The organism is Phenylobacterium sp., from assembly GCF_013911965.1.
Lineage (GTDB): Bacteria > Pseudomonadota > Alphaproteobacteria > Caulobacterales > Caulobacteraceae > Phenylobacterium.
This window is the reverse complement of record NZ_JACESE010000010.1, coordinates 54409-110796: the sequence shown is the minus strand read 5'-3', so window position 1 is coordinate 110796 and position 56388 is coordinate 54409. Positions and strand designations below refer to the sequence as shown.

Sequence of the window (56388 nt, the reverse complement as noted above, 5' to 3'; positions counted from 1 at the left end):
GGCTTCGGCCGGCGTCAGGCCGAAGGTCTCCTGGATGTTGTCGGAGAAGGAGATGAAGAGGTCGGCCGCCGACCAGATGGAGAAACGGGTGTCGGGCTTGCGGCCGTCCACGGCGTGATAGGTGACGCTGGGGCAGAAGGCGCGGGTGGCGGCGTGGAACCCCTCCCAGTCCGCCTCGGTCGGCGCCCAGCCTGAGACGATCCAGTGGATCGGCTGATCCGTCCGGCCGGCGACGCGCTCCAGCGCCTGGGCCATCAGGGCGGGGTTCATCTTCGCCAGGACATTGAGCCGCCCCACATAGAGCGCCGCCACGGCGTGCTCGGGGATGCCCAGGCGTTCGCGCCAGGCCGCACGGGCCTGGGGGTCGTGGCGGAAGTCCTCGCCGTTGACGCCCAGCGGCAGGGTGGTGAGTTGCGGCTGCGGCAGTCGGGTCGCGCCCAGGCGCAGGCGGAGATCCTCGCGCACCGCCTCGAGCTGTAGCTCCACACTCTGCCGGACCGCGGCCGAGGTGCAGATCAGGCCGTCCCATGGCTCCAGCGGACTGATGACCAGATCCGCCAGGGCGTCGATGGCCCGGTGCGTGGCCGTGGTGTGGGTCAGGCCGCACAGGCTGTAGCGGCTGCGGCCGTAGCGCCGGCGTCGCCAGGCCTCGTCCCCGATCGTCGGGCTGGGGATGAAGACGCAGCCGGGGTCCTGGAGGCCCACCCGGTCCTGCATGCCGATCCAGCGTACCGGACGGCCGGGCGGCTCGATCGCTTCAAGCAAGGCCTCGAAGGCGGCGTGCCGCTGGTTCTTGGCCTTCCAGAGATGAAGGCGGTCAGCATCCGCGTGGCGGATGAATCCGCGGAGAAAGCTCTCACCCGCGGAGTGGCGGCCCATCAGCCGCTCGCGGTCCGTGGCGTAGCCGTCGGGATGGAAGAAGATGGCGGCGTTGGTCATGCGACTGCCGCCTTAGCTCGAAAGCCGTGGTCCCGGAAGGTTCAGCGGACGCTGTTACGGGCACGAAAAAGGGGCCGCTCCGAAGAGCGGCCCCCAAGATCGTTTCCGATCGGTCGTGGCTTAGGCCACGAAGTCGGTTTCGTCGATCGTGCCGAGCTGGACGCCCACCAGGTGGACGACCGTGCCGACCGCGTTCGTGCCGGTGATGTCGGCGAAGACGTACACGTCCGCACCGACGTCGACCACCACGATGTCCTGAGCGCCGCCCTGGATGATGCTCGAGGCGGTGTTCAGAGCGGTCGCGTAATCGGCGACTTCGTTGGCTTCGATGTAGTTCGTAGCCGTGCCGGCGATGCCCACGTTGATGGAGTCATCGGCCGTCGTGAAGTCGGTGATCCGATCGATCGGCGTGCTGTTCGACGTGTCGCCCGCGCCGAAGACGAAGACGTCAGCGCCAGCAGCGCCCGTCACGGTGTCGGCGCCAGCGCCGCCCGTGATGGTGTCGGCGTTCGCACCGCCGGTGATGCTGTCGTTGCCCGCGCCGCCGACCGCGGCGTTGGCGCCGTCGCCGGTGTTGAGGGTGTCGTTGCCGTCACCGCCGGTGACGGTGTCGTTGCCGGCGCCACCGGTGACGGTGTCGTTGCCGGCGTCACCCGCCATCACGTTGTTGCCGCCAGCCGAACCGTCGATCGAGTCGTTGCCTTCGCCGCCGGAGGCGGTGTCGTTGCCCGCGCCGGTGGTGAGGGTGTCGTTGCCGGCCTGACCCGAGATGGCGTCGTTGTCGCCGCCGCCGTCGACTTGGTCGTTGCCGTCTTGACCCACGAGCGTGTCGTTGCCCGCGCTGCCCGACACGTTGTCGTTGCCCGCGCCGCCGTCGACGGAGTCGTTGCCAGCGCCGCCATCGAGGGCGTCGGCGCCGTCTTCACCGTAGATGACGTCAGCGTCGGTGCCGCCGAGGACCGAGTCGTTGCCCAGGTTGCCGTTCAGGATGTTGGAACCCGAGGTGCCGACGATCGTGTCGTCGCCTTGGCCGCCCAGCAGGGTGTCGTTGCCGGCGCCAGCCGTCATCGAGTCGTTGCCGAGGTTGCCGTTGGCGCGGTCGTTGCCGGCGTCGCCGTCCATCTCGTCGGCGTCTTGACCGCCGTACAGGGTGTCGTTGCCCGCGCCGCCGTTGACGGAGTCAGCGCCGACATTGCCCTGCAGGTAGTCGTTATTGTTGCCGCCGGCCAGCGTGTCGGTGCCCGTGCCGCCGAAGGCGGTGTCGTTGCCGTCGCCGCCCGTCAGGTTGTCGGCGTCGTCGCCGCCATCGATGTAGTCGTTACCGGCGCCGCCATCGACGGTGTCGGTGCCGGCTTCACCCATGAGGGTCTGGTTGCCAGCGGCGCCGAGCAGCGAGTCGTTGCCCAGGTTGCCGTTCAGGAAGTCACGGCCGTCGCCACCGTTGATGGTGTCGTTGCCCTGACCGCCCAGCAGCGTCTCGGCGTAGGTGGTCGAGGAACCGCCCGTGATCGAGTCGTTGCCGAGGTTGCCCTGGATCCAGTTGTTGCCGGTGCCGGCCGCCAGCTGGTCGTTGCCCTGACCGCCGTACACGACGTCAGCCGAAGAACCGGCCGAGGTGGTGTCGTTGCCGGCGTTGCCTTGGATGAAGTTCGCGCCTTCCAGGCCGGCCAGGCTGTCGGCGCCGTCGCCGCCGAACAGGCCGTCCATGGCGGACGAACCGGATTGGGTTTCACCCGCGGCCGGGTCGCCGACGAACAGGACCGAGCCGTTCGAGAAGAAGAAGTCGTTCTCACCGTAGATGCCGGTGCCGAAGATCTTCGTCACGCCGTTGTAGGTCAGGCTGACGCGCGCCGGATCGGCGCCCGCTGCCGGGATGTAGCGGACCGTCACCTGCGAGGCAGAGGCGTTCGCGTCTTGGAACGCCAGCTGGTCGGTGCCCGCGGTGTACCCGAGCGCCTGCGCAGCCGTGATGGTCTCGAAGAAATAGTTAGCCATGCTTCTCTCCAGTCAGTGTCACATGGACCCCAGAACGCCTGGCCACCATCACTCGGATGGAGCGGTCCTAGCGGTCCCTACGCGACGCCATAGCACATGGACGTGGCGAAGGTTAAACGAGCCCGAGGAAGAGGTATCGGATGCTCGGTCGATACGCAATACGAAAAAGCACCCCGTCCCGAGGCGGACGAAGCCGCGAACCACAAGGCCCGCAGGCGCCTTCCTACTCCTCGCGCATGGCCTCCCCGATCGTGTCCGTGAGCGGATTGACCAGGTAGGAAAGGATGGAGCGTTCGCCGGTGACGATCATCGCCTGGGCCGGCATGCCGGGGGACAGTTCCTGACCGGCGGGCAGCTCCTTGAGGGCCTCCGGCGCGATGCGCAGATCGGCCTGGAAATAGGCCTCGCCGGTGTTGGCGTCGAGCAGGCGGTCGGCCGAGACCGTCACCACGGTGGCGTCGAGGGGCGCGACCTTGCGGGAATTGAAGGCCGAGATGGTCACCCGCGCCTCCTGGCCCACATGGACGCTGTCGATGTCCTTCGGCGGAATACGCGCGGTGACGATGAGCGCCGCGTCGGCCGGCACCACGTCCATCAGCAGTTCGCCGGGCGCCACCACGCCGCCGACCGTGAACTGGGTCAGGTTCAGCACGTAACCGGCCACGGGCGAGCGCACCGTGGTGCGGTCGAGCACCTGCTGGGCGGCGGTCAGCCTGGGGCCCACGTCCGAAAGCTGGGTCTGCATCTGGCGCAGCCCTTCGGCCGCCTGGCTGATTCGCTCGTCGCGCAGGGTGGTGAGCTGCAGGCGCGCCTCGCCCTGGGCCTGACGCAGACGGTTGAGCTCGGCCAGGAGGGCGCCCTGACGGCCTTTCAGCTCCGACAGGCTCCGCTCGTAGCGCAGGATCAGCGTCTTGGGCGCATAGCCCTTCTCGAAAAGCGTCTGGTAGCCGGCCAGCTCCTCCTCGGTCAGCTCGATCTGCTGCTCGACGGAGTCGATCTGGGCCTGCACGCCGACCATCTGGGTCGCCAGCTGCTCGACCCGCTGGGTGAGCACCGCCTGCTGACTCTCGAAGAACTGCAGGCGCGTGGTGAACAGGAGCTGCTGGTCGCGGACGATCCCCGCCACCCGCGGGTCGGACATCCGGCTGGTCAGCGCCTCGGGGAAGGTCAGGTTGCGCGAACCCGTCGATTCGGCGGCGAAGCGCGCGACCTGGGCCAGCACCGCGTCCGTCTGATTCTGCAGCACGTCGACGGCCGCCCGGGCCTGGACGTCGTCGAAGCGCAGCAGCGGCTCGCCCGCCTCGACCAGTTCGCCCTCGCGCACCAGGATCTGCGAGACCACGCCGCCTTCACGGTGGCGCAGGGTCTTGCGGTTGGCCTCCACGCGCACCTCGGCCGGCGCGACGGTGGCGGCGCTGATATTGGCCAGGGCGGCCCAGATCAGCAGGCCGACCACGAAGACCCCGACGAAGATGCAGCCGACGACGATCGGCCGCCACAGGCGCTGCTTCAGCTCGCGGTCCGGCTCGTGGTCGCCCACGTCGAAGCGCGCATCGAGCGGACGGATGGGGCCCAGCACGGGTCTGAACGGCGTCAGGTCGAACTTCATCGGCCGGCCTCCACGGGACGGACGGCGGAGGGCTGGGCGAAGCGCGCCATCACCGCCTCGCGCGGGCCGAACAGCTCCATGCGGCCCTCGCGCAGGACGAGCATCTTGTCGGCGGAGCGGAAGACGTTGGGCTTGTGCGAGACCACGACGATGGTCGCGCCGCGGCTCTTCATCGTGTCGATCGCCCGCATCAGCGCTTCCTCGCCCTCGGCGTCGAGGCTGGCGTTCGGCTCGTCCAGGACCAGCAGGCGCGGGTCGCCGAGCAGGGCTCGGGCCAGGCCGATCCGCTGCCTCTGGCCGGCCGAGAGCACGTAGCCGCCGTCGGTCAGCTCGGTCTCATAGCCCTTGGGCAGGCGCAGGATCAGCGGGTGGACATTGGCCATTGTGGCGGCCTCGACCACCGCCTCATCGGGGACGTCGGGGCGGAAGCGGGCGATGTTGTCGCGGATCGTGCCGGCGAAGAGCTCGGTGTCCTGCGGCAGGTAGCCGACGTGGCGGCCGAACTCGGTGCGGTTCCAGCTGAACACGTCGCCGCCGTCGAGGCGCACGTGTCCGGCGTTGGGCCGCCACACCCCGACCATCAGGCGCGCCAGGGTGGACTTGCCGGCGCCGGACGGTCCGATGACGCCGAGCATCTCGCCGGGCTCGATCTTGAAGTTCAGGCCCTGCAGCACGTAGCGCTCGGCGCCGGGCGGGGCGAAGCTGACGCCCTCGATGGACAGCTGGCCGAGCGGCCGCGGCAGGCTCGTGCTCGGCGGGGCGATGGAATAGGCGTTGAACAGGGCGTTCAGCCGGTCGAAGGCGCGGCCCCCGTTGACGACGCCGTCCCAGGCGCCGACCAGGCGTTCCACCGGCTGCAGGGCGCGGCTGGCCAGGATCATGTTGGCGAACAGAAGCGCGGGGTGGATCTCGCCGGTCACCACCAGATAGGCGCCCAGGCCGATCACCAGGATCTGGATCGCCATGCGGGTGAACTTGGTGGCGTTGGACAGCACGCTGGTGCGCTGCGAGGCCCAGGCCCCGCGCTCGATCGACTGGGTGCGGAAGGTCGACCAGCGCGCGCCGAGCGCCTCGAGCATGCCCATGGCGCGCACGACCTCGGAATTGCGCAGACCGGCCTCGGTGAAGGCGTAGCCCTTCAGCGCCGCCTCGTTCGACTGCTGGAGCGGCGGACGCGACAGCTTGTCCTGCAGCATGGCCAGGCCGAACAGGGCGGCCGCCCCGGCCAGGGTCAGCACCCCGACCAGGGGATCGATGACGAAGAGGATGCCGATGAAGAGCGGCATCCACGGCAGGTCGAAGACGGCGGCGAACACCGGTCCGGTCAGGACCTGGCGAAAGCTGTCCAGGTCCCGCAGGGCCTGGGAGCGCGACTGGGCGCCGCCGCGCCGTTCCTCGAACAGGGCGGCGAAGACGTGGCTGGAGACGCGCTGATCGAGCATGATGCCGTAGTTGATCAGCACCCGGGTGCGGAGTTCGTCGATGACGCTGGAGATCAGGAACACCACCAGGGCGCCGGCGGTCAGGACCAGCAGGGTCGGCACGCTGTAGCTCGACAGCACGCGGCCGTAGATCTGGAAGGTGTAGAGCGGCAGCGCCAGATAGAGCAGGTTGCTGACGAGGCTGAACAGGCCCGCAAAGGCCAGCGGCGAGATCCCCTCCTTCAGGGCGCGCGTCAGCAGATTGTCCGGCAGGGACGCGAACGGATTGAGGATCTTCATACTTGGGAGCGTCCGTCGCAGCCTGAAACGACCCGGATTGCGGGCGGCTTGAGCCGGCGACACATGACGACCGCAGGCCTGCAAGTCAATGGCGCCTCCCGCTCCCGGGCGGCCACGCCACAGCAAGTCCCGTGCCTGGAGACAGCGCCTGTCCGGGGCGCCGACGACCGGCTCCCGTCCCTGGGACGAGGTCTAGCGATCCGATCGCCGGGCCCAGTGTTCGAGCGGCGTCAGCCCCCCTTCGGCGAGTTCGGGATGGCTGGCCAGATAGGCCGCCGAGGAGAAGCCCGGCCGCGGTTCCTCCACCTGCCAGGCGCCGCCGGTCAGATAGTCCACCAGCGGGTTGACCACCCGCAGGCCGCGCGCCGCCTGATGGTGGCGCGACACGAACCAGCCGCTGGGATCGCGGCCTTCCAGGCCGCCGGCCAGCACGTAGTGCGTGAGCGGCTCCTGGCCGCTGGCCGCCACGTCCGCATTGCGCTCCAGATACCAGGCCGGATCGAAGAGGGGATGGGGCTTCAGCCCCGCGCGCCAGCCCGCCGTCAGATAGTGCAGCAGGGGCGGCGTCCCGCGCTCGGCGGCCGCGATCTGGGCGTCGTAATAGGCGGGGTCGAACAGGGGGTGCGGACTCAGGCCCTCACGCCAGCCGGCGTCCAGATAGTGGGCAAGCGCATTAACGCCCGCCGCGGCGAGATCCTGACGCTGGGCGACATACCAGTCGACGCTGAAGAGCGGATGAGGATCGCGGCCCTGCGCGGCGCCCAGGCGCACGAAATGCTCCAGGGGCGACAGGCCCGTGGCGGCGAGATCGGCCGCGTTGGCCGCGGCGTAGAAGTGGGGATCGAAGAGCGGGTGCGGCGTACGGCCCTCCGCCGCGCCGGCCGTCAGATAGTGCAGAAGCGGCGCTGTCCCCAGGGACGCCACGTCCGGATAATGCTGCAGATAGAAGTCGTGGCCGATCAGGGCGGGCGGCTGGGCCCCGGCCGCCGCGCCGCCGCGCACGTGATTCAGCATGCTCCGCCAGGCCGAAAGCCTTCCGCGGAGCCCGCCCCCAGCGGCCCACAGCCCCGACCGGGCGAGGATCACGGTCCGGCCCGGCGCGCCCAGGCGCAGCAGCAGCCGTTCGGCGCCCCGAGCGAGCCGGTTGCGCCGGCGCGGCCTGGAGCGCGCGGCCTTTCGATGCAAGGCGACCAGCGCCTGGCGCGCCTCGCCCTCCCGCCGCGCGCGGCCGGCGAGGGCGGCGCTCAGGGCGACCGCGAGGCTGGCCCGTGTCACGGCGACTTCGCCCTCGGCTCGAGCCAGATCGGCCACCAGCCGGCGATGCTGCTCGGCCACGCGCCGGGCCTTGTCCACCAGCGGATGGATCGCCTGCGCCGGCTGCGCCGTCTTCTCGTTTCCCGCCATACGATCCGCTGTCGGACTGGCCTTGGCCATTGTCAAGCTCACGCCGCCGGCTGCGCTGCGGCGTGGCCCGAGGCGATCAGCCATTCCAGGTAGCTTCCCGGCCCCGCGGCGAAGGGATCGGCGAAGTGGGCGCGCAGGTCGTCGGCTTCGCGCCAAAGCACCCGATGCGCCTTGGCGATGGGCGTTCCGTCCGCATAGTCGCCATAGGCCCAGTAGCGCGCCGGGATGGCCGGATCGGTGGCCGCGGTCACCTGGCGCTTGTACCAGTTCCAGATCTCGTAGACCTCGAAGTTGTCGCCCGCATACTTCTTGGTCATCAGGTCCCCGGTGGGGCCGAGCTTGGTGAAGTGCCAGAAGCGCAGCGGCGCCCCGTTGACCGTGATCGCCCCGTCCTTGCCGATCGCCACCCTGCGCTGGGACAGGTTCCAGCTGGCCACGTTGTAGCCGGGGTCGCGCACCACCTTCACCTTGTCGAACAGCGCCGGGACATGGTCGCACCAGCGCTGGTCGACGAAGAGGCCGCGGGGCATGTCGTCATAGCAGAAGGACAGCAGCCGGTCGTTCCACCACCGGGCGAAGCGGGCGCCCTCCCCCGTCGTCCGGATGGCGACGAAGCCGAGATTGAAGATCCCTGTCCGCGAGGCCGACAGGTCGTTGTCGAGGATGGCGGTGCGGTCGGTGTTGGGATCGATCAGATGCGGCGTGAGCAGGATCTCGTCCTGCTGCAGCATCTCTATCAGGGGGTCGAGCGGCGCCAGCAGGGCGGTGTCCGGATCGAGATAGATGACGATGTCGGCCTGGTCGCAGGCCTGGTGGATGAAGGGGCCCTTCACCGCCGTGCAGACCTCCACGACATCGTGCCGGAAGAGCCAGGAGCGGAAGTCGGCGATGCCCAGGTCCTGGGCCCAGACCACGCGGTCGAACGGCTCCCGGGCGGGGTCGAAGTCAAATCCCGGCGGCGGCTCGTCGGTGATCAGGGCCACCAGCTCCCAGTCCGGGTGGAACCGGCGCAGGGTCGCGTAGAGCACGCGGGCGCGGTTGAGATAGGAGAAGGTGAAGCTGGAATAGCAGAGGACCTTCACGCCGCGGCCTCCTCGTCCAGCAGGTCGATGGTGAGGCTGCTGAAGACCAGGTCGCTGAGCTGCGGCGCACGGCGCGCACGGGCGAGCTGAAGCACCTCGCCCGTCTCGAAGAGGTCGAACAGGGCCGCCTCGGTCTCCAGCAGCCGGCCGAGCCCGGTGGCCTCGACGAAGGCCGCGACATTGCCGCTGTCGGGACCGGTCAGGATGGCGGCGCCGGAGGCGGCCGCCTCGTGCGTGGTGAAGGAGAAGGTCTCGCGGCAGATGGACCAGATCATCACGGCGTCCACCTCCAGCGACTCGATCGCGTCCTGCATGGCGCGCGGGCTCGCCTCGCTGACCGTCACCGGATGGAAGCGGGCCGGCAGGCCGCCGACGTCGTCGCGGGCCAGATGGAGGAATTCGTAGCGGGGATCCTCGGCGAAGCGCAGGACGAGCTCGCGGAAGACCGGCCAGCCCTTGAGATTGCTGGGCAGGCCCGGAAAGGCCAGACGGAAGGGGCGGTCCCCCGCCGCGCCTGCCTCGGCGGCGCCCCTCGGCTGCAGCCGCGCAAGGGGCGCGACCACTTCACGCACCGCCGGCAGATCGGCGCCGCGCCGCCAGGTGTCGAGCGCCGCCTGACTGGGGGCGGCCACCGACAGCCGCAGGGTCTCGAACAGGCGGCGATGCTCGTCCATGTGGAAACGCCGGGCCTCGCCATAGAGGCAGATCCCGCAGGCGGCGCTGCCCGGGGGCGGCGCGCCGCAGTCGGCCACGTCATTGCGCAGAAGGTGATAGCTGGCGCAGGCGCTGGCGAAATCGTGCACCCAGAACCAGCCGTCCCGGAATCCGGCCGCGCGGACCACCCGCAGGATGTCGGTGACGGCGTGCCCCAGGAGGCTGTGAATGGCGAGGCTGCGACGGCCCGGCGCGATGTCCTGCAGCGCCGCCTCGAGCACCTCGGCGACGAGACTGGCGGGATAGTGGCCGATGTGTTCGCCGTTCCACAGCAGGCCGAGCAGGTCCGCCTGGCTGGCCGGCCGCAGCATGGGCCGGGAATTGGCCGGGTAGAGGTGCAGGTGGTCGCGGCCCGTGGCGGCCGCCGCGGCGCTCTCCCGCTGAAGGCAGAGCTGAACGCCGCCGAGATTGGCGGCGAAGTCGTCGTGGCTGACGGTCAGGTGCAGGTCGGCAAGCCCGCTCCGGGAGACCGACAGCTGCTGGCGGAGGTCGTCCGCCGTCCCTGGCGCATGCGGCTCGTCAAAGGCGGCGGCGGCGGCCATGCGCTCGGCGAGCGGCGTCAGTCCGGCGAGGACGCGGTAGCGGAAGCCGAGCTCGAGCTTGGCCGTCCGCCCCTCGCGGCGGCCCGCCTGGAGGAAATGGACGAACGGATTGACCCCCGCCGCGGCGATGTCCGGATTGAGCTCCAGATAGTCCGAGACGGAGAACCAGGGCGCCGGGTCGCGGCCTTCGCGCCAGCCGGTGGTCAGGAAGTGGTCGAGCGGATCGCCGCCGCCTTCGGCCACGTCCGCGTTCTCCGCGAGATAGAAGCGGGCGTCGAACTCCGGCTCCACGAGCTCGCGGTGGAGGATCGCCGGCGAGACGGCCTCGCCGGCGCCCGACGAGGGCCCATCGGCTTCCGGCGGCTCGGGACGGTAGGTCCAGGCGGTCCGCTCGCGCCGGCCCCGGTAGTAACGCAGGGCCTGGTCGGACGACTGGATGGCCCGGCCCTCGTGGCGGCCCTGGGCCAGGAAATGGGCGAACGGGTTGGCGCCGGCGGCCTCGATCTCGGGATAGGCCGCCAGATAGGCGCGGGTGGAGAACCAGGGCGCCGGGTCGCGGCCTTCGCGCCAGCCGGCGTTCGCGTAATGGGCGCTGGGTTCGACGCCGGACTGGGCGACGTCGGGATAGACGCTGCGGTAGAAGTCCGGGTCCAGCGCGGTGGAAATCAGCGAAAAGTCGGCTTGATCGGCGGCCGCGGCGGCCATGCGGGGCTCCCCTCTGCGAGGCCGGCCGGCTGTGTGCAACATATGGCTGACCGGATCAACCGCCGGTTCTCGCCTTGCGGCGCGGCGCGCGGGGCCATAATGCACAGGCGTGACGCGAACGACGAGCCCGACCGCCGAAGCCGCCGGACCCGCCCCCGCCGGGCGGGCGGCCTATCTCGTGCTCGGCATGCATCGCTCGGGCACATCGGCGGCGACCCAGGTCCTGGCCCTGGCCGGGGCGGACCTGCCGCAGAACGTGATGCCGGGCGACGAGTACAACGCCAAGGGCTATTTCGAACCCTGGCGCATCGCCATCTTCAACGACCAGCGCCTGCGGGCGGCCGGCGGCGCCTGGGACGATCCGTTCGCCTTCCCCTATCGGCCGCTCGAGCCGCGGGAGGAGCGGCGCTGGGTCACCCGCGCCACCGATCTGTTCGACGAGGAGTACGGCGCGGCCCGCTATCCCCTGATGAAGGACCCGCGGGTCAGCGTGCTGCTGCCGCTCTGGCTGACGGCGCTGGCGGAACTGAGCTTCGCCCCGCGCGTGGTGATTCCCGTGCGCCACCCGCTGGAGGTGGCCGGCTCGCTGGCCAAGCGGAACGGATTCCCGCCCGAAAAGTCGGTCCTGCTCTGGGCCGCCTACATGCTGGCCGCCGAGGCCGGCTCCCGCGGCCTGCCGCGGGCCTTCGTCTCCTATGAGGGCCTGCTGGCCGACTGGCGCGGCCAGGTGGAGCGTATCGAGAGCGGCCACGGAGCCCGGCTTCCGAAGCTGGACGCGCGGGCGGAGAAGGCCATCGACGGCTTTCTGACGTCGGAGCTCCGGCACAATGCCCCGGTGGGGCGCCTGGCTGAGACGCCGGTCAGCGGCCCGCTCGCCGCGCGCGTCTTCGAATGGTTCGAGGCGGCGGCGCGCGGCGAAGCGCCCCCGACCGACGTTCTCGACACGGTCGCCCTGCAGTTCGCCGAACTCAGCAAGGCGATGAGCGCCTTCGTCTCGCCGGTGACCTGCGCCCTGGATCTCGCCCGCTCAGACCTGCTCGAGGCCCGGCAGCGGGCGGAGTTCGAAGAGGGGCGCGCCGGAGCGCTGGACGCGGAGGTCCGCGCGCTCCAGGCCGCCCGGGAAGCCGAGGCGAAGCAGGCCCGGACCCTGATGGCCGCCGCCGAACGCGAACTCGACGAGATCCTCGGCGACAGCTGACCGCCGCCCCGGAGACCCCGTGCCCCCATCCGAGACCTCTCCTCAGGCCGAGGCCGCCGCCGACCTCCTGGACCGGCGCCGGCGCGGCCACCTGCAAGCCGCCGCGGTCGCCGCCGACCGCTGGCGCCGTTATCGCGAGGCGGCCGGCCGGCGGGCCGGGGGGCTCAGCCTCCCCCGCCTGGCGCGCCGGGCCCACCCCGTTCTGGCGCGCGGCAAGTGGCCCGGCCGGGCCCTGCTCATCCAGCTCTCGGGCGTCTGGGATCCCGGCCAGACCCGGAGCCTCGGCCGCGAGGCCGCCCCGGCCTCGACCCTGGCCGACTATGTCCGCGCCGGCCCCGATCCGCTGTTTGCGCCCCGCGCCCTGTTCGATCAGGCCGCCTATGTGGAGCGCAACCCGGAGATCCGCGGCTCGCGCTGGGCGCCGCTGGCCCACTACCTGGTGCTCGGGGACGCCGCAGGGCGCGATCCGCATCCGCTGGTGAGCGTCGTCGACTACCGCCTGCGGCACGGCGAGGAGCTGGAGGCGACCGGGCTCACCGTCCTGCAGCACTTCCTCCTGGGCGGCGCGGCGCGGGGTCTCGACCCCCATCCGCTGTTCGACATCCGGTACTATGTGGGCCAGTGCGAAGCGGTGGCGGCCACCGGCGAGAACCCGCTGCTGCACTATCTGCGCGAGGGCTGGCGTCAGGGCTTCGACCCGCACCCGCTCTTCGCCAACGACTGGTACCTGGACCGCTATCCCGAGACCGCCGTCGCCGGAACAGCCCCCCTGCTCGACTATGTGAGCGCCGGAGCCGACGCCGGCCGCGATCCGCACCCCCTGTTCGACGGGACCTGGTACGCCGAGCGCTACCGCGACCTGCGCACGCAGGGCTTCAACCCGCTGGCGCATTTCGTCCGCTTCGGCGCCCGCGAGCACCGCAGCCCGAGCCCGCACTTCGATTCCGGCTTCTACGTGCAGCAGGAAGGGGCCATCGCCGACGGGACCGACGCCCTGACCGACTACGTCACGCGGGGCGCCTACGAAGGCCTGTGGCCGGCGGCCGACTTCGACGAGGCGGCCTATCTCGCCGCCAATCCCGAGGCCGCCGCAGCGGCCATGAGCAGCCTGGAGCACTGGGCGCGCAACGCCGGCGAGAAGCCCGTCGGCCTTTCGGGCGTCACGGGCGCAGGCGCGGCGGGCCTGTTCGACCAGCTGCGCGCCAACGGCCGGACTCGCGATCCCGCCGCCTATGACCTGCAGGCCTATGCCGAGCTGACCGCCGTCCGGCGCCGGATCGAGGCCGACCGGATCGAGGCTTTCGAGCCGACGCCGCCGCAGATGGTGTCGATCAGCGGCGACCTGGCCGAGGCGGCGGGCAGGATCGTCCTGCCCGAACCGCAGGCGCCGCGGGTCTCGATCATCATTCCGGCCTACAACAATCTGCGCTTCACCCTCGAATGCCTCAGCGCCCTGGCCGCCGCCGGCGGCCTGGCCGAGGCCGAGACCCTGGTCATCGACGACGCCTCCAGCGACGCGACGCCCGAGGTCCTGAGCCGGGTCGCGGGCCTGCGCATCGTCCGCAATGACGAGAACCTGGGCTTCATCCGCACCTGCAACCGCGCCATCGACGAGGCTCGCGGCGAGGTCCTGGTCTTCCTGAACAACGACGTGCAGGTGCGGGCCGGCTGGCTGGCGCCGCTGGTCGCCGCCCTGGCCGATCCGCAGGTCGGCGCAGCGGCGCCCAAGATGCTGTTCCCCGACGGCCGGCTGCAGGAGGCCGGCGCGCGGATCAACCGCGACGGGACGAGCGAGATGATCGGCCTGTTCCAGGATCCCGATCAGCCGCGCTGGAACGTGCGCCGGGAGGTCGACTACGCCTCCGGCGCCTGCCTGGCGGTGCGTCGCAAGGACTTCGCCGACCTTGGCGGCTTCGACACCCACTTCGCCCCCGCCTATTGCGAGGACGCCGATCTCTGCTTCCGCCTGCGGGAAAAGGGGCTGAAGATCGTCTACGAACCGGCCTCGGTGATCGTGCACCACCTGAGCGTCACGGCCAATTCGATCGACGCCGGCTACAAGCACCGCCTGGCCACCCGCAACCAGCAGCGTTTCGTCGAGCGCTGGGCCGAGGCGCTCGACAAGACGAACCGTGTACGGACGATCGCCTTCCACCTGCCGCAGTTCCACGCCATTCCGGAGAACGACCGCTGGTGGGGGGCGGGCTTCACCGAGTGGACCAATGTCACGCGCGCCCTGCCCAACTATCGCGGCCACTACCAGCCGCACCTGCCGGCGGATCTCGGCTTCTACGACCTGTCCCAGGCCGAGGCGCTGAAACGGCAGGCCGAGCTGGCGGCGCGCTACGGCCTCTCGGGCTTCTGCTTCTACTACTACTGGTTCGCAGGCGGACGGCGCGTGCTGGAGAAGCCGCTGCAGCACCTCACCGCGCCCGATGCGCCCGACTTCCCCTTCTGCGTCTGCTGGGCCAACGAGAACTGGACCCGGACCTGGGACGGCCAGGAGAAGGATGTCCTGCTGGCCCAGACCTATGACGCCGACGACGCCGCGGCCCTGATCACCGACATGTCGGCCCTGCTGCGGCGCGACAACTACATCCACATCGACGGCAAGCCCCTGCTGGTCATCTATCGTCCCGGCCTGCTGCCCGACGCCGCAGAGTGGGCGCAGGCGTGGCGCAAGACGGCGCGGGCCCTGGGGATCGGCGAGATCTACCTCGCCTTCGTGGAGACCTTCGACGTCGCCGGGACCTATCCCGACCCGGGCGCGATCGGCTTCGACGCGGCCATCGAGTTTCCGCCCATGGGCGCGGCCCAGGCCATCAGCCCGCCCGGCCCGCTCTACAACCGCGCCTTTGAGGGCGTGGTCAGCGACTACCGCCAGCTCGTCCGCCACTATCTCTCGGCGCCGACGCCGGGCCACAAGCGCTTCCGCGGGGTCTGCCCCTCCTGGGACAACACCGCCCGGCGGCAGGACCACGCCTACGTCTTCCACTATGCGAGCCCCGGCGCCTTCCAGGCCTGGACCGAGGCCATGCTGGCCGAGACGCGGCGTCAGAACTTCGGCGAGGAGCGGATCGTCTTCGTCAACGCCTGGAACGAATGGGCCGAGGGCGCCCACCTGGAGCCCGACGTGCGGTTCGGCCACGGTTGGCTTGAGGCGCTGAAGAACGCCGCCGACGCCGATCTGCTGGAGCCGCCGCCATGAGCCTGCCCGACTCCGGCCTCGGCGAACTGACCGTGGTCGGCCATCCCTTCGCACCGATCGGCATGGGCGAGCACCTGCGCTCCACCGTCCGCGCCCTGCGGGCGGCGGGGGTCCGGCCCAGGCTGCTGGACGTCTATGGCCTCGACCGCGGCCGCGACCCGGATCTCGAGCGGGCCTTCGGCGACGACGTCACGCGCCGCCTGTCGCGCCACGCCAACCTTTTCTGCCTGAACGCCGACGAGGTCGAGACGGTGCGGGAGCGGCTGGACGGCGCCGACTTCGCCGCCGCCCGAAACATCATCTTCCCCGCCTGGGAGCTGCCGAAGTATCCGACCGCCTGGGCCGAACTGCTGTCGGGCTTCGACGACATCTGGGCGCCCTCGGCCTTCGTGCAGACGGCCCTGACCGAGGCGACGGGCCGCGACGTCGCGCGCATCCCCCTGGCGGTGGACATGAAGCTGTCGACCTTCCTCGGCCGGCGCTGGTTCGACATTCCCGAGCACGCCTTCGTGGTGATGTTCGCCTTCGACTTCTCGTCCTACGCCGCGCGCAAGAATCCGGAGGCCGTGCTGGCGGCGTTCGAACAGCTCGTCGCCCGCAGGCCCGAGGCGCCGCTGCATGCGGTGATCAAGTTCAAGGGCGGCAAGGCCGACGATCCGGCGCGGAAGGCCCTGGAGGCGCGCATCGCCGCCCTGAAGGGACGTGTCCAGACGATCACCCGCGAACTCTCCGACAACGAGGTCAAGAACCTCTTCCGCTGCGCCGACGTCTTCGTCTCCCTGCACAGGTCCGAAGGCTTCGGCCGCGGCATGGCCGAAGCCATGGCGCTGGGCGTGCCGGTGGTCGCCACGGGCTGGTCTGGAAACATGGACTTCATGGACGGCGCGACCGCCGCGCTGGTGAACCACGCCATGGTGCCCGTCGGCGCCGGCCAGTACATCCACGGCGAGGGCCAGTCCTGGGCCGATCCGGACGTGGCTCAGGCAAGCCGCCTGATCGAGCAGATCCTGGACGATCCGGCCGCCGCCCGCGCCCGGGCCGCCGCGGCCCGGAGGCGCATCCGCACCGAGCTCAGCGCACGGGCCGTCGGGCTGCGCTGCGTGGAGCGGCTGCAGGCCCTGCTCGGCTGAGCCTCAGGTCTTCGGACGCAGCGCGTCCGGCGCGGCGGGTTCGACGTCCGGGGCGGCCGGGGGCGGCTCGGTGACGGCGATCTGGTGGATCAGGAATTCGCCGCCTTCGGAATCGTCCAGGTCGATGCGGATCTGGTCGATCAGCGAGGTCGTCCAGTCATCCCCGCCCATCACCGGCTCGGCCATGTCGAAGGCCAGCACCACCGTCTCGTTCACCAGCGGCTGCGAACCGGCGGGAGGCTTGTCCATGAACTCGGCGGCCTCGCCATGGGCGGCCGTCGAATAGTGCAGCGAGCCGTCCCAGATCTCGGCGGCGCGCAGGCGGGTGAGGCGCACCAGGACGAGACTGAAACGGGCCCCGTCGAGCTCCAGTCCGCTGGGGCTGCGAATGGCGGCGTCGACGGCGCGCTCGGCCACGCGCAGGCCCGCGGTCTCCGCCGGCAGGAGTTCTCCGCCGCTCATGACGAAGCCGTCCGTGGACCCGTCGAAGGTCCAGAGGCGGCCGGCCTTCAGCGGCTGACCGCGCCAGGTGAAGGCCTCGGCCGACGCGTCCCAGCCGAAGGGGCCGGCGCGCTCCACGGCGTCGTCGGCGGAGAGGTTGGCGGGAGGCAGGCCGGTGGCGGGGGCGGGTTGAGGCGTTGGATTCCGCTGCGGCTCGCGCGGACGCGGCTCGTCGCACCCGGCGAGGAGAAGGCCTGCGGCGACGAGGGCGAGGAGCGGGCCCGGCAGTTTCGAGCCGGCCGGTTTCGAGCGGGCGGGTTGCGGGCGGGCGAGCGGCATGGGTGCGCCTCCGTTCGGCCAGTCAGCGCAGCCGGCGCCGAAAGCGGCCGTAGGGGGGTTCGAGGGCCAGATAGAGGAGGCCCGACAGCGCCGCGACGTCGAGGAAGTACAGATATCGATAGTCGCAGGCGAGAGAGATTACGGCGAAGGAGGCCGTGAAGGCGAGCGCCGACAGCAGCATGGCGGCGATGACCAGGTCCGTCGCCTCGCCCCGCCAGACGAGCACGCCCGCCACCACGAGGGCGATCAGGGCGTAGAAGACGTGCGAGAAGACCGGCGTGTCCAGGAACCAGGTGGCGTAGTTGTAGAGGGCCTGGTCCTGCGGCTCGACCGTCTGGATCAGGTTGAGGCTGGCGATCAGGGGCTCGGGGCCCGCAACCCCCACATAGACCGGCAGGCAGGAGTCGATCTTCGGCGTCGCGAACACCTGCAGGAAGACGGCCCAGCGGTGCTTCAGATAGGCGTCGGGATGCTCCAGGACGATGTCGCGCCACTGCTGGAACACCGTGGCGTCGGAGAGCTTCCACAGCCGGCCGATCTCGGGGTCCCGGCCCATATAGTCGACCCGCTCAGGGGTGTAGAGCGCGGTGGCGCGGTAGCGGATGGTGCGCTCCGCCTCCGGATCGGCGGCCCGGATGTGGTCGAGCGGCAAGGTGGGCTTGGCGGCCACGGAGCCCGCGATGTCGTAGTGCGCGATGATGCGGATGCCGCGCGCGGCGCCCTTGTCGGGTCCCGCCTGCGGCGGCGCGGCCAGGACGGCCATGAGGCTGGAGAGGGCGAGGGTGGCCACCAGCCCGCCCAAACCCCAGACGAGGCTGGACCGCCATCCGCGAAGGCGCGCCGTCCAGGCCAGGACGAGGGCTGCGAAGACGATGACGATCAGTCCGTTCTGACGCGTCTGGGCCGCCACGGCGAAGGCGAGCATGGCGCCGGCCAGGGCGAGCCACGGGCGCCGCGGCCCGTCCCAGACCCTGACCGCCTGGGCGAGGCAGGCGAAGCCGGCGATGGCGAGATTGGCGAACAGCACGTCCTTCCAGACGATGCCCTGGTAGATCAGCAGGATGGGCGAGAGCACCATCAGCACGGCCAGGGCCACCGAGGGCCAGGAGACGTGCCGGCGCAGGCTGCGGAAGGAGAGGAGGCTGCCGGTCAGCAGGAAGCCGCTCGCGGCCACATAGAGGCCGGTTCCGGGGACCACCTCGTCGAACGCCCCGAGGATCCAGGCATAGACCACCGGCCCCCAGGTCTCGCGCACCTCGAAACGCCCCTCGCGAAGCTGGGCGAGCGAGTCGTAGGACAGGTGACCCGGCAGGTTGAAGGCCAGCATCAACACGTAGCCGGTCAGCAGCACGGCCCCGAGCGCCTGGCTCGCCGTGAAGCTCGGCTTCGGCAGGATCTTCATCGTGGTTTCTCGCCCCTCAACGGGCCACTCGTACGATGGGCGGGGCGGTCCAGAAAAGAGGCAATCGCCGCCATTGGCGCAGCCCTGCTTTCATGGTCATTTGCCACGATGAGCACGGACGGACTGGAGATCAGGCCCGCGGGCGTTTCCGCCGGCCAGCTGAACGCCTATTCCGAACTGCTGTCGCGCGTCTTCGGCGCCTCCTCGAAGTTCACCCCCGAAGCGATCGCCTGGCGCTATCGCGACAATCCCGCCGGCGAGGTGGTCGGGGCCGACGCCTGGGCGGGCGAGACGCTGGCGGCGCACTATGTGACCTGCCCCATGACGGCCGAGGTCGAGGGGCGGACGCTCACGGGCCTCCTCTCCCTCAACACCGCCACCCACCCGGACTTTCAGGGCCGGGGCCTCTTCACCCGTCTGGCGCAGGCGACCTACGAGGACGGCGCGGCGCGCGGCTACGCGTTCGTCATCGGCGTGGCCAACGCCCAGAGCACGCCGGGCTTCCTCCGGAAGCTCGGCTTCCAGCACGTCGCGCCCCTGGAGGCCGGCGTCCTGACCCACACGCCGCGACGGTTCGCAGCGACGCCCGTGGCCTTCGCCGGCGCCTGGACGCCGGAAATGCTGGCCTGGCGGCTGCTCAATCCGGCCGCGGACTATCGGGCCAGCCGGCACGGAGAACTGACCGCCGTCTGGGCCGACACCCACCTGCCCGGCATACGCTGCGTCGCCTTCCTGGCGGGGCCGCCGCCCGAGACCCTGCATGCCCGGCCGCTGGGTCTTTCGCTGTACCTGGGCCTCGACCCGCGGCTGAACCTGGGCCGGCTCGGCCTCGTCCGCCTGCCGGAGCGCCTTCGGCCCTCGCCGCTCAACCTGATCTACCGGCCCCTTGGCGAGGCCGCCCCGCGCCAGCTGGACGCCCGCGCCGTGGCGCTGAACTTCCTCGACTTCGATCCCTACTGAGATGGCGGTCGTCTACGTTCTGGCCCATTTCGACGACGAATACGCCGCCCTGCCGCTGATCCGCGAGGCGCAGGCGCGCGGACAGGCGCAGCACTTCCTCTATCTGGCCGACTATCGAAGCCCGCAGATCGCCGCGCGCCGGCTGGCGGAGACCCGCGCCTTCCTCCGCCGCCTGGGCCTGCCGCCCGAGGCCGCCCGGCACGTGGGTCTCGGCTCCGGCGCCCAGGACGGCCAGCTCCATCGCCACGCCGCGGGGCTGATTCCGCGCCTCGACGCCGCGCTGGCCGCGGTCGGACCGGCGGAGCGGTTCGTCGTCGCCGCCTGGGAAGGCGGCCACCCGGACCACGACGTCGTGGCCGCCCTGGCGGCGCGGGCGGCGCGCGGCGCGCCCATCGAGCAGTTCGCCCTCTACAACCGCCGCGGCCTTGCCGCCCTTCCCTTCCAGGCCGGCGTCCCGATCCCGGAGAACGGCCCGGTGCGCAGGGTCCGGCTGAGCGCGCGCCACTGGCTGGCCTGGGCCGCCGCGGTCGTCGACTATCCCTCCCAGGCCAAGACCTGGCTGGGGTTGTGGCCGTCCATGTTCGCCAACTACCTGCTGCGCGGCGGCTATGGCGCGCAGGGTCTCGACCCGGCCCGGCTCGAAGCGCGGCCCCACGAGGGGGACCTGCTCTATGAGCGGCGGTTCGGCGTCTCCTACGCGGAGGTGGCGCGCGCCGTGGCCGCGGTCAGGTCCGCCCCTGGGCCTGCATGACGACCAGCAGCCCGAGGATCATCAGGCCGTAGCCGGCGACATAGCGCCAGCTCATCGGCTCCTTGAAGATGAAGTAGGCGAACACCGGCACCAGGGACGACCCCACCACGGCGAAGGCGTAGGCCCGCGACAGCGGCACCCGCGTGAGGATGTAGAACCAGAACAGGGCCGTCAGTCCGTACCAGGCGAAGGCCCCCAGCAGGGGCAGGTTCTTGAGCAGGCGTAGAGGGAGCGCGCCGTCGAGCCGGGCGTGGGTCAGGGCCGCCCATTTGAACATCACCTGCCCGGTCGGCATGATCACCGCGAACAGGCAGCACAGCAGGAGGTCGCGCAGGCTCATGCGCTCCGCGGCCCCGCATCGGCGGCCGCCTCGGCCTCGGCATGCGCAGCGGCCTCGATCCGCTCCAGCGTGCGCAGATAGGGATGGATAGGCCGCGTCGGCACGTTGACGACGTCGAAGTTCATCGCCTGCAGCAGGAGCTGGACCCCGATGATGACCGGCAGGGCCGCGGCCATGACCACGCCGGCCGACGCGGCCTGGCCCGGCTCGCGCACGGCGATCCAGTGCAGGGCGTAGAGGGCGCCGAAGGCCAGGAAGGCGGCGCCGAAGATGAGCTCCAGGGTCGCCACGTTGAAGTCGCGCACGAAGTACTGGCCAAGCACCCGGCGGACGAAGTTCTGCAGGTGCCTGAGCGCGAAGGGGGCGACCACCGACCTGACGCTGAGATTGCTGACTTCGTCGCCGTAGCGCGCGGGGATGGGCACGTCGCGGACGACCGCGCGCAGGGTGCCCAGGTGGTAGAGCAGGTCGGTTTCGAAGAAGAACCGCTTGGCCACCCGTTTCTGGGTCACGAGCCGGGCGACGCTCGCCTCGATCGCCGTGAAGCCGTTCGTCGGATCGAAGCTGGTCCAGTACCCCGTGGACAGCTTGGCCAGGAAGCTGAGGCCCGCATTGCCGAAGATGCGCACCCTCGGCATGGACTGGAGATGGCTGATGGAGGTGAAGCGGTTGGCCTTGGCGTAGTCGGCCTCGCCCAGCAGGATCGGCGCGACCAGTTGCGGCAGATAGGCCAGGTCCATCTGGTCGTCGCCGTCGACCTTCACCAGAATCCGCCCGCCCAGCCGGGCGGCCTCGGCATAGCCCGCCATTGTGGCGCCGCCGACGCCCTGATTCTGGGGCAGGCGCAGGACGCGCACGCGCGGATCGCGCGTCTGCGCCTCGATGAAATCGCCCGAACCATCGGGACAGGCGTCGTCGACGCAGACGATCCCTTCGACCCAGGGCGGGGTTCGGGCGATGACCTTCAGGATATGGTCGCGGACCTTGTAGCAAGGGATGACGAGCCACACGCCCGCGCCTTCCAGCGCCGGCTCGCCGACGCGCAGTTCATAGGCGGGCCCGGCCGGGGGCCGGGTGATCTGATCCATGGACGACATCGGCGGCGACCCCCTGGGCTGGGGGCTAGCACGCGCCTGGGTCGGTGGAAAGTCGCAGGTCGGGCGCCATGCTTGCGCCGCAAAAATGCACCTGATACCAGCGGCGCTCGCTTTGGGAGACCCCATGGAATCCGCTCAACACATGCTGCGGACCGGACGGCGGGGAACGCTGTTCGAGTTCAGCATGGCGCTGCGGGACCTCGCTACGTCCTGGGACCGCCGCGGCCTGGCCTGGTCGCTCGCCTGGCACGACGTGGTTTCACGCTACCGCGGCTCCATCCTCGGCCCGTTCTGGATCACCATTTCCATGGGCCTGATGGTGCTCGGCATCGGCGTGCTCTACGCCAAGCTGTTCGGCCAGCCGGTGGCCGACTTCATGCCTTTCGTGGCCATCGGCATCGTCTCCTTCGGCCTGATCGCCACGACGATCAACGAGGGCTGCGAGACCTTCGTTCAGGCTTCGCACATGCTGAGCCAGACGGCCCTGCCGATGTTCACCTTCATCTGGCGGACCGTGCTGAGGAATCTGATCGCGCTCGCCCACCACGCGGTGATCATCGTGGCGGTGATCGTCGTCTTCGGGCTGTGGCGCGACATGAACCCCTTCCTGTCGCTGGGGGGCCTGCTGCTGACCGTGGTCAATCTGTCGTGGATCAGCATGCTGGCGGCCATCACCTCGGCGCGTTTCCGCGACGTTCCGCAGTTCGTCGCCTCGGTGATGCAGTTCGCCATCTTCATGACGCCGGTCTTCTGGAAGCCGGACGCCTTTCCCGAGCGCCACGCCCTCCTGACGCTCAACCCCTTCTATCACATGCTGACCTCCATCCGTGCGCCCCTGCTGGGCGATCCGGTGGATGGCCTGTCCTATATCATCCTGGCCGTAATGGCCGTGGCCGGCTGGGCGGTGACCTTCTCGCTGTTCGCGGTCACCCGCCGACGGATCGTGCACTACCTATGAAGCCGCCCCAAGTTTCGGTCTCCGTCACCGACCTGACCCTGCGCTTCCCCGTCTATGGGGTGGACGCCAAGTCGCTGAAGAAGAACATCGCCCGCGTGGCGGTGGGCGGCCGCCTGGGCGCCAGCAACACCGGTTCGACCGAGGTCACCGCCCTCTCCAACCTGAACCTGAACCTCCGGGCCGGCGATCGCCTGGGCCTGATCGGCCACAACGGTTCGGGCAAGACGACCCTGCTGCGCGCGCTGTCGGGGGCCTATGAGCCCGACGAGGGCCAGATCGAGGTGCGCGGCCGCATCGCCGCCCTGCTCGACCTGTCGCTCGGCATCGATCCTTCGGCCACCGGCGTGGACAACATCCGCCTGCGCGGGCGCATCGCCGGCATGTCCTCGAAGGAGATCGAGGAGAAGATGGACGAGATCGCCGAGTTCAGCGGCCTCGGCCCCTTCCTCGCCATGCCGATGAAGACCTATTCGGCGGGCATGCAGGCGCGCCTGGCCTTCGCCGTCGCCACAGCCGTCGAGGCCGACGTGCTGCTGATGGACGAATGGATCTCGGTCGGCGACGCCGACTTCCAGAAGCTGGCCCATCGTCGCCTGCTGAACCTGGTGGAGCGGGCCGGCATTCTGGTGCTGGCGTCGCACGACACCGAACTGTTGCGCCTCTACTGCAACAAGGTGATGCGGCTGGAGGGCGGAGTCGCGTCCGAGATCAAGGACATCCGCCGTCTCGACGAGCTGTTGAACGCCGCCTGACATTGCCGCACGCAAGCTGCGGCTGTTAGACGAGGGGCGGTCGCCGGGGAGGGGTGCGCTTGGACGTCGTCTTCACCATCGTCTCGCGCAACTACGCCGCCCAGGCCGCCGTGCTCATGCGCAGCCTGGCGCAGGCGGAGCCCGACTGCGCCCGGGTGGTGATCGGGGCCGACGGCCCCATTCCCGAGCTCGAGCCCTATGCCCGCGTGATGGAGGCCCGCGAAACGGGCGCGCCGGTCGCGGCGATGAGCGTCTATTACGACGCCCTGGAGCTGAACACGGCGGTCAAGCCGCACGCCTTCCGCCGGCTGCTGGCGGAGCCGGGCGTGACGTCGGTCACCTATCTCGACCCGGACATCTTCGTCTATGCGCCCCTGGACGAGGTGCGCCGCGGCCTGGACGAGGCGCCGCTGGTCCTCATTCCGCACCTGACGCGGCCGCTGGCGGGCGAGGCCAACCCCAACGACCACACCATCCTCACCTCCGGCGGCTTCAACCTCGGCTTCATGGCGGCCCGGCGCGAGGACCAGGTCTTCGCCCTGCTGGACTGGTGGGCGGAGAAGTGCCGCTTCGACTGCCGGGTGGACTTCCAGAACGGCCTCTTCACCGACCAGAAATGGATGGACCTGGCGCCGGGCCTGGTCAGCGACCTCGCCATCCTGCGCGATCCGGGGCTCGACATCGCCTATTGGAACCTGGAGGGCCGCACGCTCTCGCACGGGCCGGACGGCTGGCGCGTGAACGGCCGGCCGCTCGTCTTCTTCCACTTCTCCGGCTTCGATCCGGCGCGGCCCGAGGTGCTGAGCAAGCATCAGGACCGCATCGTCACACCGCCGGGCTCGCCCCTCGCCCGCCTGCTCGCCGACTACGCCAAGGCCCTGCTCGACAACGGCCACGCCCAGGCGAGCCGCACCCCCTACGCCTACGCCGCCTTCCCCTCGGGGCGGCCCGTCACCGGCGCGATGCGCCGCCGGGCCCTGCGGGCGGCGCGCGAGGGCCTGCGCTTCGACGCCGGGCTGTCGAACCAGGTCGAGGCCTGGCTGGACGGCCCCGACCCGCTGGGCGCCTCCGAAGGCCTGCCCGACGTGACCCGCGAGATGGACCAGGTGTGGCGCGAAGACGCCTTCGCCGCCGCCCGCTTCGCGCGGGACAGTCTGGACGACCGCCTGGCCTTCCACGCCTGGTTCGGCGAGCGCCGGCAGACGCAGGAGGCGTCGCGCCAGGCCGCGGAAGCGCTGCTGGAGGCCTGGCGCGCCGGCACGCGGCACGCCGTGCCGTGGCCGCAGGAGGATCGGCCCTGGACCGGCGCGGCCGCCGGGGTGGAGGACTGGCTGACCGCCCCCGGGGAACGGCCGCTGCCCCGCGCGGCGGCGGCGCTGCTCTCCGTGCGTTCCGATCTGCGGGCGCGCTTCGACGGGGCGCCGCCCGAGACGCTCTTCGCCTGGCTGATCGGTCCCGAGGCCCAGGCGCGCCGCTTCGCGCCCGCCCTGGTCGACGGCGCCGCCCGGCTGCGGCTCTCGGACGGGGGCGCGAGCCTGATCCAGGCGGCGCGCTTCGCGCACGCCGCCGAACCCGGCCTCTCGCCGCTCAAGCTTCAGATCAGCGCCGGCTACGGCCTGGGCGTCCGCGCCGGCTGGACCAGCGACATGCTGCGCGAGGTCCGGCGCGACGGCGACCATCCGGTGGGTAGCCTTTCCTCCCCCTACCCCTTCCCGCGCGTCCTGCTGTGGATCTGGGAGAGCCGGCCGGACCTGCAGCGGCTCTTTCCCGTCCACACGGCCCTGGGACGGCTGCGCTATCTGCGCTGGCTCATCGGCGGCGGCTTCGCCGAGTACGACATCGAGACCGACGGCCTGCCGGAGTCCCTGACCCACAGCGCGGCCTTTGCGACCACGCGCCTCAGCGTCCGCAACGCCGCGCCGACGGCCCGCGCCGGCCGGCCCGCCCGGATCGCCGCGGTCGTCGTGGTCGAAACGCTCACCAAGGACATGGCCGCCTGGCCCAACGGCGTCCTGGTCTTCGAGGCGGCCTGCGGAAAGCTGCGGCGGCCGGACGGCGCGCCTGTCGGAGAAGTGGCCGCCGACATGGCCATCTTCGCCACCCGCCCGGCCTTCGCGCCGGCCGACGCCATTTCCCTGATCGCCCATGGCGTCCGGTGGGAAAGGGCTGCGGGCGCCTGGGCCTCGGACGGCCTCTGCGGCCTGGCCGACGGTCATCCCGCCTGGGGATTCGTGGACGAGGTCTGGACCGACCGCCCCTGCGATCACGCCGCGCCGCGACCGGTGCGCGCCCTGTCGCCCGAAGCGCCGCTGCAGGCCCAGCTGGCCGGACTGATCGCCGCATGAGCCTTCTGGGCCAGGCCCGCCGCGTCTGGCGCGGACTGGCGCCCGAGGGCGTGCGCCGACTGGCCCAGCCGATCCTCGCCCCGATGCTCGAGGCCCACGTCCGCCGGCAGGCCCGCAAGCCTCACGGCGCCGATGGGGCGGCGGGCGGTCCGATCCGCATCGTCGGCTATTTCGAGGGGAGCCACGGCATCGCCGCCTCGGCCAGGCTGGCGGCGCGCGCCTTCGAGGCTCTCGGCGTGCCGGTGGAGCGGATGGACGCCGCCGGGGCCGCCTTCTCCTGGGCGCCGGCGGGCCCCGCGCCCTCGCCCGCCTCGGCCTGGATCTTCCACCTCAACGCCCCCGAGATGCTGGCCGCGCTCGGCCAGATGGGGCCCCGACGGGTCGTCGGTCCGCGCTATGGCTACTGGGCCTGGGAGTTGCCGAGGGCGCCGAAACCCTGGCTGAGCGACGCCGCCATGGCCGACGAGGTCTGGGTCCCCAGCCGCTACGTGGCGCAGAGCCTGGCGGGCGCGCGGGCGCCGGTTCGGGTGGTGCCCCACCCCCTCTTCCTGGAGGACTATGCCGAGGTCGTTCCCGCGCCGAAGCGGGCGGCGTTCCAGGCGGTGGCCCTGTTCGACTTCAATTCCTCGGCCGCGCGGAAGAACCCGCAGGGCGCCATCGCCGCCTTCGTCCAGGCCTTCGGCGCGGATCCGGCCGCCCGGCTCGTCCTGAAGACGCAGAACGGCGCCCTCCACCCGCAGGCCCTCGCCGCCCTCCGCCGGGGGGCCCCCGACAATGTCGAGATCATCGATGCGAGCTGGCCCTATTCGCAGGTGAAGGCGCTCATCGCCGGGTCCGACGTGCTCCTGTCTCTCCACCGTGCGGAAGGCTTCGGCCTGACCCCGGCCGAGGCGCTGGCGCTCGGCACGCCGGTGATCGCCACCGACTGGTCCGGCGTCAGCGACTTCCTGGATTCGAGCGTGGCGATCATGGTCCCGGCCGGCCGCACGCCGGTGGACGACCCCCAGGGCATCTATCGCGGCCAGGAATGGGCCGAGCCGGACATCGCCTTCGCCGCCCGGGCCCTGACCGAGCTGAGGGATGACCCCGCCCGCGGACGTTCGCTCGCCGCGGCGGGTCGGCGGCGCGTGACCGAGCGGCTTTCGCCCCAGGCCTGGTTCACCACCCTGCCCGAGGCGGTCAAGACCGCCGCCATGCGCGCCGTGGGCGAGCACAAGCGAGCGCCCGCCCGATCCGTCTAGGCCGGGCGCCAGGCCTCGGCGGCCGCATAGAGCTCATACTCCCACGGAAACAGAGCGGCGTAGGCGGCGCGGTGCGGCGCGTAGTCCTCGTCCGGGTCGCCCGCCCGCTGCGGTTCGCCGGCCGTGTTCACCCACTGCGCATCGGCCTTCGGACGGGACAGGATATCGGCCAGCCGGCCGACATCCGAGGCGAAGCGCTCCAGAAGGCCGACGAAGACGAAGCCACGGTCGAAGGCTTGCGCCGGAGGGGCGGCGAACGGCAGCTGGGCGGAGGTTCCGAAGGGGTCTTCCTGCTCGACCGCGAAGGCGTGGCGGCGGCGCATCCAGGTTTCGAAGCTCGGCCCGTCGTCCAGCTCCGGCACATGGCCCCCGGCGCGCTTCTGGTAGTGCAGATACTTCCACTGCGAAACGAAGCGGTCGAACGGCTCTCTCAGGAAGACGATGAAATCCTCCGCGTCGGGATAGTAGTCGCGCACCCCGATGCCGCGCACCCGGTTGAAGTGCCCATGAACGCAGTCGCCGGGCTGCGGCTGGAACCGTTCCGGCGGCTCCCCCTGCAGTCCGCGATAGTGGAGCTTGAGGCCTTCCCCGAACCAGTCCTGCAGCGTCTTTCGGAGGCTCGACCCGGCGGCCTTGGGCACGTGCAGCGAGTAGAGCGGCCGATCGGGCCTGTAGGGGTTCGCCGGCATGTCAGCAGCTAGTCCGTTCGCAGATGGGGGCGCGCGGCGCGCCTTTCCCGCCTGCCATAGCGGCAATGGCGCCGCCAGGCCAATCCGCCGGAACCCGCGCCTAGAGATCGAACCTCACGCCCTGGGCCAGCGGCAGGGTCTTGCCGTAGTTCACCGTGTTGGTCGTCCGGCGCATATAGGCCTTCCACGAGTCCGAGCCCGCCTCCCGGCCGCCGCCGGTCTCCTTCTCGCCGCCGAAGGCCCCGCCGATCTCGGCGCCCGACGGGCCGATATTGACGTTGGCGATGCCGCAGTCGGACCCTTCCATTGAGACGAAACGCTCGGCCTCGCGCAGGTCGAGGGTGAAGATGGAGGACGACAGCCCCTGGGGCGCGGCGTTCTGCAGGGCGATGGCCTCGTCCAGGTCGGAATAGCGCATCACATAGAGGATCGGCGCGAAGGTCTCGCGCAGCACGACCGGCGTCTGCTCGGCCATCTCGACAAGGGCGGGGCGAACATAGCAGCCGGGCGCTTCCAGGCGCTCGCCGCCCTGGAAGGCGCCGCCCTGGGCGCGCGCCTCCTCCAGCGACCTGGCCATGCCCGCGGCCGCGGCCTCGTCGATCAGCGGCCCGACCAGCACGCCCTCGGCGCGGGGATCCCCCACGGGGACGGAGGCGTAGGCCGCCTTCAGGCGGGGCACGAACTCATCATAGACGCTGTCGTGCACGAACAGCCGGCGCAGCGTCGTGCAGCGCTGGCCCGCCGTGCCCATGGCGGCGAAGGCGACGCCGCGCAGGGTCAGGTCGAGATCGGCCGAGGGGGTGACGATGGCGGCGTTGTTGCCGCCCAGCTCCAGCAGAGCGCGGGCGAAGCGCTGGGCGAGCCTGGGGCCCACCTGCCGCCCCATGGCCGTAGAGCCGGTGGCCGAAACGAGGGGCACGCGCGCGTCGTCGACGATGGCTTCGCCGACCTCGCGGCCGCCGATCAGGACCGTCGAGAGGCCCTCCGGCGCCTCGCCGAAGCGGGCCGCGGCGCGCTCGAACACCGCCTGGACGGCGAGCGCGGTGAGCGGCGTCTTCTCCGAGGGCTTCCAAACCACCGGATCGCCGCAGACGAAGGCGAGCGCCGCATTCCACGACCAGACGGCCACGGGAAAGTTGAAGGCGGTGATGACGCCCACGACGCCCAGCGGATGCCAGGTCTCCATCATCCGGTGCTCGGAACGTTCCGTGGCGATGGTCAGGCCGAAGAGCTGGCGGGAGAGACCCACGGCGTAGTCGCAGATATCGATCATCTCCTGGACTTCGCCCAAGCCTTCGGAGGTCACCTTGCCGGCCTCCAGGCTGACCAGGCGACCGAGCGCGTCCTTCGAGGCGCGCAGCTCCTCGCCGAGCAGGCGGACGAGCTCGCCACGGCGCGGCGCGGGGATCTTGCGCCAGGCGAGGAAGGCCTCGTGGGCCCGGGCGATGGCGGCCTGCGCGTCCGCCGCCGACGCGTCATGGACCTGGGCGATCACCTCGCCGCTGATCGGCGAGCGGACGGCGCGGTTTCCGCCCGTCCAGAGGGCGCGGTCGACGCCAAGGGTCTCCAGGGTGCGGACGACGTCCTCGGCCACGTCGGCGGCGGGCGCGGGTTTCAGCGAAAGGGTCATGGGAACTCCTGCGTCAGGCCGTGCGGCGGGCGTCTTCGTCGGCGGCGTACCAGCGGCCGAAGCGGTTAGCGAGGAAGCGCTCCAGCGGAATGTCCTCCTGGCGTACGAAGCCCCGCTGGGGCAGGTCGCCCGCCGCCAGCATGTCGGCGACGGCGCAGACGGAAGCGGCCGTGGTGATCTGGATGGCGCTCATCAGCTTGCCGCCGACAGCTTGCGCATAGATGCGGTTGACGTAGGTCTCCTGCATCAGGGCGCCGTCGCGCAGGCCGCTGACGGTGACGAAGACGATGACCACGTCCTGCAGGGTGGCCGGGACGGCGTGCTCGAGAATGTCCTTGAGCAGGTCGCGCCGGTCGGAGAGGCGCAGGTCCGACAGCAGGGTCTTCATGATCGCCGCATGTCCGGGATAGCGGATGGTGCGGTAGTTCAGGTTGCGCACCTTGCCGGCCAGGGTCTCGCACAGGCTGCCCAGGCCGCCGGAGGTGTTGAAGGCCTCATAGGCGACGCCGTCGAGGGCGAACTCCTCGCGTCCTTCCAGGGCCGGAACCTCGCGCCGCTCGCCCTGGACGATGGCCTCGCAGGGCTCGCAGTACTCGTTGATGACGCCCTCGGTGCTCCAGGTCAGGTTGTAGTTCAGCCCGTTGGACGGATAGCGCGGCAGGGCGCCGACGCGCAGGCGCACGTCGTGCAGCTCGTCGAAGCGAGCCGCAAGATCGGCGGCCACGATGCTGATGAAGCCGGGCGCCAGGCCGCACTGGGGGATGAAGGCGCCGGTGGCGTCCCTGGCCAGCTCACGGACCTGCCGCGTGGAGGCGACGTCCTCGGTCAGGTCGAGATAGTGGGCGCCGACCGCCTTCACCGCCTGGGCGATGGGCACGGTCAGCTGGTAGGGCGCGGCGCTGATGACGGCGAAGACGTCCTTCAGCTTGGCCGCGAGCGCGGCCGGATCGGAGACGTCGACGGCGATCCTCTCCACGCCTTCGCCGGTCTTGAGCGCGGCCAGCCGCACCTCGTCGCGATCGACGACGGCGACGGCGTAGGCGCCGGAGCTCTGCAGCATGTCGACGATGGCCGAGCCGATCTTTCCGGCCCCGATGACGGCGATCTTGCGCATGGACGTCCTCCCTGCCGCGGAGTGCGGCGGAAGCAGATTCCACTGCCCCGTCGTCGGTCTCAATTGCACTTTCGTCGAAGCGGCCGCATGGTTTCGGCGATATGACGACGATCTCTGGACATCTTGCCGATGGATGACCTCGACGAGCGGCTCCTGGCCCGCCTGCGGGAAAACGCCCGCGCGCCGGTGGCCGAGCTGGCCCGGGCGCTCGGCCTGTCGCGCACCACCGTCCAGAGCCGCATTGCGCGGCTGGAGCGGACCGGCGTCATCGCCGGCTACGCCGTCCGCACCTCCGAGGCGCACGAGCGGGGCCAGATCCACGCCTTTGTCCTTCTGACCGTCGAGCCGAAGGCCGCGGGGATCGTGGCGGCCGAAATGAAGAAGATGCCGGGGGTCCGGCGGCTGCAGTCGGTCAGCGGCGCCTTCGACCTGATCGCCACCGTCGCGGCCCCGGACGTGGCCGCCATGGACGCCCTGATCGACCAGATCGGCGCCTTGGAGGGCGTGGAGCGGACCAACTCCTCGATCGTGCTCTCCACCAAGTTCGACCGCTGAGCGCCGCCGCAGGAACCGCCGCCGGCGCCCGCGGATTGCTGCTGGCGAACGAGGAGCCAGCCATGAACGACAACCGCGAACAGTTCCGCGAGAACGCCGAGAAGGTCGCCCGCCAGGAGCGCGGCGTCCAGGACCAGGTCGAGCGCGCCGAACGCGCCTCCTTCCAGGACGACGACGCGCCCAAGGCCATGCAGGCCGGCGCCCGAGAGTACCCCGTCCCGCCGCTGACCCAGCAGCACCTGGAAAAGCCCGGCGTCGAGGCCGACCTGAAGCTGGAGCCCATGTATGACGCGCCCTTCTACAAGGGGTCGGGCAAGCTGGAGGGCTTCGGGACCCTCGTCACCGGCGGCGATTCCGGCATCGGCCGGGCGGTCGCGGTGCTGTTCGCCCGCGAGGGCGCGGACGTGGCCATCGCCTATCTCGACGAGCACGAGGACGCCGAGGCGACCAAGGCCGCGGTCGAGAAGGAAGGCCGCCGCGCCATCCTGCTGCCGGGCGACGTGGCCGATCCCGCCTATTGCAGAGACGCCGTCGCCAGAACGGTTGAGACCTTCGGCCGGCTGGACGTTCTGGTCAACAACGCCGCCTTCCAGGAGCACGAGCACAGCTTCGAGGACCTGACCGAGGACCACTTCGACCGGACGATCAAGACCAACCTCTACGGCTACTTCCACATGGCCAAGGCCGCCGTGCCGCACATGAAGCGCGGCGCCTCCATCGTCATGACCGGCTCGGTGACCGGCCTTCTCGGCAACAAGGCCCTGGTGGACTATTCGCTCACCAAGGGCGGCATCCACGCCTTCGCCCGTTCGCTGGGCTCTCATCTGGTGGACAAGGGCATCCGGGTGAACGCCGTGGCCCCCGGCCCCGTGTGGACGCCGCTGAACCCGGCCGACAAGATGGACATCACCAAGTTCGGCGCCGGCACGCCCATGGGCCGCCCGGCCCAGCCCGAGGAACTGGCGCCGGCCTATGTCTTCCTCGCCTCGCCCCAGACGGCCAGCTACATCACCGGCGAAATCCTGCCCGTGATCGGCGGCTATAGCGGCGGGTGAAATCGGCGATGCGGCGGCGAACGGTTGAAGCGTTGCCGCGTTCAACCGGGCGATGACCCAATCCTCAGAGTCCCGCGCCGGCTCCGCCCTCTCGCCGGCCTTCGTTCGCCGCGTCCTGTTCCTGGTGGGCGTGGGCATTGTCCTGCTGGCCGCCTGGCAGCTGCTCGACGTCCTGCTGCTCGCCTTCGGCGCCGTGATCGTCGCCGTGGTCCTGCGCAGCCTGTCCGAGCCGATCGAGAAGCACACGCCGCTCGGGCAGGGGTCGTCCCTGGCCGCCGCGGGCCTCCTCATCGTCGTGCTCTTCACGGGCGCCGGCTGGCTGTTCGGGGCGACGGTTTCGGCCCAGGTCGAGGATCTGACGGAGCGCCTGCCGAAAACGCCGGCGGAATTCCGCGCCGTCGTCGGCGAGCTGCCCATGGCCGACACCATCATGGCCCAGGTGAACGGCTTCGACCTGCAGAGCGCCGGCAGCGCCGCGGGCCCCATACAGAGCATCGCCGGCCGGATCGGCGGCTACGCCATGACGGTTGTGGGCGCCCTCGCCAACCTGCTCGTGGTCATCTTCGCCGGCATCTATCTGGCGGTTCACCCCCGCGCCGCCCGCAACGGCCTCCTGGCCCTCGTGCCGCGGGGACCGCGCGAGCCGCTCGCCCACGCCCTGGACACCAGCGGCCGGGCGTTGAGCCGCTGGCTGCTCGGCCAGTTCGCCTCCATGACCATCGTCGGCGTGCTGACGGGGCTGGGCCTCTGGGCCATCGGCCTGCCCTCCCCGGCGGCGCTCGGCCTCTTCGCCGGCATCGTCGCCTTCGTGCCCGTGGTGGGGCCGATCATCTCCGTGATCCCCGCCGCCCTCATCGCCCTGCAGGAGGGGCCGATGATGGTGGTCTGGACCATCCTGGTCTACATTGCCGTCCAGCAGGTGGAGAGCAACCTCACCTATCCCCTGATCCAGAAGAAGGCCGCCGACCTGCCGCCGGCGCTCACCCTCTTCGCCGTGCTCGGCTTCGGCGTGCTCTTCGGCCCGCTCGGCGTCGTCCTCGCCGCGCCCCTGATGGTCGTCCTCTATGTGCTGGTGAAGATCCTCTACGTCCGCAACACGCTGGGCGAAGAGACCGAGGTTCCGGGCGAGAAGCGGGACTGAGGGGAGCAAGCCGGGATTGCATCCGTTGCGGAAGCGACCGGCGCCTTCCTGAGGCGGAGCCTCGCCCGCGAGCGCCGGATGCCGTGATCCGTTTTTCATCACTTTGTCCGGGATCGACGCAGCTTTCTCAAAATCAGGGATCGCCGTACGCAGCATATTGAAGCCCATTCCGCTCCGGCGCTTGTTTTCGCCAGCAGCATCGGAGGGACCGACATGGGCGGAGCGTCTAAGAGAGTGCGTGGGTTCTGGATGGGCGCGATCTCGGCCCTCGCCCTTGCAGCAGCGGCCGCACCGCCTGCCGCCCTGGCCCAGACGCCGCCCGCCCGCGGCGTGGCGGGCATGGCGCGGACCGACGGCTACATCCCCTTCTACTGGGACGCGGCCAAAGGCCGGGTGCTGCTGGAGATCGGCGCCTTCGACACCGACATCCTCTACTATGTCTCGGCGGCCAGCGGCGGCGGCTCGGTGGAGTTGCCCTTCGACCGCGGCATCCTCACTTCGACGGTGATCCAGTTCCAGCGCGTGGGTCCGAAGGTGCTGGTGATGGAGCAGAACACCGACTATCGCGCCACGGGCGGAGCGGCCGCGCGGGCGGCCAATGTCGCCGCTTCCTTCCCCACCTCCCTGCTGGCGGCCCTGCCGATCGAGTCCGAGACCGGCGGCAAGGTGGTGGTGGACGCCACCGCCCTCTTCATGCGCGACGCCGCCGGCGTCGAGGCCCAGATGCGGCGCATGAACCAGGGGGCGTTCAAGTTCGACCCCGCCCGCTCGACCTTTTTTCCCGCCCGGATGAAGGCCTTTCCCGAGAACACCGAGATCGAGACCCTGGTCACCTTCAGCGCCGATGCGCCCGGCGCCCTGGTGCGCAATGTGGCCCCCGACGCCCGCCACGTGACGCTGCGCATCCACCACTCGTTCCTCAAGGCGCCGGAGGGCTACACGCCGCGGGAGGCCGATCCGCGGATCGGCGTCAGCACCCTGCGCTTCCAGGACTTCTCGAAACCGATCAGCGAGGCGCCCAAGGCCGAATGGGTCACCCGCTGGCGCCTGGAGAAGAAGGATCCGGCTGCGGCGATCAGCGAGCCGAAGGAGCCCATCGTCTTCTACTTCGACCCGGCCATCCCCGACCCCTTGCGCAAGGCGATGAAGGAGGGACTGCTGTGGTGGAACGCCGCCTTCGAACAGGCCGGCTTCCGCAACGCCATCGAGGCCCGCGACGCGCCCGCCGACATGGACCCCATGGACATCCGCTACGCCTACGTCCTGTGGATCGAGCGGGACGAGCGCGGCTTCTCCTCCGGCGGCACCTATCGCGATCCGCGCACCGGCGAGATTCTCGGCTCGAAGACGCGGATGGACTCCCACCGCATCCGCACCATCGCCAACTATTTCGACGCCTATGCCGGCGGCCTGGCCGAAGACGGGAGCGGAATCACCGTGGCCGATCCCGGCCTCGTCTCGCCCGAGGGCCTGGATGGCATGCCGCCGGCCCAGCGGGACATGGTTCTCCTGCGCCAGGCCCTGCTGACGGCGCACGAACTCGGCCACGCGCTCGGCTTCGGCCACAACTTCGCCTCCAGCCTCAACGACCGCGCCTCGGTGATGGAATATCCGACGCCGCGGGTGGCGGTGAAGGACGGCAAGCTCGACCTTTCCGAACCCTTCCAGAAGGCCATCGGCGCCTATGACGCCTACATGGTCCGCTACGCCTATGCCGAGACGGCGCCGGCTCAGGAGAAGGCGGTTCTCGACGGCGTCATCGCCGACATGCGGCGCGACGGCATCCTCTATGTGCCGACCACCGATCCGCGCTGGACGTGGTACGACGACCGCGCCACGCCGACGGAGTATCTGCGCGAGACGATGGCGGCCCGCGAGATCATGCTCGCCGAGTTCGGGCCGGACATGCTGAAGCCCGGCGAGCCGGTGGGCGAGCTGCGCGACATGCGCCTGTGGATGGCCTATCTCCACCACCGCTGGGCCATCGAGAGCGGCCAGGCCTATGTGGGCGGCCTCTTTCAGAACATCGTGGTCAAGGGTGAGGACCTTCCGCCGACGGAGTTCGTGCCCGGCGCCCTGCAGCGCGAGGTGCTGGGGCTGCTGATGGACTCTCTGTCGCCGGCGCGCCTGGCCCTGCCCGAGAGCCTGCTCGTCCAGTTGACGCCGGACCCCGGCCGCAATCTGGAGGACCTGTCGGAGGACGCCGTCTTCGACCAGCTCAAGGCCGCCCGGATCCTCTCGGCCCTGGTGCTGGAGCCGCTGTTCGACAAGGATCGCGCCGCAAGGATGGTCGCCCTGTCGGCCCGCCAGCCCGACGCGCTGAGCTTCCCCGAGATGGTGCAGGCGGTGATGGGCGCCACCTGGTCGGCGCCGGACGCCGGAACCGCCCAGGCCCGCGCCCTGCGCCGATCGGCCCAGCAGGCGGCGCTCGATTCCATGATGATCCTGGGCGCCCAGGCCGACGCCTCGCCGGAAGCCCGGGCCTATGTGCTCGACACTCTGGCCCAGCTGTCGGCCAGCCTGCGGTCGCGACGCGACAGCGACCCGCTGACGCTCGCCTTCTATCGTCAGACCGCCCGGGACATCGACCGCTATCTGGAGGACCCCGCCGCCCATGCGCCCAAGTCGGCGATGCCGGAGTGGGGCGGCGGGCCGCGGTCGCGGTTCCCCATGCCGCCGGGGCCGCCGCTGGGCGGCTAAAGGCTAGGCGGCCTTGCGGAAGTAGCAGGCGGTGGCGTCGCTCGGCAGGAGGCGGAGCAGCGGATAGACGCCGAGACTGAAGAGGTAGCTGGCCGCCGACAGGGCGATCGGCTCGTCCTGGACGGCGCGGATGCGGCTCCACAGACCCCTGAGCTCCAGGGTCGCGAGCCGGCTCTCGCCCGCGGGCGAAAGGCCTTCCCGCCGCGCGGCCGTCTGCAGGTGGGTCGGGGTGAAGTACCAGACGTGGGGCGAGGGCAGGCCGCGCTGCCACAGGCGGTCATAGGCCCCCGAGAGGCCCACCCGGTCCAGGGCCGACGCCACGCGGAAGAAGAGCCCGCGCTTGTCGGGGCAGTTGAGGCAGAGGACGCCCCCCGGCGCCAGGTGGCCGGCCGCCGCCGCCAGGGCGCCGGACAGATCCGGAATGTGTTCGAGCACGTCGTTGAAGACGATGACGTCGAAGCGCGCCTCCGCCGGCAGGGCGTCGGGGAAGAAGCCGTGGCTCACCTCGGCGCCGCGGCTGCGCGCCAGTTCGACGACGTTGGCGTCCGGCTCCACGCCATGGGCCTCGAAGCCCGCCGCCTGCGCCTGGTCGAGCAGGAAGCCCGGTCCGCAGCCGACGTCCAGCAGGCGGCGGGCCTCCGGCGCGAGCCGCCGGAGATCGGCCAGCAGGCGGGCGTTGTTGCTGCGCCGGACGCTGTCGAGGCCCGCGGCGCGGGCCGCCTCGTCGATGCCCGCATGGCTGGCCTCGCCCGGGATCTGCACCGGCAGGGCGGCGCTGAGCACGCCGCACTGCGCGCACCGCGACAGCCAGTCGTGGCGGTAGGGGAGCAGTTCGCCCCCGCAGACCTGACACTGCGCCGCACTCGCCATGGACCAACACCTCCGGACGCCGCCTTTTGGGGGACTTGGACGGCCTATGCAATCCGCGGCGTGCGGCCGCTGGCCAGCCGGCCGCACGCGCCGGTGACAGGCGCGCGCGGCTGTGGGAGCCTGCCGCCGCCGGACCTGCGGCGCGTCGGAGGAGTGGGGAGATGATCGAAGCCGTCCTGGGTGCGGCCGCCGTCGCGGCGGCCGCCTGCGCGCCGCTCCAGGCCCTGATGGAGGAGACGCTGGGACCCCGCGGCGAGATCGCCGCCGGCGCGGTCGCCTATGTGGGCCTGGCCGATGCGCCCGGCTGCACGGTCAGCCTCCGCGGCGGGACCGAACTGGGCGCCGGGGTCTTCGAGATCGCCTCCAAGATCGACTCCGCCCTGGCGGCGCAGGGCTGGCGCCGGGACCCGTCCGCTGACGCCGACGGCGCCGGGGCCACGGCGGCCGGCTATGTCCGGGACGACCGGCGGCTGACGGTGACGGTCGAGCGCGACCAGCCCGAGGCCGGCCCATACGCCGTCGTCCTGGGCCTGAGGTCGGCGTCGGACCGTTGAGCGGGCGCCCGCCCGCCGCCCGCTATTCGATGATCGGCGGCAGAGGCGCGGGTTCGAGCCTCACCACCAGCGGGTTGGGGTCCAGGTCCAGCATGGCGCCCGTATTGGCGTCGACGCCTATGCCGATCAGACCACCGACGATCACATTGCCGGCCATGGCCACGCCGCCCGGGCCGGAGACGTGGTGGGTGACCTGGCCGCGCCAGGGCTTGTAGCCCGGCTTGGTGATGTCGACGGTGAACTGCGACTTGCGCGGCATCTTGAAGGCGCACGGCGTCTGTTCGCAGCGGAAGCCATTGCTGGTGCGCACCTGCGCGCCCGACGGACTCGTCTCGACGGTCCAGGTCTCGTTGGCGCCGCGCGTGACCGTAGCGCAGGCGCCCAGGCTCAGCGCCGCGGCGAGCGCGACGCAGTGACGAACAGACATACGGAGACTCCCCCACCACAGCTCCCCCCGGAGCCGGGGTCCAGCCATACAGCGAAGGTTGTCCAGCGACAATGTCGCGCGCCATGCGAGCGCGCCGAAGACCGCGCCGCCCCGACCGTCGGCCAAGACCTGAGCGCCGCAGCGACGCGAGAGACGGAAGGAAATGGCGCGCCCGGAACGATTCGAACGTCCGACCCTCAGATTCGTAGTCTGATGCTCTATCCAGCTGAGCTACGGGCGCGCACTTGCCTTGCGGCGAGGGCGCGGAACCTAGTCGGGCTTTTGCGAAAGTGCAAGCCGGGTCCGGGCAGGAATTTTGTGGAAAGCGGCTCAGGCCCCCTCAGCTGAGGTCGCGCCAGCAGCGGACGGCGGCGTCCGGCCAGGGCGTCGCGGCATGGACGCCGCGGGCGACGGCGCGGGCCAGGACGTCGGCGGCCAGGGCGCCGAGCCGCGCGATCTGGAAGTCGGGCCGTTCGCCCAGGGGCCGGCGGCCGGTGGACAGGGCGAAGACCACGTCGCCGTCGAACGGGGCGTGGACGGGCCGGATGGCGCGGGCCAGGCCGTCCTGGGCCATCACCGCGATACGGCGGGCCTGGGCGGGCGTCAGGATCGCGTCGGTGGCCACGCAGGCGATGGTGGTGTTTGTCCGCGCCTTCGGATCGGCCTTGGCCAGGCCCCAGTCGTCGGGATCGGCGGAAAGGCCGGCCGCGCCCAGTCCGCCGAATTCACCGCCCTGCTCGTAGGGCGCCGCCCAGAAGGTCCGCCCGCCGGGCGCCACGACGGAGCCGAAGGCATTGACCGCCACAACGGCGCCGACAGTGAAGCCGTCGGCGGTGACCACGGAGGCCGAGCCCGTTCCCCCCTTCAGCTGTCCGGCCATGGCGCCATATCCGGCCCCCGCCGTGCCGAGAGCGAAGGCCTCGTCCGCCGCAACGGCCGCGGCCCGGCCGAGGCGCCGGTAGGGCGGATCCTCTCCCCAGGCCTTGTCGCCGCCATTGGCGAGGTCGAAGAGGATGGCGGTCGGCACGACGGGCGAAGGCGGCACGGCGGGATTGGCGGCCACCAGGCCGTAGCCGCGGCCCTGCGCGCCCAGCCAGGCGGTCACGCCATCGGCGGCCGCCAGGCCGTAGACCGAGCCCCCCGAGAGGACCACGGCGTCGATCGCGTCGACCAGGTTGTGCGGGTCCAGGGCGTCGGTCTCGCGCGTGCCCGGGCCGCCGCCGCGGACGTCGCAGGCGGCCACGGCCCGCTCGTCGGGAAGCACCACGGTGACGCCGGTGCGCGCCGAGACGTCGGCGGCCTGACCGACCCTGAGCCCCGGAACATCTGTGATCAGGTTGCGCGCGCCGGGCCGGGCGGTGGTGATGGTCATGCGGGCCGTCTCCCTTTGCGCCTGCCTCGCACGCAGCAGCGTTTCTTGTCCACGGCGGGACCGCTAAGGTGGCGTGCTTTCACACTCCACAAGCCCGTACCGGAGCGCCCGTGTCCCTGCGCCGTCTCGCCTCGCCCCTGCGCCAGCTGTCCATCCTCGTCCTCGCCGCCGCCACCGCCTGCGCGCCTCTGAGCGCCTCGCCGCCGGAGGCGCCGGCCACGCCGCGCGCCTCCCCGGTCCAGGGGCAGGCGATGGTGGCCGCCGCCAATCCCCTGGCGGTGGAGGCCGGGCTCGACGTCCTTCGCCGCGGCGGATCGGCGGTGGACGCCGCGGTCGCCGTGCAGGCGGTTCTGGGCCTGGTCGAGCCGCAGAGCTCCGGCCTCGGCGGCGGCGCCTTCATGGTCCACTACGACGCCGAGACGGGAAAGGTGACCGCCTATGACGGCCGCGAGACCGCGCCGGCCGCGGCCACGCCGGCCCTCTTCCTCGACGCCGACGGCGAGCCCCTGCCCTTCTTCACGGCCCTGCTCTCCGGCCGCTCCACCGGCGTCCCGGGGGCGGTGGCCATGCTGCACATGGCCCAGAAGGATCACGGCCGGCTGGCCTGGCCCAGCCTGTTCGAGGGCGCCGAGCGACTGGCCTCGCAGGGCTTCGTGGTCAGTCCGCGGCTCGAGGGGATGATCGACAGCCGCGCGCCCCAGGCCGCCCAGCCGGACGCGCTGGCCTATTTCACCAAGCCCGACGGGACCAAGTACCGCGCCGGCGACGTTCTGAAGAACCCCGCCTACGCGGCCACCCTGCGCAAGATCGCCGCCGAGGGGCCCGACGCCCTGCTGGAGGGCGAGATCGCCCGCGCCATCGTCGCACGCGTGCACGAGGGCGAGCTCGCCAGCGCCATGACGCTCGAAGACCTCGCGTCCTACGAGCCGAAGAAGGGCGAGGCGCTCTGCCGCCCCTACCGCGTCTACATCGTCTGCGCCCCGCCGGCGCCGTCGGGCGGACCGGCGGTGCTGCAGGGACTGGGCATTCTCGAGAACACCCCGATCGCCAACCACGGCCCGGCTGATCCCCAGGGATGGTACCTGTTCTCCCAGGCGAGCCGGCTGATGTACGCCGACCGGGACCGCTACATGGGCGATCCGGACTTTGTGGACGTGCCCACCGAAGGCCTGCTCGCCAAGGACTATCTGGCGCAGCGGGCGGCCCTGATCGGACCGGCGGCCGGGCCGCCGCCGCAACCGGGCGCGCCCGAGGGCGCGGGCGTCCGCGCCCCCGACAACACCAAGGAGCCGGGCGGGACCTCGCATTTCGTCGTCGTCGACGCCGAGGGGAACGTCGTGTCGATGACCACCACGGTGGAGAGCCTGTTCGGTTCGGGCCGCATGGTCGGCGGCTTCTTCCTGAACAACCAGCTCACCGACTTCTCCTTCGCGCCTGAAACCTCGGACGGCGCGCCCGCGGCCAATGCGGTGGCGGGCGGCAAGCGGCCGCGGTCGTCCATGGCGCCGCTGATCGTCCTGAACCAGAAGGGCGAGTTCGTGGCCGCCCTCGGCTCGCCCGGCGGCTCCTCCATCCTGGCCTACAATCTGAAGGCCCTGGTCGGGGTGCTCGACTGGCGCCTATCCATGCAGGACGCCGTGGCCCTGCCGAACCTGATCGCCCGCGGCGCCTCCTACATGGCCGAGACCGACAAGTTCGCGCCCGGCGTGGTCGAGGGGCTGGCCGAGCGCGGCGTGACCTTCACCGCCGTCGGCGGTGAGGGATCGGGCCTGCACGGGGTGATGGTGACGCCGCAGGGGCTCTCCGGCGGAGCCGACCCGCGGCGCGAGGGCGTGGCGCGCGACCTCCAGGCCGCCGCGCCCTAGTCGGCCTCCGTCGGGGCCTTGCGGCGCGGCCGGGGCCTGGGCTTCGGGCCGCCGCGCCCCTTCGCCTGGACCCTGGCCGGCGCGCCCGGCAGACGCAGCTCGAAGGTAGAGCCCTGCGGGCCGCTGCTGGCCAGGACGAGGTCGCCGCCGTGGCCCTGGGCGAGCTCGCGGGCGATGGCCAGGCCCAGGCCCGTCCCCCCCGGCCGTCCCGAGCCGGCGAACGGCAGGAAGAGGCGTTCGCGCACCTTGTCCGGCACGCCCGGTCCATTGTCGCTGAGGCGCACGAGGCTGAGATCGCCCTCGCGGATCAGCGCGACCCGCACGGCCCCGCGCCCCTGGCGTTCCGGCTGCTGCTCGATCGCCTCGCGGGCGTTGCGCATCAGGTTGACGAGGATGCGGTGCAGCTGGTCGGGGTCGGCCAGGACGCGGTCGGCCGGATCGAGGTCGGAGTCCAGGCGGACGCCGCTTTCGGATAGGCGCGCCTCCTCGGCGGCCATCTCGACGGCCTCGGCCAGCAGCGCCGGCCGGGCCTCCGGCGCCGGCTCCTGGCTCCTGCCATAGGCCAGGACATGGGAGGCGAGCTTCACCGCCCGGTCGAGCGCGCGCTCCAGCCGCGGCAGGGCCCGCCCGACATCGGGATCCTCCGAAGCCGCCAGCCGCTCCGAGGCGATCTGGGCGCTGGTCAGCATGTTGCGCAGGTCGTGGTTGATCTTGGCCACGGCCTCGCCCAGGGCCGCCAGACGCGCGCGGGAATTGAGAGCGGCGCGGACGTCGGCCTGCATCCGGGCCAGCTCCACCTCGGCGCGGCCGACCTCGTCGCGGCGGCCTGAGAGCTTCACGGTGGCGCGCGGATCGTCGGGATCGGCGCGGAACAGCTCCATGCCCCGGGTGATCCGCTGCATGGGGCGAACGAGGAAGAGGTTCAGCGAGAGATAGACCAGTCCGCCGGCCACCGCCGAGACGAAGGCGGTGACCGCCACCAGCCGCCAGAGATAGGCCGTCAGCTCCTGCTTCAGTTCGGCGTCGGGCGCGACGATCTCGATGAACTCGGCGTCGCGGAAGCGCGGTTCGGCGACCACGCGCACCATGCGGTCCTCGCCGCCGAAAAGTGTCTGGAAGGGCGCGGCGAGCCACGAGGCCGGGGCCTGGTCGCGCAGGTCGACGAGATAGGGCGTGCGGCTCATGCGCTGTCCGCGCAGAACGAGGCGGCGCACCCCGTCGCTCTGGATCGCCACCCATTCGACCCCGGCCGCTTCCAGGATCTCCGAGGAGAGCTGCTCGCTCACCACGCGGTCGGGCGCGACTTCGGTGGCGAGGGACGCCAGTTCGGCCGCCCGAATCCGATCGAGCAGCCACTGCTCTTCGAAGGCCGCCAGCGTCGGCGGCACGATGATGGCCCCGCCCAGCAGGACGAAGAGGATCGTCAGGATCAGCAGGCGTGCGGAAAGGCCGCCCGGCCAGAAGAAGCCGCGCCTGTCAGGGACCTTGTCTGGGGCCTCATGTCCCGCTGGCGAGGGGGGCTCCGCCATGTCACGTCCGTTAATGCACGTCGCTCGATTGGGCAACGCGACAGATGGCGGGCGGTGGCGCGCGGGGGCTCAGCGGGCGCCGATCGCCTCGGCGGTGGACGCAAAGCCCTCGGCCCGCAGGCAGGCCGCCAGGTCGCGCTTGACGCGGCCCACCAGGCCCGGTCCCTGAAAGACCAGCGCCGAATAGAGCTGCACCGCGCAGGCGCCGGCCCGGATCTTGGCGTAGGCGTCCGCGCCGGAGGCGATCCCGCCGGCTCCGATGAGGGCGAAGCGCCCGTCCGACGCCGCATGGAACTCGCCGAGCACGCGGGTCGAGAGGCTGAGCAGGGGCGCCCCGGACAGGCCGCCCGCCTCCCCTGCCCGGGCGGACTTGAGCGCCGGCCGGGTGATGGTGGTGTTGGAGACGATCACCGCCTGCAGGTCGTTGGCCGCGACCACGTCGCTGATCGCCTCGACCTCGCCCGCCTCCAGGTCCGGCGCCACCTTCAGGAAGATGGGAACCCGTCCCTCCGCCGGCAGGGCGTCGCGCGCCTCGGCGATCCGCCCCAGAAGCTCCTCCAGCGCCGCACGCGTCTGCAGCGCCCGCAGGCCGGGCGTGTTGGGCGAGGAGATGTTGATCGTGAAATAGCTGGCCAGCCCCCAGAGCCGCTTCAGCCCGACCACATAGTCGCCGATGCGGTCCGCGGACTCCTTGTTGGCCCCGATATTGGCGCCGACCACGCCTGCGCGGCGCCGTGACAGGCGGGCGGCGAAGGGCTCCAGCCCCTCATTGTTGAAGCCCATCCGGTTGATCACCGCCCGGTCCTCGGTCAGGCGGAACAGGCGCGGGCGCGGATTGCCCGCCTGCGGCAGGGGCGTGACCGTGCCGCATTCGACGAAGCCGAAGCCGGCGGCCAGCATGGGCGCGAACACCTCGGCGTTCTTGTCGAAGCCCGGCGCCAGACCGACGCAGTTGGGCAGCTTCAGTCCCGCCACGGTGGCGCTGAGGATCGGGTCGTCGGGGCCGCTGTCCCGGGGCCCCAGTCCCGCCTGCAGCAGCCGCAGGGTCAGGCGGTGCGCGTCCTCCGGATCAAGGCCGCGCAGGGCTCCGGCCGCGAGGTCGTGCAGCCGGCTCATGTCAGGTCCCCGAGGTCCGGGACGCCGTCCGCGCCGAGGGGCGCCGTGCGGACGGAGCGGACGTGTTCGGCGGACAGCGGACCGTAGAGATGCGGAAAGAGGTCGCCGCCACGCGACGGCTCCCAGCGCAGGGCCTCGCCCAGATCGTCGCTTTCCACTTCGAGCACGACGAGCCCCTCATGCCCCGCAAAGTGGCGTCGGGCCGTCTCGGCCGCCTGGGCGGCGGTGGAGAAGTGGATGTAGCCGTCGGCGAGATCCACCGCCGAGCCGTCGAAACGCCCGGCGGCCTGGGCCGCCGCCCACGCCTCGGCCGCGAGGATCTTGTAGATTCGGGTCAATCGTACCCCCCGCGCGGCGGCAACAGCAGGCCGTCATAGGCGGGCCGGCCCTGACCGTCGAAGAGGAAGACCGCCGCCGCAGAGGTGGGAAAGCGCGAGCGCGCCGCCGCCATCAGCTCGGGCGAGGCGCCGCCTTCGATGAGCAGGCGCAGGACGAGCTCGTGCAGGCCGGGATTGTGGCCGACGACCAGGATGGTGGCCCCCTGGCCGGCGCACTGGCGGACCAGGTCGAGCACCTCGCCGGCCTCGGCGTGATAGAGGCCGTCCTCGAAGCGGACCTCGCAGGCCGGGCAGGTGGGCGACAGCGCCTCCCAGGTCTCGCGCGTGCGCGCCGCCGCCGAGACCAGCGCCAGGTCCGCATGGAAACCCAGGTCGGCCAGCCGCTCGCCCGCCTCACGCGCGTCCTTGACGCCGCGCGGCGTCAGCCGCCGGTCGAAGTCCTCGCCGCTCCAGGATTGCGTCTCGGCCTTGCCGTGCCGAAGAAGGATCAGCCGCTCCATGCCCCCTCCATAGCCCAGGCGGAGCGGTTCGCCACTCCCTGCCGTGACGTGAAGCTGTTGACAGCCAACCAGCTTGGCGGTCCAAGGCGGCATGAGCGACACGGTGGTCACAGCGCCTGCCATCGAAACCAACGGCGGGACGTGGCGCTGCCCGGCCGACAAGGTCCTGCGCCTGGATTCCGGCGCGACGCTGGCGCCCCTGGAGATCGGTTACAAGACCTACGGCCGGCTGAACGCCGATCGCAGCAATGCGGTGCTGGTCTGCCACGCCCTGACCGGCGACCAGCACGCCGCCTCGACTCACCCGATCACCGGCAAGCCGGGCTGGTGGAGCCGGGTCATCGGGCCGGGCCTGCCGCTCGATCCGGACCGGTACTTCATCATCTCCACCAATGTGATCGGCGGCTGCATGGGCTCGACCGGTCCCTCCTCGACCAATCCGGCGACGGGGAAGAGCTGGGCGCTGACCTTCCCGGTGATCACCATCGCCGACATGGTGCGCGCCCAGGCCATGCTGCTGGACGCCCTGGAGATCCCCACCCTCTTCGCCGTCGTCGGCGGCTCCATGGGCGGCATGCAGGTGCTGCAGTGGGCGAGCGACTATCCGGAGCGCGTGCAGTCGGCCGTCTGCATCGCCGCGGCGGCGCGCCATTCGGCCCAGAACATCGCCTTCCACGAGGTCGGCCGCCAGGCGATCATGGCCGACCCCGACTGGCGCGGCGGCGACTATGAGCGGCACGGCGTGCGGCCGGAGAAGGGCCTGGCGGTGGCCCGCATGGCCGCCCACATCACCTATCTGTCCGAGGCCGCCCTGCAGCGGAAGTTCGGACGCGAGCTGCAGCGCGACGGACTGTCGTGGGGCTTCGATGCGCCCGACTTCCAGGTGGAGAGCTATCTGCGCTACCAGGGGGCGGCCTTCGTCGATCGCTTCGACGCCAACTCCTACCTCTACATCACCCGGGCGCTGGACTATTTCGACCTCGCCGCGAGCCATGGGGGCGTGCTGGCCAACGCCTTCAAGCGGGCGCGGGAGGTGCGCTTCTGCGTGCTCTCCTTCTCGTCGGACTGGCTCTATTCGACCGCCGAAAGCCGCGACATCGTCCGGGCGCTGAACGCCGCCGGCTGCCGGGCGAGCTTCGTCGAGATCGAGACCGACAAGGGCCACGACGCCTTCTTCCTGGACGAGCCGGTGATGGACTCGGCCCTGCGCGGCTTCTTCGAATCCCAGGCCCTGCTGCGGGGGCTGCCGTGACGGCCGCCCTTCGCGAGGACTTCAAGGAGATCCTGCGGCTGATCCGTCCGGGATCGCGCGTGCTCGACATCGGCTGCGGGGAGGGCGAGCTGCTCGACCTGCTGGCGCGGGAGAAGCAGGTGGACGGCCAGGGGCTGGAGATCAGTCCGAGCGGCGTGTCGGCCTGTCTGGCGAAGGGGATCTCGGCGGTCCAGGGCGACGGCGACAAGGACCTGGACCACTTCCCCACGGCGGCCTTCGACTACGCCATCCTGTCGAAGACCCTGCAGCAGATGCGCGAGCCGCGGCACGTTCTGTCGGAGCTGCTCCGCATCGCCGACCGGGCGGTGGTCTCGGTGCCGAACTTCGGCCACTGGCGGGTGCGCTGGGCCCTGCTGACCACGGGACGCATGCCCGAGACCAAGGCCCTGCCGGAGCCCTGGTGGTCGACGCCCAACATCCACCTGTGCACCCTGCGCGATTTCACCGACCTCTGCGAGGAGCTGGACCTGCGGATCGAGGCCTGCGCGGCGGTCAGCCGGGGGCAGCCGGCCCGCGCCATCGATCCCTCGCGCGCGCTCGAAAACTGGCGGGCCGAGACGGCGCTCTTCCTGCTGACGCGAGACCGGCCGGCCGAGGCGAAGACCCCGGCCGGCGCGACTCTCAACGGCGATCTCTTCGGCTAGAAGACCAGCCGGGCCGTGACCCGCGCGTCATAGGCCTCGTAGTCGTCCCGAATCTCGCCGCCGCCTTCCAGCGCCAGGTCGAAGTAGCGGCTCTGGCCGCGGATGCCGGCCCGCAGCACCGCGGCGCCGTCCTCAAGCTCCGGCGCAGCCAGGGTGAAGCTCGGTCCGCCGCTGACGAATTGCGCGGTGGTCGCATCGGGGCCGTCGCCGGTGAGCGCGCGATAGCCGACCGTCACCTCGGGACGCCAGACCATGGTCTCCGGATCGCCGAAGCGGACGCCGAAGGCGACGCCGGCGAAGGCGGCCAGCTGCTGGCTCGTCCGCGCCTCGATGGCCAGGTCGATCGCCTCGCCGCCGCCGCTCTCGGTGCGGCCGTCTTCCTTGAAATAGAAGTAGTCCGCCTGGACGAGGGGCTTGGCGTAGAAGCGGCCCGCCTCGGCGGTGTAGGAGAGGCCCAGATGGGCGGCGGCGGTGACCGCGTTCCACTCAGAGCTCGCCTCGCGGGTGAGGCCGGCGTCGGTGTCGACCACCGCCCGGTCGCCCTGCAGCCAGGCATAGCCGCCCGTCAGCCCCGCCGAGGCGTGCAGTCCGCCCATCTGGTTGCGCCAATAGCCGCCGGCCGAGAGGGCCGAACCGGTCAGCTTCTCGGCTGCGGCCGCGCCGTTCTCGTCCACCGTCACGTTCAGGAAGCTCGCCTGCAGGCCGAGGGCGCCCAGCGGCGTGTCCGTCGCCTCCACGCCGGTGGCGAAGCCGAAGCCGCCGGCCTCGAAGCCGTCGGCGCCCTCGAGGTCCTGGCGGTGGATGACGCCGATCTCCTGGGCCCAGACGCGCATGCCGCGTCGGGGCAGCAGGGCCTCGGTCTCGTCGATCGCCCGGCCCGTCGCCTCGTTGGCCGAGGCCATGATGCGGAACAGGCCGCCCGCATAGTCGGGCAGGAACTGGTCGTAGAGGCTGCGGAAGCCCTCGGCGTCGGTCTTGTCGAGCAGGGCGTCGCGCACCGCCTCGTCGCGATCGAAGGCCTCGAAGACAGCGTCATAGGCGGACGCCTCGGCGGCGTTCAGGCCCGCCTCGGCCGCCGTACGCCGCCGGACATCGGCGATCAGCTCTCCCGCCGCCTCATCGGCCCGCAGGCTGGTCTTGTAGAGCCAGGGCCCTTCCGTCAGCAGGCTGTCATCGAGCTGGCCCTGCACGTCGAGGCTGGCCGCATCGATCAGGGTGAAGCTGGCCGGCTCGGTCAACTTGGTCTCGAAGCGCAGGCCGACCTTGGCGCCGTCCGCCAGCGTCGCGGCGCCGGCGACGTTCAGCCGGGTGGCCGTCCCGGCGACGGGATCGGCCGTGACCACCAGTTCGCCCTCGGACCCGAGGTCGAGGCGGGTGAGCGCCAGCGCGCCCGTATTGGTGGTGGTGAGGCGGCCCTCGGCGATGGTCATGGCCAGACCGCCGCCGGCGTCGGTGAGATCGCCGCGCAGGGTCGCTCCGCCGTCGATGACGAGCGTGTCCGCGCCCGCCCCGAAGGCGACCTTGCCGTTCAGCGTGCCGGCCAGCAGTTCAAGGCGCGCGTCGCCCGAGCCGAACAGCACGTCGCCGACGATGGCCGGGGTGATGTCCTCGTCGGCGTTGGCGGTCTGCCGCACCGTGACGCCGGCGGTGTTGGCCCGCAGGTCCAGGGCGATGGTCTCCCCGTCGATGACGGCGCCGTCCTCGGCGTCGTCGGGAAGCACGAAGGTGGCGCTGATGCGGTTGGTGTTCTCGATCTGCCGAAGGGACCCGGCGGCGTCGGCGACCGCCACGGCCGAGCCCTTGGTCCCGGTGATGGTCGTCGAGATCGTGCCGTTGTTGGTCAGCCAGAGCGCCGAGGCGCCCTGATCGATCTGAACCGCGCGGGCCGCGACCGCGCCGTCGGCGGCCACCACGGTCTGGATGATCCCGCTGTTGGCGAGCGACGGCGCGCTGGCGCCGGCCTTCAGGTGCAGAGCGACCGCGCCGGCTTCGCGGGCGGTGGCCGAAACCTGGCCGTCGACCTTCACGCCGCCCTGGACGTCGACGGCCCCGCCACGGCCGCCGATTTCGACGCCCAGGCCGCTGACGCCGTCATAGATGCCGCCGCCCTGGACCGTGCCCTTGATCACCAGGCCGTAGGCGTCCGCGCCGGTTCCGACGGCGCCGAGGCGGATGGCGTCGGCCCCGCCGATCTGCATCGCCGCAGCCTGGCCATAGCTCGTCACGACGCCCGTCGTCTCGGCGCTGTCGGCGACGCCGTCGCCGTCTTCGTCGTCCTCGTCGGCGTCATTGTTCGGGGGCGGCGCATCGACGAGGACGCCGCCCTGGACGCTGCCCTGGATCCGCACCGCCGGGCCGCCCTGCAGCAGGTCGTCGGCGTCGAGCTTGCTCGTGTCGCTCGGACGGGTCGTGTAGCGGTAGCCGGTGGCGGTGACGGCGTTGCCGAGCACGAGCTTGCCGCCGACGTTCTCGTCCACGGCGACGCCCACGGCGCCCTCGCCGAGGACGGCCACCGAGCCGGTGGTGCGGACGTCGCCGCCGACGGTGCTCGCCGCATGGACGCCGTAGGCGCGCGTCCCCGTGACGCTGACCGAACCGGCCGTCCGGATCGAGCCGTCGACGGCCGTCTCCGCCGAGACGCCCGCCGAGTCGTTCCCCTCCACCGTGATGGAGCCGGCGGTCTGGACGATCGAGCCGTGGAAAGCCTCCGAACCCGTCACGCGGACGCCATGGCGGTTGGAGCCGGTCGCGAAGGGACCGTCATTGTCGCCGTCGCCGTCGGTGTCGGACACCGCGGTCGACTCATCCACCGTCAGCGTGCCCGAGAGCGTCACCTCGCCCGTGCGGCCGCCCTCGATCAGCAGGGCCGTGGCGCCATTGGCGTCGGTGATCGCCGCCGTCCCGGCGATGGACACGTCGTTGTCGCTGTTGAGGGTGACCGCCGTTCCGCCGGTCGGCTTGACCGAGCCGCCGCTGGCGATGGTCAGGTCGTCCGGCGCTCCGGAGTTCGCCGTCGCGGTGGCGACAGGGGTGGTGACCGCCGTCGAGATCGTCGTTTCCGCCTGAGCCGCGCCCGCGGCCGCCCAGAGCAGCGGCGTCGCCGCCGCCGCGCCCAGCCATCGCCTGTCCATGGTCACCCCTCCCGTCACGCCATCGTGAAGGTCGGGGATGCGGCCCAATTACGGAGGAAGTCGGGATGGATTGGGGCCATCCCAAGGCCAATCAAGGCCCTGATGTGGCGCGGGTAACACCGATACTCCGGCGCGAACCCTTCGGCCGGCTCGCCTCCTGGCTGTCATCAGCCGGCGATGGCGGCGGCGTCACGGTCGCCGGTGCGGATCCGCAGGGCCTGTTCGAGGTCGAGGACGAAGACCTTGCCGTCGCCGATCTTGCCGGTGTTGGCCGTCCGCGCCACGGCCTCGACGACCGCATCGGCGATGTCGGAGGGGACGGCGATCTCCAGCTTCACCTTGGGCAGCAGCTTCACCTCGTACTCCGCGCCGCGATAGACTTCGGTCTTGCCGCGCTGGCGCCCGTAGCCGCGAACCTCGGTGACCGTGAGCCCCGAAGCGCCGGCCTCGGTGACCGCTTCGAGCACCGCATCGAGGCGGCTGGGCTTGATGACCGCGACGATCATCTTCATGGCGGCGCGTCTCCACTGGCGGCCGCGAAGCGGCCCGATGAACCTAAGCTAGGGCTTTCCTCACAAGGCTCCAAGAGGCGCGGTCCCTCACAGGCCAGGGCGCCTGTTCACTAGGCGCCAGGCCTAACGGCCTCGTCGGCGGAGGGGTTGCGCCGCACCGCTTCGCGGGCGGCGGGGACCGGCGCCAGGACCGGCCGGGCGAGCCTTGTCCGCGCCCGTTGCGGCCGGGCCTTGATGGCATAGGTCTGCTTGACCGCCTCCATCAGCACGACCCCGGCGAACCGGCGCCACAGGCGCGACCCCGCCTGCTCGAACGGTTCGGCCCAGCCGGCCATCCAGGGCGCCGGCGGCACATAGAGGGCCCGTGTATAGCCGGAGGGCTCCAGTTCGGCCTCGCGCATCAGGGCGGCGAGCTGGCGGCGGGTATAGGGCCGGCCGTGGCCCAGCGGCGTGCTCTCGGCGTTGGCCCACAGCCCGTCGCGGGCGGCCACCGCGACGATCACGCGGCCCGAGGGCGCCAGCACGCGCCACACCTCGCGCAGCAGGGCGGCGGCGTCGTCGCTCTCCTCGATGGCGTGGACCACGAGGATACGATCGAACAGGGCGTTGCGGAACGGCAGGGCGTCCTCGTTGACGAGCGTCGTCAGATTGCCCGCCCCGCCCGGCCAGATCTCCACCCCCTGCTGCGCCGGCATTGCGGCGACCGTACGCCGCGCCCGTTCGCGCAGGGGCCCGAGGAAGGGCGTCGCATAGCCGAGGCCCAGGACGTCGAGCCCGCGGGCGTCGCCCCAGGCCTCGGTCACCTTGCGGCCGATCATGACGCGCGCCGCCCGGCCCAGATCGGAGGCGTAGAAGGCCCGCAGCTCAAGGATGTCTCGACGCATGGTCAGGAGGGTCTAGGATCAATGCGACCCCAAGACTAGATCGGCGCGCGGGCGATTGTCCCGCCGGCGTCGCAGGAAGGAGACCCCGCCATGGCGCTCGACGTCCACCAGTTCCCCTGCCTGTCGGACAACTACGGCTTCCTCGTCCGCGACGCGGCGAGCGGGCTGGCCGCCTGTATCGACACGCCGGACGCCGGCGCGATCCTGGGCGAGCTCGACAAGCTGGGCTGGAAGCTGGCCCTGATCCTCAACACCCACTGGCACCCCGACCACGCCGGCGGCAACGCCGAGATCCAGGCCGCGACGGGCGCGCAGATCGTCGGGCCCGCCGAGGTTCGCCGCATCGCCCCTCTGGATCGGGAGGTGGCCGACGGCGACACGGTCGAGCTGGGCGACACGCGCTTTGCGGTGTTCGAGGTGGGCGGCCACACCCTGGGGCACATCGCCTACTACGACGCCGCCGACGACATCGCCTTCGTCGGCGACACCCTCTTCACCCTCGGCTGCGGGCGCATGTTCGAGGGCAAGCCCGACCAGATGTGGGCGAGCCTGCAGCGGCTGGCGGCCCTGCCCGACGAGACGCAGGTCTACTGCGCCCACGAATACACCGCCGCCAACGCCCGCTTCGCCCTTTCGGTGGACGGCGATCCGGGGCTGAAGGCCCGCGCCGAGCAGATTTTCGCCGCCCGCGAGCGGGGGGAGCCCACAGTGCCCACGACCATCGGACTGGAGAAGGCGACCAACCCCTTCCTGCGCGCGCCCCTGCTGGCGCCGGGCCTGGGCCTGAGCGGCGCGCCGGACCACGAGGCCTTCGCCGCCGTCCGGGCGGCCAAGGACAACTTCAAGGGCTGAGCGGCTCAGCGCACGCCGGCGGCGGCGACGATCTTCTGCGAGGAGGGCCGGCCCGCAAGGCCGTCCTCCGGCGTGATGGTGATCAGGATCACCCCCGCACGCAGGCTCGCCCCCGGCCGCTTGCCTTCCACCAGGGTGACCTTGCTGACCTTGGTCAGCGCCGCCCGCCCCTCGGCGTTGGCCGACATGCGCACCACCGCCTCGGCCGCGACCATGGCGGCGTCGGCCACGAGCGGCGCGGTCTGCGGCGAGGCGTCGGCTTCGAAGGGGATCAGGCGCCGCGCCGCGCGGCTGGCCCGGGCGCTGGCCTGGGCCAGTTTCTGCAGAAGAGCCTCAGGGCCCAGGACCGGCAGCCGCAGGGGGTTAGAATCCCCGACCAGGGCGGCGGGGGCGCCGGAGGGCCGCTCCTGGGTGAAGACGGTCAGGCCGCCGAGACGGGTGGCCCGCAGGACCGGCTCGCCCAGATCGTTCTTGTAGATGATGTCGCCGCGCGGCGCCGGCTGGGCCTGCAGCACCCAGACCTCGGCGCTGTTCTCGAACTTCATCAGCGGGCGCGGCGTGGAGCGGTCGAGCACGAAGGCCCGCCCGTCCTCGACCACATAGCGGCCGACCGGCGGGGCGGAGAAACGCCGGCCGTCATAGCGGCCCTCGCCGAACAGGCCCTCGCGCAGGGAGCCCGGCGCGGCGGAGGCCTGCGTGGCGGCGGCCAGCATCGCGGTGACGAGAGTCGCCGCGACGAGGACGCGCAGGGGCAGCACGGGTCGAGCGCTCATCATGGGCGTTAACACATGCCGTGGGACTGGGGCGCTTTTTGGACGGCGCAGGGTCGTCTAGCCGACCATGTACTGGCCGCCGTTGAGCGAGAGCGTCGCTCCGGTGACGTAGCCGGCGCGCTCGCCGGCCAGGAAGGCGACCATGTCGGCGATCTCCTCGCCGCGCCCGAGGCGACCCACGGGGATCTGGCCGACAATGCCCTTGAGCACCTCCTCGGGCACCGAAGCCACCATCTCGGTGTCGATATAGCCCGGGGCGATGCAGTTCACCGTCACGCCCTTGCGCGCGTTCTCCAGGGCCAGGGCCTTGGTGAAGCCGATCATCCCGGCCTTGGCGGCCGAATAGTTGGTCTGGCCGACCTGGCCCTTCTGCCCGTTGATCGAGGAAATGTTGATGATCCGGCCCCAGCTCCGCTCGCGCATGCCTTCGATCACCTGCCGGGTCATGTTGAAGAGGGAATCCATGTTGACGCGGATGACCTCCGACCACTGATCGGCGGTCATCTTGTGGAAGAAGCCGTCGCGGGTGATGCCGGCGTTGTTGACCAGCACGTCGACGGGCCCGAGCTCGGCGGCGACCTTCTCCACCGCCGCGCGACAGTCGTCGAAGACCCCGACATTGCCCTTCACGACCATCACGCCCAGCTCCCGGGCGCAGGCCTCGGCGGCGGCCTCGTTGCCGGAATAGCCGGCCGCCACCTCGAAGCCGTCGGCCTTCAGCCGCTGACTGATCGCCCGGCCGATGCCGCGCGTCCCGCCCGTCACGAACGCCACTCGTCCCATGATGTCCTTCCTGTCGTCCTCGGAAGCCGGCGGTTATGGCCCGTCCTGGCTCAGATCTTTTCGACGCACATGGCCACGCCCATGCCGCCGCCGACGCAGAGGGTCGCCAGACCCTTCTTCGCGTCGGATCGTTTCATCTCGTAGAGGAGCGTCGTCAGGATGCGCGCGCCCGAGGCGCCGATCGGGTGCCCGATGGCGATGGCGCCGCCATTGACGTTCACCTTTTCGGGATCGAGCCCCAGTTCCCGCACGACGCAGAGGGACTGCGCGGCGAAGGCCTCGTTGGACTCCACCAGGTCGAGGTCGCCGACGCTCCAGCCGGCCTTTTCCAGGGCCTTGCGGCTCGCCGGGATCGGGCCCGTGCCCATGATCTCGGGATCGACGCCGGCATGGGCCCAGGAGGCGATGCGGGCGAGCGGCTTCAGCCCGCGGGCCTGGGCTTCCTCGGCGCTCATCACCACCAGGGCGGCGGCCCCGTCATTGATGCCCGAGGCGTTGGCGGCGGTGACCGAGCCCTCCTTGTTGAAGGCGGGGCGCAGGCCCGAGACGCTGTCCATCGTCACGCCGTGACGGATGTACTCGTCCTGGTCGACGACGGTGTCGCCCTTGCGGCCCTTGATCGTCACCGGAACGATCTCGTCGGCGAACTTGCCGGCCTTCTGGGCGGCCTCGGCGCGGTTCTGGGAGGCGACGGCGAAGCTGTCCTGGTCGCCGCGGGTGATCTGCCAGCGGGCGGCGATGTTCTCGGCCGTCTGGCCCATGTGATAGCCGTGGAAGGCGTCCCACAGGCCGTCCTTGATCATGGTGTCGACGAAGCTCAGGTCGCCCATCTTCTGGCCGGAGCGCAGATGGGCGGCGTGCGGCGCCTGGCTCATGCTCTCCTGGCCGCCGGCCACGACGATCTTCGACGATCCCTCGGCCACCTGCTGGGCGGCGAGGGCCACGGCCCGCAGCCCCGAACCGCAGAGCTGGTTCAGGCTCCAGGCGGGCGCCTCCACGGGCACGCCGGCGCCGATGGCGGCCTGGCGGGCCGGCCCCTGGCCGGCGCCGGCCTGCAGCACCTGGCCCAGAATGACCTCCTCCACGTCGGAGGGCTTCAGGCCGGCGCGCTCGATGGCCGCGCCGATGGCGGTCTTGCCGAGTTCATGCGCCGGCAGGCTGGCGAGCGCGCCATTGAAGGCGCCGACCGGCGTGCGGGCGGCCGAGACGATGACGACGTCGGTCATGGGAGGCTCCTTCGCGGTGTCGCGCTTATCTATCGAGCACGGGCAGCCCCTTGGGCAAGGGGCGCGCGCGGCCTTGGATGCATTTGCGATTTCCCTCGCATCCGCGATACTGCGCCGCAAAGCGCGCGGGCGTCCGCCGTCGGACCCGCGAAAAAAGGATTCGGGATGGCCGAGACCCAGGACAAGGGCGCGAAGCCCGGCGACGACCGCGTCGTCATCAAGAAGTATGCGAACCGGCGGCTCTACAACACCGCCTCCTCCTCCTACGTGACCCTCGAGCATCTCGCCGACATGGTGAAGCAGGGAGTCGACTTCGTGGTCTATGACGCCAAGACCAACGAGGACATCACGCGCACCGTGCTGACCCAGATCATCTTCGAGGAGGAGAGCCAGGGGCAGAGCCTGCTGCCGATCCAGTTCCTGCGGCAGCTGATCAGCTTCTACGGCAATTCCATGCAGGCTTTTCTGCCCAGCTATCTGGAGCTGTCCCTGGCCACCTTCGCCGAGCAGCAGGAGCGCCTGCGGAGCCAGTTCTCCCATCTCGGGAGCGCGCCCATGGCCGGCTACGAAGAGCAGATCCGGCAGAACCTGGCCATGTTCGACCGGGCGATGAAGATGTTCACCCCCTTCGCCTACGCCCCAAAGGCCGGCGAAGGCGCGCCCAAGCGCGAGCCCGCGGCGCCCGAACCCGCGCCGGCCGCGCCCCAGGACGACATGCTCAGGGCGCTCCAGGAGCAGATGGCCGCCATGCAGGCCCAGATCAACAAGCTGGCCTCCAAGGAGTGACTCTTGGCCCGGCTTGGGCGTTCCTTAAGGATCGCCCGGCAATCTTCGCCGGTTCAGATGGAGCCGAACGCCCGTGACGTCGCCGATCGATCCCGTCCGCCGCGCCGCACGCCTGCGCCGCCTGCGTCGGCGCGCCGACGGCTCCGAAGACACCGGCGCTCCGCAGGATGAAGCGCAACTGCCCGCCGTGGCCGAGCCTGCGCCCCCGCCGGCGCCGGCGGCCCCGGCCGGCGGGCCTTTGGGTTTCACCGCCCATGTCATGGCCCAGGGCGAGCAGCGCCGGGGCCTGAAGGGCGGCCCCGAGACGCTTCAGACGGCGCGTCAGGCCTATAATCGGACGGAGTATTCCGGACAGGCCGACCGCCGCGCCCCCGCGGGCCGCATAGCGCGCACCAAGATCTAGCCTCTCCCGTCGCCGCGCAGGCGGGCGAGCTCGGCCTCCAGGACGGCGACCCGCTGCTCCAGGGCGGCGATGCGGGCCTCCGGGCCCGCGCCGGGCGTCGGCGTGGACACCCCTGCGCTCCTGGCCACCTCGGCCGGCGTGACCCCCAGCACCTCGGCGAAGACGCCCACCTCGTCGGCCGACAGTTCGCGCTGGTCCTTATAGGCGAGCGCCAGATCGGCCTCGCTCATGCCTGCGGCCGCGGCCAGGATCCGGCGGTTGAGCCCCCGCTCGGCCAGGCGGGCGTCGAACCATTGGGCGTCGAAGAAGAGCGCCATGACGGAACCCCTGATTGGCGCCGGTCTTGCTTAACCGGCGTTGACCTTTCCTGTTTCGTCCGGGCCCTTCCGCATGCTTCTCCGCCTCACCCGCGTCTTCGACATCGCCGTCGTCACCCTGATCTTCACCGCGCTCACCTGACGTCTCAGGCTTCGCCCGGCCCGAAGTCGATGTCGCGGCGGGCGGCCACGATGGTGACGATGAAGCCGGCCAGCACGTCCAGAAGCACCATCACGGTGATCAGGAAGAAGGTGGAGGTGGCGAAGGCCGGCGCCAGGAGGAACTCCACCAGGCAGACGATGAACAGGATCATCGACAGGGCGTGGTTGATGATGGCGATCCGCCGGCTGGTGGTCGATTTCAGCAGTTCGATGAACAGCACCACGAGCGAGGCCGCCAGGAACAGGTCGCCCAGGCTGACGGACCAGTCCACGTTGGAGGCCATGCGGATGGTGAACAGCTCCTCGCCCATGCG

Annotated in this window: 49 protein-coding genes and 1 tRNA gene (2 of these 50 cut by a window edge); 20 read left to right on the top strand and 30 right to left on the bottom strand. The window is 71.2% G+C overall.

The genetic code is table 11. The features are described 5' to 3' along the window. The 7 genes from H2041_RS11865 to H2041_RS11835 form a co-directional block, all read right to left on the bottom strand. Positions 1–939, bottom strand: partial view of a glycosyltransferase family 4 protein gene (locus H2041_RS11865; protein ID WP_293412897.1) — the 5' portion only. 771 nt of this gene lie to the left of the window's left edge; only the first 939 of its 1710 coding nucleotides appear in the window; it begins with the start codon at positions 937–939; its stop codon lies off the left edge, out of view. A gap of 120 nt (positions 940–1059) precedes the next feature. Then, positions 1060–2934, bottom strand: coding sequence for a calcium-binding protein (locus tag H2041_RS11860; protein WP_293412895.1), 1875 nt, complete (start codon positions 2932–2934; stop codon positions 1060–1062). 223 nt (positions 2935–3157) lie between these two features. Continuing rightward, positions 3158–4543, bottom strand: a complete 1386-nt coding sequence (locus H2041_RS11855; protein WP_293412893.1) for an HlyD family type I secretion periplasmic adaptor subunit — start codon at positions 4541–4543, stop codon at positions 3158–3160. Next, on the bottom strand, positions 4540–6264 hold the full coding sequence (locus H2041_RS11850) for a type I secretion system permease/ATPase (protein ID WP_293412891.1): 1725 nt from the start codon (positions 6262–6264) through the stop codon (positions 4540–4542). The genes H2041_RS11855 and H2041_RS11850 overlap by 4 nt, the downstream gene beginning before the upstream one ends. 192 nt (positions 6265–6456) lie before the next feature. Beyond that, entirely contained in the window at positions 6457–7668 is a 1212-nt protein-coding gene (locus H2041_RS11845) for a hypothetical protein (protein WP_293412890.1), read from the bottom strand. Between the two features lie 38 nt (positions 7669–7706). Then, positions 7707–8750, bottom strand: coding sequence for a hypothetical protein (locus H2041_RS11840; protein WP_293412889.1), 1044 nt, complete (start codon positions 8748–8750; stop codon positions 7707–7709). Beyond that, entirely contained in the window at positions 8747–10711 is a 1965-nt protein-coding gene (locus H2041_RS11835; RefSeq protein ID WP_293412888.1) for a hypothetical protein, read from the bottom strand. Before H2041_RS11835 ends, H2041_RS11840 begins: the two co-directional genes overlap by 4 nt. 109 nt (positions 10712–10820) lie before the next feature. Here H2041_RS11835 and H2041_RS11830 point away from each other — a divergent pair, with 109 nt between their 5' ends. The 3 genes from H2041_RS11830 to H2041_RS11820 are packed head-to-tail and all read left to right on the top strand — an operon-like array spanning position 10821 to position 16247. Beyond that, positions 10821–11909 carry a hypothetical protein gene (locus tag H2041_RS11830; RefSeq protein ID WP_293412887.1) on the top strand — a complete coding sequence of 363 codons (1089 nt, stop codon included), beginning with the start codon at positions 10821–10823 and terminating at the stop codon, positions 11907–11909. 19 nt (positions 11910–11928) lie between these two features. Continuing rightward, a complete protein-coding gene (locus H2041_RS11825; RefSeq protein ID WP_293412886.1) occupies positions 11929–15117 on the top strand; it encodes a glycoside hydrolase family 99-like domain-containing protein in 3189 nt (1062 codons plus the stop codon). Then, positions 15114–16247: a glycosyltransferase family 4 protein gene (locus tag H2041_RS11820; RefSeq protein WP_293412885.1), complete on the top strand. Its 1134-nt coding sequence runs from the start codon at positions 15114–15116 to the stop codon at positions 16245–16247. Before H2041_RS11825 ends, H2041_RS11820 begins: the two co-directional genes overlap by 4 nt. 3 nt (positions 16248–16250) lie before the next feature. Here H2041_RS11820 and H2041_RS11815 read toward each other — a convergent pair whose 3' ends face one another. Together H2041_RS11815 and H2041_RS11810 are read right to left on the bottom strand one after the other, a co-directional pair. Then, positions 16251–17027 (bottom strand): hypothetical protein, encoded by a 777-nt coding sequence (locus H2041_RS11815; protein WP_293412883.1) that lies wholly within the window; start codon positions 17025–17027, stop codon positions 16251–16253. 22 nt (positions 17028–17049) lie between these two features. Further along, positions 17050–18429 (bottom strand): hypothetical protein, encoded by a 1380-nt coding sequence (locus H2041_RS11810; RefSeq protein ID WP_293412881.1) that lies wholly within the window; start codon positions 18427–18429, stop codon positions 17050–17052. A 108-nt stretch (positions 18430–18537) separates the two neighbouring features. On the opposite strand from H2041_RS11810, the gene H2041_RS11805 reads away from it, so the two are divergent. Together H2041_RS11805 and H2041_RS11800 are read left to right on the top strand one after the other, a co-directional pair. Further along, positions 18538–19389: a GNAT family N-acetyltransferase gene (locus tag H2041_RS11805; RefSeq protein ID WP_293412879.1), complete on the top strand. Its 852-nt coding sequence runs from the start codon at positions 18538–18540 to the stop codon at positions 19387–19389. A 1-nt stretch (position 19390) separates the two neighbouring features. Continuing rightward, on the top strand, positions 19391–20140 hold the full coding sequence (locus H2041_RS11800; RefSeq protein WP_293412877.1) for a PIG-L family deacetylase: 750 nt from the start codon (positions 19391–19393) through the stop codon (positions 20138–20140). On the opposite strand, the gene H2041_RS11795 is transcribed toward H2041_RS11800, so the two are convergent. Then, positions 20115–20480: a hypothetical protein gene (locus H2041_RS11795; protein WP_293412875.1), complete on the bottom strand. Its 366-nt coding sequence runs from the start codon at positions 20478–20480 to the stop codon at positions 20115–20117. The genes H2041_RS11800 and H2041_RS11795 overlap by 26 nt on opposite strands. After that, positions 20477–21568, bottom strand: a complete 1092-nt coding sequence (locus tag H2041_RS11790; protein ID WP_293412873.1) for a glycosyltransferase family 2 protein — start codon at positions 21566–21568, stop codon at positions 20477–20479. The genes H2041_RS11795 and H2041_RS11790 overlap by 4 nt, the downstream gene beginning before the upstream one ends. A 133-nt stretch (positions 21569–21701) precedes the next feature. Here H2041_RS11790 and H2041_RS11785 point away from each other — a divergent pair, with 133 nt between their 5' ends. Genes H2041_RS11785 through H2041_RS11770 form a run of 4 tightly spaced genes read left to right on the top strand, consistent with a single transcriptional unit; the run spans position 21702 to position 26873 of the window. Continuing rightward, complete coding sequence (locus H2041_RS11785) at positions 21702–22535, top strand: ABC transporter permease (protein ID WP_293412871.1); 834 nt, start codon at positions 21702–21704, stop codon at positions 22533–22535. Next, the gene (locus H2041_RS11780; RefSeq protein ID WP_293412869.1) at positions 22532–23287 is read left to right on the top strand and encodes an ABC transporter ATP-binding protein; all 756 of its coding nucleotides are present in this window, start codon (positions 22532–22534) and stop codon (positions 23285–23287) included. The genes H2041_RS11785 and H2041_RS11780 overlap by 4 nt, the downstream gene beginning before the upstream one ends. 59 nt (positions 23288–23346) lie before the next feature. After that, positions 23347–25632 carry a hypothetical protein gene (locus H2041_RS11775; protein WP_293412867.1) on the top strand — a complete coding sequence of 762 codons (2286 nt, stop codon included), beginning with the start codon at positions 23347–23349 and terminating at the stop codon, positions 25630–25632. Continuing rightward, complete coding sequence (locus H2041_RS11770) at positions 25629–26873, top strand: glycosyltransferase family 4 protein (protein ID WP_293412865.1); 1245 nt, start codon at positions 25629–25631, stop codon at positions 26871–26873. Before H2041_RS11775 ends, H2041_RS11770 begins: the two co-directional genes overlap by 4 nt. Here H2041_RS11770 and H2041_RS11765 read toward each other — a convergent pair. The 3 genes from H2041_RS11765 to H2041_RS11755 all read right to left on the bottom strand — a co-directional run bounded on the left by H2041_RS11765 (position 26870) and on the right by H2041_RS11755 (position 30306). Continuing rightward, positions 26870–27562 (bottom strand): sulfotransferase family 2 domain-containing protein, encoded by a 693-nt coding sequence (locus tag H2041_RS11765; protein WP_293412863.1) that lies wholly within the window; start codon positions 27560–27562, stop codon positions 26870–26872. The two genes, H2041_RS11770 and H2041_RS11765, sit on opposite strands and share 4 nt — an antisense overlap. Positions 27563–27662: 100 nt before the next feature. After that, a complete protein-coding gene (locus H2041_RS11760) occupies positions 27663–29192 on the bottom strand; it encodes an aldehyde dehydrogenase family protein (RefSeq protein WP_293412861.1) in 1530 nt (509 codons plus the stop codon). A gap of 13 nt (positions 29193–29205) precedes the next feature. Next, complete coding sequence (locus H2041_RS11755) at positions 29206–30306, bottom strand: saccharopine dehydrogenase family protein (protein WP_293412860.1); 1101 nt, start codon at positions 30304–30306, stop codon at positions 29206–29208. A 129-nt stretch (positions 30307–30435) separates the two neighbouring features. On the opposite strand from H2041_RS11755, the gene H2041_RS11750 reads away from it, so the two are divergent. From H2041_RS11750 to H2041_RS11735, 4 genes are all read left to right on the top strand, one after another. Next, complete coding sequence (locus H2041_RS11750; RefSeq protein ID WP_293412859.1) at positions 30436–30861, top strand: Lrp/AsnC family transcriptional regulator; 426 nt, start codon at positions 30436–30438, stop codon at positions 30859–30861. Positions 30862–30923: 62 nt separating this feature from the next. Further along, on the top strand, positions 30924–31916 hold the full coding sequence (locus H2041_RS11745) for an SDR family oxidoreductase (RefSeq protein ID WP_293412857.1): 993 nt from the start codon (positions 30924–30926) through the stop codon (positions 31914–31916). Positions 31917–31968: 52 nt separating this feature from the next. After that, entirely contained in the window at positions 31969–33057 is a 1089-nt protein-coding gene (locus H2041_RS11740) for an AI-2E family transporter (protein WP_293412855.1), read from the top strand. 249 nt (positions 33058–33306) lie between these two features. After that, positions 33307–35757 carry a zinc-dependent metalloprotease gene (locus H2041_RS11735; RefSeq protein WP_293412853.1) on the top strand — a complete coding sequence of 817 codons (2451 nt, stop codon included), beginning with the start codon at positions 33307–33309 and terminating at the stop codon, positions 35755–35757. Positions 35758–35760: 3 nt separating this feature from the next. Here the strand turns inward: H2041_RS11735 and H2041_RS11730 are convergent, their stop codons facing one another. Further along, positions 35761–36627, bottom strand: a complete 867-nt coding sequence (locus tag H2041_RS11730) for a class I SAM-dependent methyltransferase (protein WP_293412851.1) — start codon at positions 36625–36627, stop codon at positions 35761–35763. Between the two features lie 161 nt (positions 36628–36788). On the opposite strand from H2041_RS11730, the gene H2041_RS11725 reads away from it, so the two are divergent. Further along, positions 36789–37181: a hypothetical protein gene (locus H2041_RS11725; RefSeq protein ID WP_293412849.1), complete on the top strand. Its 393-nt coding sequence runs from the start codon at positions 36789–36791 to the stop codon at positions 37179–37181. 22 nt (positions 37182–37203) lie between these two features. Here H2041_RS11725 and H2041_RS11720 read toward each other — a convergent pair whose 3' ends face one another. From H2041_RS11720 to H2041_RS11710, 3 genes are all read right to left on the bottom strand, one after another. Further along, positions 37204–37608 carry a PEGA domain-containing protein gene (locus H2041_RS11720; RefSeq protein WP_293412848.1) on the bottom strand — a complete coding sequence of 135 codons (405 nt, stop codon included), beginning with the start codon at positions 37606–37608 and terminating at the stop codon, positions 37204–37206. A 164-nt stretch (positions 37609–37772) separates the two neighbouring features. After that, positions 37773–37849 (bottom strand) — tRNA-Arg (locus H2041_RS11715). A gap of 99 nt (positions 37850–37948) precedes the next feature. Further along, positions 37949–38980 (bottom strand): P1 family peptidase, encoded by a 1032-nt coding sequence (locus H2041_RS11710; protein WP_293412846.1) that lies wholly within the window; start codon positions 38978–38980, stop codon positions 37949–37951. Between the two features lie 116 nt (positions 38981–39096). Between H2041_RS11710 and ggt the strand changes: the two genes are divergently transcribed. Further along, positions 39097–40845 (top strand): gamma-glutamyltransferase, encoded by a 1749-nt coding sequence (gene ggt, locus H2041_RS11705; protein WP_293412999.1) that lies wholly within the window; start codon positions 39097–39099, stop codon positions 40843–40845. Here ggt and H2041_RS11700 read toward each other — a convergent pair. From H2041_RS11700 to H2041_RS11685, 4 genes are all read right to left on the bottom strand, one after another. Continuing rightward, positions 40842–42374, bottom strand: a complete 1533-nt coding sequence (locus tag H2041_RS11700; RefSeq protein ID WP_293412845.1) for a HAMP domain-containing sensor histidine kinase — start codon at positions 42372–42374, stop codon at positions 40842–40844. The two genes, ggt and H2041_RS11700, sit on opposite strands and share 4 nt — an antisense overlap. Before the next feature lie 69 nt (positions 42375–42443). Next, positions 42444–43490, bottom strand: a complete 1047-nt coding sequence (locus tag H2041_RS11695; protein WP_293412844.1) for a quinone-dependent dihydroorotate dehydrogenase — start codon at positions 43488–43490, stop codon at positions 42444–42446. Continuing rightward, a complete protein-coding gene (locus H2041_RS11690; protein ID WP_293412842.1) occupies positions 43487–43828 on the bottom strand; it encodes a DUF952 domain-containing protein in 342 nt (113 codons plus the stop codon). Before H2041_RS11690 ends, H2041_RS11695 begins: the two co-directional genes overlap by 4 nt. Further along, positions 43825–44328: a histidine phosphatase family protein gene (locus H2041_RS11685; RefSeq protein WP_293412840.1), complete on the bottom strand. Its 504-nt coding sequence runs from the start codon at positions 44326–44328 to the stop codon at positions 43825–43827. The genes H2041_RS11690 and H2041_RS11685 overlap by 4 nt, the downstream gene beginning before the upstream one ends. 91 nt (positions 44329–44419) lie before the next feature. Between H2041_RS11685 and H2041_RS11680 the strand changes: the two genes are divergently transcribed. Continuing rightward, positions 44420–45580 carry a homoserine O-acetyltransferase gene (locus H2041_RS11680; protein ID WP_293412838.1) on the top strand — a complete coding sequence of 387 codons (1161 nt, stop codon included), beginning with the start codon at positions 44420–44422 and terminating at the stop codon, positions 45578–45580. Then, positions 45577–46245, top strand: a complete 669-nt coding sequence (gene metW, locus H2041_RS11675; protein ID WP_293412836.1) for a methionine biosynthesis protein MetW — start codon at positions 45577–45579, stop codon at positions 46243–46245. Before H2041_RS11680 ends, metW begins: the two co-directional genes overlap by 4 nt. On the opposite strand, the gene H2041_RS11670 is transcribed toward metW, so the two are convergent. From H2041_RS11670 to H2041_RS11660, 3 genes are all read right to left on the bottom strand, one after another. Beyond that, positions 46242–49376, bottom strand: coding sequence for an autotransporter outer membrane beta-barrel domain-containing protein (locus H2041_RS11670; protein WP_293412834.1), 3135 nt, complete (start codon positions 49374–49376; stop codon positions 46242–46244). The genes metW and H2041_RS11670 overlap by 4 nt on opposite strands. A 167-nt stretch (positions 49377–49543) precedes the next feature. Then, on the bottom strand, positions 49544–49888 hold the full coding sequence (locus H2041_RS11665) for a P-II family nitrogen regulator (RefSeq protein ID WP_293412832.1): 345 nt from the start codon (positions 49886–49888) through the stop codon (positions 49544–49546). Between the two features lie 110 nt (positions 49889–49998). Continuing rightward, a complete protein-coding gene (locus H2041_RS11660; protein ID WP_293412830.1) occupies positions 49999–50772 on the bottom strand; it encodes a methyltransferase domain-containing protein in 774 nt (257 codons plus the stop codon). A gap of 90 nt (positions 50773–50862) precedes the next feature. On the opposite strand from H2041_RS11660, the gene gloB reads away from it, so the two are divergent. After that, entirely contained in the window at positions 50863–51624 is a 762-nt protein-coding gene (gene gloB, locus H2041_RS11655) for a hydroxyacylglutathione hydrolase (RefSeq protein WP_293412828.1), read from the top strand. Between the two features lie 5 nt (positions 51625–51629). Here gloB and H2041_RS11650 read toward each other — a convergent pair whose 3' ends face one another. The 3 genes from H2041_RS11650 to H2041_RS11640 are packed head-to-tail and all read right to left on the bottom strand — an operon-like array spanning position 51630 to position 54406. Continuing rightward, positions 51630–52397, bottom strand: coding sequence for a DUF4908 domain-containing protein (locus H2041_RS11650; protein WP_293412826.1), 768 nt, complete (start codon positions 52395–52397; stop codon positions 51630–51632). A 57-nt stretch (positions 52398–52454) separates the two neighbouring features. Continuing rightward, positions 52455–53180, bottom strand: a complete 726-nt coding sequence (gene phbB, locus H2041_RS11645) for an acetoacetyl-CoA reductase (protein ID WP_293412824.1) — start codon at positions 53178–53180, stop codon at positions 52455–52457. A gap of 50 nt (positions 53181–53230) precedes the next feature. Next, positions 53231–54406 carry an acetyl-CoA C-acetyltransferase gene (locus H2041_RS11640; protein WP_293412822.1) on the bottom strand — a complete coding sequence of 392 codons (1176 nt, stop codon included), beginning with the start codon at positions 54404–54406 and terminating at the stop codon, positions 53231–53233. Between the two features lie 165 nt (positions 54407–54571). On the opposite strand from H2041_RS11640, the gene phaR reads away from it, so the two are divergent. Both phaR and H2041_RS11630 read left to right on the top strand, forming a co-directional pair. Then, positions 54572–55192 (top strand): polyhydroxyalkanoate synthesis repressor PhaR, encoded by a 621-nt coding sequence (gene phaR / locus H2041_RS11635; protein WP_293412820.1) that lies wholly within the window; start codon positions 54572–54574, stop codon positions 55190–55192. A gap of 73 nt (positions 55193–55265) precedes the next feature. Continuing rightward, positions 55266–55595, top strand: a complete 330-nt coding sequence (locus H2041_RS11630) for a hypothetical protein (protein WP_293412819.1) — start codon at positions 55266–55268, stop codon at positions 55593–55595. Here the strand turns inward: H2041_RS11630 and H2041_RS11625 are convergent. Both H2041_RS11625 and H2041_RS11620 read right to left on the bottom strand, forming a co-directional pair. Further along, entirely contained in the window at positions 55592–55912 is a 321-nt protein-coding gene (locus H2041_RS11625; RefSeq protein WP_293412817.1) for a helix-turn-helix transcriptional regulator, read from the bottom strand. The genes H2041_RS11630 and H2041_RS11625 overlap by 4 nt on opposite strands. Before the next feature lie 146 nt (positions 55913–56058). Next, a protein-coding gene (locus H2041_RS11620; protein ID WP_293412815.1) for a hypothetical protein crosses the window boundary here: on the bottom strand, positions 56059–56388 show its 3' portion. It continues 99 nt past the right edge of the window; only the last 330 of its 429 coding nucleotides appear in the window; its start codon lies off the right edge, out of view — the gene reads right to left on this strand; it ends in the stop codon at positions 56059–56061.

Coding starts and splice junctions, on each gene's coding strand:
- H2041_RS11860 (WP_293412895.1), bottom strand. CDS start 2,934: ATGGCTAACTATTTCTTCGAGACCATCACGGCTGCGCAGGCGCTCGGG.
- H2041_RS11855 (WP_293412893.1), bottom strand. CDS start 4,543: ATGAAGTTCGACCTGACGCCGTTCAGACCCGTGCTGGGCCCCATCCGT.
- H2041_RS11850 (WP_293412891.1), bottom strand. CDS start 6,264: ATGAAGATCCTCAATCCGTTCGCGTCCCTGCCGGACAATCTGCTGACG.
- H2041_RS11845 (WP_293412890.1), bottom strand. CDS start 7,668: ATGGCGGGAAACGAGAAGACGGCGCAGCCGGCGCAGGCGATCCATCCG.
- H2041_RS11835 (WP_293412888.1), bottom strand. CDS start 10,711: ATGGCCGCCGCGGCCGCCGATCAAGCCGACTTTTCGCTGATTTCCACC.
- H2041_RS11820 (WP_293412885.1), top strand. CDS start 15,114: ATGAGCCTGCCCGACTCCGGCCTCGGCGAACTGACCGTGGTCGGCCAT.
- H2041_RS11815 (WP_293412883.1), bottom strand. CDS start 17,027: ATGCCGCTCGCCCGCCCGCAACCCGCCCGCTCGAAACCGGCCGGCTCG.
- H2041_RS11810 (WP_293412881.1), bottom strand. CDS start 18,429: ATGAAGATCCTGCCGAAGCCGAGCTTCACGGCGAGCCAGGCGCTCGGG.
- H2041_RS11805 (WP_293412879.1), top strand. CDS start 18,538: ATGAGCACGGACGGACTGGAGATCAGGCCCGCGGGCGTTTCCGCCGGC.
- H2041_RS11800 (WP_293412877.1), top strand. CDS start 19,391: ATGGCGGTCGTCTACGTTCTGGCCCATTTCGACGACGAATACGCCGCC.
- H2041_RS11795 (WP_293412875.1), bottom strand. CDS start 20,480: ATGAGCCTGCGCGACCTCCTGCTGTGCTGCCTGTTCGCGGTGATCATG.
- H2041_RS11790 (WP_293412873.1), bottom strand. CDS start 21,568: ATGGATCAGATCACCCGGCCCCCGGCCGGGCCCGCCTATGAACTGCGC.
- H2041_RS11785 (WP_293412871.1), top strand. CDS start 21,702: ATGGAATCCGCTCAACACATGCTGCGGACCGGACGGCGGGGAACGCTG.
- H2041_RS11780 (WP_293412869.1), top strand. CDS start 22,532: ATGAAGCCGCCCCAAGTTTCGGTCTCCGTCACCGACCTGACCCTGCGC.
- H2041_RS11770 (WP_293412865.1), top strand. CDS start 25,629: ATGAGCCTTCTGGGCCAGGCCCGCCGCGTCTGGCGCGGACTGGCGCCC.
- H2041_RS11765 (WP_293412863.1), bottom strand. CDS start 27,562: ATGCCGGCGAACCCCTACAGGCCCGATCGGCCGCTCTACTCGCTGCAC.
- H2041_RS11760 (WP_293412861.1), bottom strand. CDS start 29,192: ATGACCCTTTCGCTGAAACCCGCGCCCGCCGCCGACGTGGCCGAGGAC.
- H2041_RS11755 (WP_293412860.1), bottom strand. CDS start 30,306: ATGCGCAAGATCGCCGTCATCGGGGCCGGAAAGATCGGCTCGGCCATC.
- H2041_RS11750 (WP_293412859.1), top strand. CDS start 30,436: ATGGATGACCTCGACGAGCGGCTCCTGGCCCGCCTGCGGGAAAACGCC.
- H2041_RS11745 (WP_293412857.1), top strand. CDS start 30,924: ATGAACGACAACCGCGAACAGTTCCGCGAGAACGCCGAGAAGGTCGCC.
- H2041_RS11740 (WP_293412855.1), top strand. CDS start 31,969: ATGACCCAATCCTCAGAGTCCCGCGCCGGCTCCGCCCTCTCGCCGGCC.
- H2041_RS11735 (WP_293412853.1), top strand. CDS start 33,307: ATGGGCGCGATCTCGGCCCTCGCCCTTGCAGCAGCGGCCGCACCGCCT.
- H2041_RS11730 (WP_293412851.1), bottom strand. CDS start 36,627: ATGGCGAGTGCGGCGCAGTGTCAGGTCTGCGGGGGCGAACTGCTCCCC.
- H2041_RS11725 (WP_293412849.1), top strand. CDS start 36,789: ATGATCGAAGCCGTCCTGGGTGCGGCCGCCGTCGCGGCGGCCGCCTGC.
- H2041_RS11720 (WP_293412848.1), bottom strand. CDS start 37,608: ATGTCTGTTCGTCACTGCGTCGCGCTCGCCGCGGCGCTGAGCCTGGGC.
- H2041_RS11710 (WP_293412846.1), bottom strand. CDS start 38,980: ATGACCATCACCACCGCCCGGCCCGGCGCGCGCAACCTGATCACAGAT.
- H2041_RS11700 (WP_293412845.1), bottom strand. CDS start 42,374: ATGGCGGAGCCCCCCTCGCCAGCGGGACATGAGGCCCCAGACAAGGTC.
- H2041_RS11695 (WP_293412844.1), bottom strand. CDS start 43,490: ATGAGCCGGCTGCACGACCTCGCGGCCGGAGCCCTGCGCGGCCTTGAT.
- H2041_RS11685 (WP_293412840.1), bottom strand. CDS start 44,328: ATGGAGCGGCTGATCCTTCTTCGGCACGGCAAGGCCGAGACGCAATCC.
- H2041_RS11680 (WP_293412838.1), top strand. CDS start 44,420: ATGAGCGACACGGTGGTCACAGCGCCTGCCATCGAAACCAACGGCGGG.
- H2041_RS11670 (WP_293412834.1), bottom strand. CDS start 49,376: ATGGACAGGCGATGGCTGGGCGCGGCGGCGGCGACGCCGCTGCTCTGG.
- H2041_RS11665 (WP_293412832.1), bottom strand. CDS start 49,888: ATGAAGATGATCGTCGCGGTCATCAAGCCCAGCCGCCTCGATGCGGTG.
- H2041_RS11660 (WP_293412830.1), bottom strand. CDS start 50,772: ATGCGTCGAGACATCCTTGAGCTGCGGGCCTTCTACGCCTCCGATCTG.
- gloB (WP_293412828.1), top strand. CDS start 50,863: ATGGCGCTCGACGTCCACCAGTTCCCCTGCCTGTCGGACAACTACGGC.
- H2041_RS11650 (WP_293412826.1), bottom strand. CDS start 52,397: ATGAGCGCTCGACCCGTGCTGCCCCTGCGCGTCCTCGTCGCGGCGACT.
- phbB (WP_293412824.1), bottom strand. CDS start 53,180: ATGGGACGAGTGGCGTTCGTGACGGGCGGGACGCGCGGCATCGGCCGG.
- H2041_RS11640 (WP_293412822.1), bottom strand. CDS start 54,406: ATGACCGACGTCGTCATCGTCTCGGCCGCCCGCACGCCGGTCGGCGCC.
- phaR (WP_293412820.1), top strand. CDS start 54,572: ATGGCCGAGACCCAGGACAAGGGCGCGAAGCCCGGCGACGACCGCGTC.
- H2041_RS11625 (WP_293412817.1), bottom strand. CDS start 55,912: ATGGCGCTCTTCTTCGACGCCCAATGGTTCGACGCCCGCCTGGCCGAG.